Below are 57671 nucleotides of genomic sequence, written 5' to 3'. Positions count from 1 at the left end.
CTATGGAATTCAACCACAGGAGACAAGCTATGACCGAGCCCAAAACCCCCCGCCGCCGCACCCTGCTCAAGGGCGCCGCCGTCGCCGCAGGCGCGATGTCGGCCCCGATGGTCGCCGTGGCGCAGACCACATCCTTCCGCTTCCAGAGCACCTGGCCGTCCAAGGACATCTTCCACGAATACGCGAACGACTTTGCCAAGAAGGTCAACGACATGGCCGGCGGACGGCTGAAGATCGAAGTACTGCCGTCGGGTGCGGTGGTGCCGGCGTTCCAGCTCCTGGAAGCCGTCAACAAGGGCACGCTGGACGGCGGCCATGGCGTGGTGGCCTACCACTACGGCAAGAACTCGGCCCTGGCGCTTTGGGGATCGGGGCCGGCTTTTGGCATGGATCCCAATATGGTGCTCTCGTGGCACTACTACGGCGGCGGCAAGGCGCTGCTGGAGGAGATCTACAAGGCCATCAACATGGACGTGGTCTCGTACCTGTACGGACCGATGCCTACCCAGCCGCTGGGCTGGTTCAAGAAGCCGGTGTCCAACGTCGCGCAACTCAAGGGCCTGAAGTTTCGCACGGTGGGCCTCTCGGTCGACATCTTCAACGAGCTCGGCGCCGCGGTGAACCCGCTTCCTGGCGGCGAGATCGTGCCGGCGCTGGACCGCGGATTGATCGACGCGGCGGAGTTCAACAACGCATCGTCCGACCGGGTCTTGGGCTTCGCCGACGTCGCCAAGAACTGCATGCTGCAGAGCTTCCACCAGTCGGGCGAGCAGTTCGAAATCCTGCTCAACAAGACCAAATACAACGCCCTGTCGGCCGAACTGAAAGCCATCATCGACTACGCCGTGCAGGCCGCCAGCGCGGACATGAGCTGGAAGGCGATCGACCGCAACTCCAAGGACTACATCGAGCTCAAGACCAAGGACAAGGTCAACTTCTACAAGACGCCCGACGCCATCCTGAAAGCGCAGCTGGACGCCTGGGACAAGGTGATCGCCAAGAAGACCGCCGAGAACCCGCACTTCAAGAAAGTGCTCGATTCCCAGCGCGTATTCGCCGAGCGCGCCGGCCAATGGCAAAACGACTACATGGTTGACTTCAAGATGGCGTACAACCGCTATTTCAGCAAGGTCAAAAAGGCCTGACCCGCCCGTTTCCTGAAGGGGGCGGCCAGCTGAAGGCCGCCCCTTTTTTTGGTTGAAAGAACAATATGCAAAAACTATTGCTGGGCGTCGACCGGCTGTCCACGTGGCTGGGACAGCTTTTCGCGTGGGCCATCGTGTTCCTTACGGTGATGATCTCCTGGGAGGTCTTCTCGCGCTATGTCCTGGGCAATCCCCATGGATGGATGCTGGACGCGCAGATCATGCTGTACGGCGTGCTGTTCATGATGGCAGGCGCGTACACACTGGCCAAGAACGGCCACGTGCGTGGTGACGTGCTGTACGGGTTCTTCCGTCCGCGCACGCAGGCCACGCTGGACCTGATCCTCTATATCCTGTTTTTCCTGCCCGGCGTGATTGCCATGACCTGGGCCGGCTGGACCTACTTCACCGACTCGCTGGCGATCCGTGAACAGACGTTCAACGCCGACCCGATCCCGGTCTATCCCTTCAAGTTCTTCATCCCGTTTGCAGCTGCCATCCTACTGCTGCAAGGCCTGGTGGAGATCGCGCGCTGCGTCATCTGTATCCGCACCGGCGCCTGGCCCTCGCGCGAACAGGACGTCGAGGAAGTCGACGTCGACAAGCTCAAGGCCATGGTGCATGTCAAGGACGAGGACATCAAGGCCTTGGACAAATTGGTGGCCAAGGACGGGGGCAGGCCATGAAGGTTCGCAAGGAACTCTGGTTCGGCTTCTCCCTGATGGGAGTGATCGTCCTGGCGGCGCTCTACATGCTGATCACCGTCCCCAAGATCGAAAGCGGCCACGTGGGCCTGCTGATGCTCTCGCTCGTCGTGGTCGCCATCATGCTGGGCTTTCCCACGGCGTTCACGCTCATGGGCATGGGCATGATCTTCACGTGGCTTGCCTATAACCGGGACATCAAGCACACGCTGGACCTGATGGTGCAGGCGGCGTTCAAGGTGATGGGCAACGACGTCCTTATCTCCATTCCGCTGTTCGTCTTCATGGGCTACCTGGTCGAGCGCGCCAACCTGATCGAAAAGCTGTTTCGCAGCCTGCACCTGGCTTTGGTGAGGCTGCCGGGCGCGCTGGCCGTGGCCACCCTGGTGACCTGCGCCGTGTTCGCCACCGCCACGGGCATCGTCGGCGCGGTGGTGACGCTCATGGGGCTGCTGGCATTCCCGGCGATGCTGCGGGCCGGCTACAGCGTGCAACTCTCGGCCGGCGCCATCACCGCGGGCGGCTGCCTGGGCATCCTGATCCCGCCGTCGGTGCTGCTGATCGTGTACGGCGCGACCGCCGGCGTCTCGGTGGTCCAGCTGTATGCAGGGGCGTTCTTCCCCGGGCTGATGCTGGCCGGGCTGTATATCGTGTACGTCATCGTTCTCGCCAAACTCAAGCCGGCGCTGGCCCCGCCTCTGTCGATGGCTGACCGCTACGTGCCACTGCCGCCCTTGTCCGAGAAGATCGCGCCCTCGCATAACGCCCGCGTCGTGCCCGCACTGGTGGGCGCGCTGAAGGGCTCGCGCAACCAGGATGTGCCCACGGCCTACATCCTCAAGCAGTTGTTCATCGCCTTGCTGCCGGCATTGCTGTTCGTGGTCGTCGCGCTGTGGAGCTACCAGGCCTTGACACACCCTGTGGCCGAAGAAGTATCGACCATGACGCGCATCGGCGATACAGCGGCGCCTGCGGAGCGGCAGGAAGGAGGCCTCGCCGAGCCGCCTTCCGAAGGCCTGAAGGAGCCGCCGGCGGACGAAAGCGTCAAGGAGCCCCCCGCTGAAGGCGTGAAGGAGCCGCCAGGCGCAGACGGCGTGAAGGAACCTCCGGGCGCCGCCCCGGCTGCCACGACGCCAGGTGCGGCGACGGACGGCACCGTGCCCGCCCCACGCAGTTACTGGATCAGCCTGGGCGTGGGTGCCGCGGCGCTGGTCGCCTTCTACGCGCTGCTGAGCTTCACCCGGCTGGAAATCTTCAAGATGCTGTTGACCAGCTTCTTCCCACTGCTCATCCTGATCCTGGCAGTGCTGGGCTCCATCGTGATGGGCCTGGCCACCCCCACCGAGGCAGCCGCAGTGGGCGCGTTGGGCGGGTTCCTGCTGGCGGTGGCCTATCGGCAGCTGACCTTCGCCGTGGTCAAGGAAAGCGTCTTCCTCACCGCCAAGACCTCGGCAATGGTGTGCTGGCTGTTCGTCGGTTCGGCCATTTTCTCGGCCGCGTTCGCCTTGCTGGGCGGCCAGGAACTGGTGGAGCGCTGGGTGCTGTCGATGGACTTGTCCAAGACCCAGTTCCTGCTGCTCTCACAAGTGATCATCTTCGTGCTGGGCTGGCCGCTGGAATGGACCGAGATCATCGTGATCTTCATGCCGATCTTCATACCGCTGCTGGACAACTTTGGGGTCGACCCGCTGTTCTTCGGACTGCTGGTCGCCCTGAATCTGCAGACGGCGTTCCTGTCGCCGCCGGTGGCGATGGCGGCTTTCTACCTGAAAGGAGTGAGCCCGCCGCACGTGTCGCTGAACCAGATTTTCATGGGGATGCTGCCGTTCATGGGAATCCAGGTCGTCGCCATCTTCCTGCTGTACATGTTCCCCGAGATCGGACTGTGGCTGCCGCAACTGCTCTACAGCCGGGGCTGAACGTCAGTTGACGTTTACGTAAACGTCAAGTAAGGTAGCGGGCCTGGAGATGTATTCATGACCGACCTTTCCGCCGAATTCAAGGCGCTCGCGAACTACCGCCCCGCCCACAAGGTGCGCTTCGTCACGGCCGCGAGCCTGTTCGACGGCCACGACGCGGCCATCAACATCATGCGGCGCATCCTGCAGGGCATGGGCGCCGAGGTGATCCACCTGGGCCACAACCGCAGCGTGGACGACGTCGTGACGGCCGCCCTGCAGGAAGACGTGCAGGGCATCGCCATCAGCTCCTACCAGGGCGGCCACGTCGAGTACTTCAAGTACATGGTGGACCTGCTCAAGGCCCGCGGCGGCGAGCACATCCAGGTGTTCGGTGGCGGCGGCGGCGTGATCGTGCCGCCGGAAATCCGCGAGCTGCAGGCCTATGGCGTGACGCGCATCTACAGCCCCGAGGACGGCCAGCGCATGGGCCTGGCCGGAATGATCGGCGAGATGGTCATGCGCTGCGACAAGGACATCACCGGCTATGCGCCCAAGGATGCCAAGGCCGTCCAGGGCCATGGCGAGATGAACTGGCGGGCGCTGGCGCAGCTGATCACCGCGCTGGAGAACGGCAGCGCCGACCCCAAGCTCATGGCCGCCGTCAAGACGCAGGCGCAGGCCCGCAAGATCCCCGTGCTGGGCATCACCGGCACCGGCGGCGCCGGCAAGTCCTCCCTCACTGACGAGCTGATCCGCAGGCTGCGCCTGGACCTGGGCGACCAATTGCGGATGGCCGTGATCTCGATCGACCCGTCGCGCCGCAAGAGCGGCGGCGCCCTTTTAGGTGACCGCATCCGCATGAATGCGATCGGCCCCTGGAGCCAGGGCCCGCGCGTCTTCATGCGCTCGCTGGCCACGCGCGACTTCGGCAGCGAGATCTCCGCCGCCCTGCCCGATGTCATTGCCGCCTGCAAAGCCGCCGGCTTCGACCTGATCGTGGTGGAGACCTCGGGCATCGGCCAGGGTGACGCCGCCATCGTGCCACTGGTCGACGTGCCCATGTACGTGATGACGCCCGAGTTCGGCGCCGCCAGCCAGCTCGAAAAGATCGACATGCTGGATTTCGCCGAGTTCGTGGCGATCAACAAATTCGACCGCAAGGGCTCGCTCGACGCCCTGCGCGACGTCGCCAAACAGGTCCAGCGCAACAAGGAAGCCTGGGGCAAGCGGCCCGACGAGATGCCGGTGTTCGGCACCATGGCCGCGCGCTTCAACGACGACGGTGTGACGGCGCTGTATCAGGCCCTGAAGCCGCGCCTCGCGGAACTGGGCCTCAAGCTCGGGGACGGCATGTTGCCCGCGGTGGCAGTGCGCCACAGCACCAACCAGACGCCCATCGTCCCCGCCGCCCGCACCCGCTACCTCGCCGAGATCAGCGACACCGTTCGCGGCTACAAGAAAAATGCCCGCGAGCAGGCCCGGTTGGCGCGCGAGATCCAGCAGCTGCGCGCGGCCGCGGCCATGTTGCGTGCGGAAAAGTCCGACAAGGCGCAAGCCGGTGACGCCGCCGAGGAACTCGCGGGGCAGCGCGAGCAGACGCAGGAGCCCGCGGCACGCAAGCTGCTGGCCCAGTGGCCGCAGATGCAGAGGGCCTATTCCGGCGACGAGTATGTGGTCAAGATTCGCGACAAGGAAATCCGCACCGCGCTCACCACCAAGTCGCTCTCGGGCACGACGATCCGCAAGGTCAGCCTGCCGCAATACGAGGACCATGGCGAGATCCTCAAATGGCTGATGCTGGACAACGTGCCGGGCAGCTACCCCTACACAGCCGGCACCTTCGCCTTCAAGCGCGAAGGCGAGGACCCCACCCGCATGTTTGCCGGCGAGGGCGACCCCTTCCGCACCAATACCCGCTTCAAGCTGCTGAGTTCGGGCATGCCCGCCAAGCGCCTGTCCACGGCATTTGACTCGGTCACGCTCTACGGCAACGACCCCGACCTGCGCCCCGACATCTACGGCAAGGTCGGCAACTCCGGCGTGTCGATCGCGACGCTGGACGACATGAAGGTGCTGTACGACGGCTTTGACCTGTGCAGTCCCAGCACTTCGGTCTCGATGACGATCAACGGTCCGGCACCGACCATCCTGGCGATGTTCATGAACACGGCCATCGACCAGAACCTGGAGAAGTTCAAGGCCGACAACGGCCGCGAGCCCACCGACACTGAAAGCCAGAAGATCCGCGAGTGGGTGCTGGCCAACGTGCGCGGCACCGTGCAGGCGGACATCCTGAAGGAAGACCAGGGCCAGAACACCTGCATCTTCTCCACCGAGTTCAGCCTGAAGGTGATGGGCGACATCGCCCAGTACTTCGTGCACCACAACGTGCGCAATTTCTACTCGGTCTCCATCTCGGGCTATCACATCGCCGAAGCCGGGGCCAACCCGATCAGCCAGCTGGCGTTCACGCTGTCCAACGGCTTCACATTCGTGGAAGCGTACCTGGCGCGTGGCATGCACGTCGACGACTTCGCGCCCAACCTGTCGTTCTTCTTCTCCAACGGCATGGACCCCGAGTACACGGTGATGGGCCGGGTGGCCCGCCGCATCTGGGCCGTGGCGATGAAGGAGAAGTACGGCGCCAACGAGCGCAGCCAGAAGCTCAAGTACCACATCCAGACCTCGGGCCGCTCGCTGCACGCCCAGGAAATCCAGTTCAACGACATCCGCACCACGCTGCAGGCGCTGATCGCTATCTACGACAACTGCAACTCGCTGCACACCAACGCGTTCGACGAGGCCATCACCACGCCCACCGAGGACAGCGTGCGCCGGGCCATGGCGATCCAGCTGATCATCAACCGGGAATGGGGCCTGGCGAAAAACGAGAATCCCAGCCAAGGCGCCTTCATCATTGAAGAGCTGACGGAACTGGTGGAAGAAGCCGTTCTGGCCGAGTTCGAGCGCATTGCCGAGCGCGGTGGCGTGCTGGGTGCCATGGAGACCGGCTACCAGCGCGGCCGCATCCAGGACGAGAGCATGCATTACGAGATGCTCAAGCACACCGGCGAGCTGCCCATCGTGGGCGTCAACACCTTCCGCAATCCGCACGGCGACCAAGTGCAGGACAAGCTCGAACTGGCGCGATCGACCGAGGAAGAAAAGCAAAGCCAGCTCAAGCGGCTGCAGGACTTCCACGCCCGAAACGCCAAACAGGCGCCCGCCATGCTCAAGCGGCTGCAGCAGGCTGTCATCGACGACCGGAACGTGTTCGAGGTGCTGATGGATGCGGTGCGGGTGTGTTCGCTGGGCCAGATCACCAACGCCCTGTTTGAAGTGGGCGGCCAGTACCGCCGCAATATGTAATTTCAGTCAGGCTTCTGACAGCATCCATCGACGGCCGGGCTCCGCCTGGCCCGCCGAAAAGAGGCCTCCGCCCAGCGGTGGAAGGCCCGCTTGGCGCGCCCGCCGCGCGCATCACGCAAAACTACTTAAGGCTTTACCCGCTACCGCACTGCAACACTGCTCCCTAGCATTCGCCATCTTCATGCCGGGCACGCGCCGGGCATCCACCCCCAGGAGCGCGATTTGCCAGGTGAGTTCATTCTCGAGACGGAAGGCCTGACCAAGGAGTTCAAGGGCTTCGTTGCCGTGAACAACGTGGACCTCAAGGTCCGCCGCGGCCACATCCACGCGCTGATCGGCCCGAACGGTGCGGGCAAGACAACCTTCTTCAACCTGCTGACCAAATTCCTGCCGCCGACCCGCGGCACGATCACGTACAACGGCGTGGACATCACGCACGAGAAACCGGCGCAAACCGCCCGCCGCGGCATCGTCCGCTCCTTCCAGATATCGGCCGTCTTCCCGCACATGACCGTGCTGGAGAACGTGCGCGGAGCCCTGCAGCGCGGGCTTGGCACCTCCTTCCATTTCTGGAAGCCCGAGCAATCCCTTGTCCATTTGCACGCACGGGCCCAGGAACTCCTGGCCGCCGTGGATCTGCAGGATTTCGCCGAAGAACTCACCGTGAACCTGCCGTACGGCCGCAAACGCGCGCTCGAACTGGCCACGACGATGGCGCTGGAGCCCGAACTGATGCTGCTGGACGAGCCGACGCAGGGCATGGGCCACGAAGACGTGCATCGCGTGACCGAGCTGATCAAGAAGGTGTCTGCGGGCCGCACCATCCTCATGGTGGAGCACAACATGAACGTGGTGTCGTCGATCGCGGATCGCATCACGGTGCTGCAGCGCGGCGCCATCATCGCCGACGGCCCCTATGCCGAAGTCTCGGCCAATCCCCTGGTGATCGAAGCCTACATGGGCACCGCCGACGCCGCTCTGCAAGGGGCACACTGATCATGGCCAAAGAGCTTCTGCGCATCGAGGGCCTGAACGCCTGGTACGGCGAATCGCACATCCTGCATGGCGTCGATCTCACCGTTCATGAGGGCGAAGTGGTGTGCCTGCTGGGGCGCAACGGCGCGGGCCGCACCACCACCATGCGGGCCATCGTCGGCCTGACAGGTGCTCGCAAGGGCTCCATCAAGATCAATGGCGAAGAAGCGATCAAGCTGCCGCCGCACAAGGTTGCGCGGCTTGGCGTGGGCTATTGCCCGGAAGAGCGCGGCATCTTCGCCAGCCTGTCGGCCGAAGAGAACCTGATGCTGCCTCCGGTGATCGCGCCAGGCGGCATGAGCGTTGCCGAGATCTACGGGATGTTCCCCAACCTGAAGGAGCGCGCCAACAGCCCCGGCACGCGCCTGTCGGGCGGCGAGCAGCAGATGCTGGCCGTTGCGCGCATCCTGCGCACCGGCGCGCGGCTGCTGCTCCTGGACGAGATTTCCGAGGGTCTCGCGCCCGTCATCGTGCAAAAGCTCGCCGAGATGATCCGCACGCTCAAGGCCAAGGGCTACACCGTGGTCCTGGTCGAGCAGAACTTCCGCTTTGCCGCCCCGCTGGCCGACCGGTTCTACGTGATGGAACATGGCCGCATCGTCAAGCAGTTTGCGCAGCATGAACTGGCGGACAACAAGGCCATGCTGCAGGAATTCCTCGGCGTCTAGCAACGTCAGCTTCCACCCATCGATTTCACCAAGGAGACTTCAATGAAACTCAAAACCCTCGTTGCGGCACTGGCCGTCGGGCTCGGCACCGTCGGCGCTTTCGCGCAAAGCAACTCCGGCCCGGTCAAGATCGGCTTCATCACCGACATGTCCAGCCTCTATGCCGACATCGACGGCCCGGCCGGCGGTGAAATGGTCAAGTGGGCCGCCCAGGACTTCGGCGGCAAGGTGCTGGGCCGCGACATCCAGGTTCTCACTGCCGATCACCAGAACAAGGCCGACGTGGCCAGCTCCAAGGCCCGCGAGTGGATGGACAAGGAAAACCTTTCCATGCTGGTCGGCGGCACCAGCTCCGGCACGGCCCTGGCCATGTCCAAGGTGGCAGCCGAGAAGAAGCGCCCCTTCATGGTCATCGGCGCCGGCTCGGCCCGCCTGACCAATGAAGACTGCACCCCTTACACCGTCCACTACGCCTACGACACGGTGGCCCTGGCCAAGGTGGCGGGCACTGCGCTGGTCAAGGCCGGCAACAAGAACTGGTATTTCCTGACGGCCGACTACGCCTTCGGCCACTCGCTGGAAGCCGACGCCTCCACCGTGGTCAAGGCCAACGGCGGCACGGTGGCGGGCGCGGTACGCCATCCCCTGAATGCATCGGACTTCTCTTCGTTCCTGCTGCAGGCCCAGTCGTCCAAGGCCCAGATCCTGGGCCTGGCGAACGCCGGCGGCGACTTCACCAACGCGATGAAGGCCGCCAAGGAATTCGGCATCAACAAGACGATGAAGATCGCCGGCCTGCTGGTGTTCATCAACGACGTGCACAGCCTGGGCCTTTCCAACACCGAAGGCCTGCAGCTGGCCGACAGCTGGTACTGGAACCAGGACGCCGAATCGCGCAAGTTCGCCCAGCGCTTCTTCGAGAAGTACAAGCGCATGCCTTCCAGCCTGCAAGCCGCTGACTACTCCGCCGCCCTCACCTACCTGAAGGCCGTGAAAGCCGCCGGCACGACCGACGCCGACAAGGTGATGGCCGAGCTGAAGAAGACCCCGGCGAACGACTTCTACAGCAAGGGCAAGATCCGCGCCGATGGCCGCATGGTCCATGACATGTACCTGTTCCAGGTCAAGGGCGCGAAGGAATCGACGACGCCTTGGGACTACTACAAGCTGGTAGCCAAGGTGCCCGGCGAGCAGGCGTTCACGACGCCTGCCGAGTCCAAGTGCGCCATGATGAAAAAGTAAATAAGGTGAAAGGCAGCCGGCCGCGGGCCGGCTGCAACTTGTTCTGACGGACTTTATGGAAATCTTCGGCATCCCCCATCAGGCCTTTCTCGGGCAGCTCATGCTCGGCCTGGTCAACGGCGCGTTCTACGCCATGCTCAGCCTGGGCCTGGCCGTTATCTTTGGCCTGCTGGACATCGTCAACTTCGCGCACGGCGCGCTGTACATGCTGGGAGCCTTCGCCGCCTGGATCATGCTGGACAAGTTCGGCGTCAACTACTGGTTCGCGCTCATCCTGGCGCCGCTCATCGTGGGTGTGCTGGGTGTGATCATCGAACGCACTTTTCTCAAGCACCTGTACGGGCTGGACCCGCTGTACGGGCTGCTGCTGACTTTCGGCCTGTCGCTGATCTTCGAGGGCGTGTTCCGCGAACTCTACGGCGTCTCGGGCCAGTCGTATCCGGTGCCCGAATTGCTTTCCGGCGCCACCAACCTCGGCTTCATGGTCTTGCCGAACTACCGGGCCTTCGTGGTCCTGGCGTCCCTGCTGGTCTGCCTGGGCACCTGGTTCCTGATCGAGCGCACCCGCCTGGGCGCCTACCTGCGTGCCGGCACCGAGAACGCCAAGCTGGTGCAGGCCTTCGGTGTCAACGTGCCGCTGATGGTCATGCTGACCTACGGCGCCGGTGCGGGGCTGGCGGCGCTCGCCGGCGTGCTGGCGGCGCCCATCATCCAGGTGACGCCACTGATGGGCTCCAACCTGATCATCGTGGTGTTCGCCGTGGTCGTGATCGGCGGCATGGGCTCCATCCTCGGGTCGGTCATCACCGGCCTGGGATTGGGCGTAGTCGAGGGTATGACCCGCGTGTTCTACCCCGAGGCTTCCAGCGTCGTGGTCTTCGTGGTCATGGTGATCGTGCTGATCCTGCGGCCCGCCGGCCTGTTCGGCAAGGAAGCCTGAGAGCGTGAGCCCCATGAAAAACTCCAACACACTCGTCCGCGCCACCTACCTCGCCATCCTGGCGCTCTTGCTCATCGCGCCGCTGATCGGCCTGTATCCGGTCTTCGTGATGAAGCTGCTGTGCTTCGCCCTGTTCGCCTGCGCCTTCAACCTGCTGCTGGGCTTCACCGGCTTGTTGTCGTTCGGCCATGCGGCCTTCTTCGGCAGCGCCGCTTACGTCAGCGGCTGGTTCATCAAGGCGCAGGGCTGGTCGCCCGAACTGGCGATCCTCGCCGGCGTGGCGGCATCGGCATTCCTGGGCCTGGTGTTCGGCCTTGTCGCCATCCGCCGCCAGGGCATCTATTTCGCCATGATCACGCTGGCGCTGGCCCAGATGGTGTTCTTCATCTGCCTGCAGGCGCCGTTCACCGGCGGCGAGGACGGCCTGCAGGGCGTGCCGCGCGGCAACCTGTTTGGACTGGTCTCGTTGGCCTCGGACACCGCCATGTACTACGTGGTGGTCGCCATCTTCGTCGCCTGCTTCCTGGGCATAGGCCGCATCGTGACCTCACCGTACGGCCAGGTGCTCAAGATGATCCGGGAGAACGAGCCGCGCGCGATCTCGCTGGGGTACGAAGTGGACAAGTACAAGCTGCTCGCCTTCGTGCTCTCGGCCGGGCTGGCGGGACTGGCCGGCGCGCTCAAGACGCTGGTGATGGGCTTTGCGACGCTGTCCGACGTGCATTGGTCGATGTCCGGCGAGGTGATCCTGATGAGCCTGCTGGGCGGCGTCGGCACCTTCTTCGGCCCGGTCGTCGGCGCCGGCATCGTGATTTCTCTGCAAAACCTGCTGGCCGACAAGGTCGGCGCCTGGGTCACCGTGATCATCGGCGCCATCTTCGTCATCTGCGTGCTGGCCTTCCGCAAGGGCGTGGTGGGCGAGCTGCAAGCCTTCCTCGACCGCCGCCGCGCCCGCGCCTGAAGGCTCAGTCGCCGGGGCGGCGCCAGACGGTCACCAGCGCCTTGAGCTTTTGCCAGGCGCTGGCCTGCTCGTCCGACACCACATCGAGGAAGTCGGACAGCGGCTTGGACTTGCCTATGGTGTAGAAGGTCAGGAGGATGGTGAGAACGAAGACCACCAGGAAATACAGGATCTTGCGGCCGGGTGAAGCGTCCGCCTCGGCGATCAGGTTCATGCCCAGGAAGCCGGTGGTCACGGTGCCGATCAGCCCAAGGATGGTGACCACGGTGAGCCGCACGATGGTGTTGGCCTGGCGGCGAAGACTGTCGGCGTCCAGGTAGCTGTTCATGTCGGCGATGCGATCCTTCACTTCAACGTAGAGCGCATCGAGCTCCAGATGCCGCGCGCACAGGCGCCACAGGGCCTTGACTTGAGCCTGGTCCGAGATTTCGTGGAACCAGTAGCGGTGCGTGAATCGCAGGAACCCCTCGAAACTGCCGCGGATGACCCGCTTGAAGCGCCGCACGCTGGCCAGGTTGCCCAGCTGCAGCGCCCGCAGCGCCTCGACCAGCTGGTCCGAGAACATCAGCAGCGCCGCCTTCTGGAAATGCGCGATCAGGAAGAGCAGGAAATGCTGGTGCCGGAATTGCGCCAGCACGCCGCGGTCCTGGCAGCCGTAAAACTGCGACGCCGCGTCGCCGATCACGACCAGAGAATGACCGCTGCAGAGGTAGCGCGTGTTCGGTGCCGGCCCGACCTCGGCCCAGAACCGGTCGTAGCAGAAGCGCTGTTCGAAGTCCTGCAGGTAGTGCTCGGCGTAGGGCAGCGATGCGGCCTCGGCCTCGCCCGCGCCGGTCACCATGGCCAATCTGGCAAAGTCGGCGCGGGTCAGCGACTTGGGGTTGTCCAGCGCCAGATAGCCCATCAGCGGCATGCGGTAGTACTCGATCTGGCGAAATCGCAGCAGCCCGGGATCGCTCGAGTGGTCGCTCACGAAGGGCTGGAGCATGAAGGCCCAGTGCGCCGAGATGCGCGGGGCCCGGTGTTCGCAGACATGCGCCAGGAAAAGCTCCCGCTGCTGGGCGTCGGAGTGCGCCAGCACCGTTCCATCCGGGCCCAGCCATTCCACGCTCGCCATGCAGTGCCGCGGCTGCCCGTCGTCATCCCAACCGCCGGGATAGGCGCGGCCGAACCGGTACAGCAGTTCCTGGGCCTGGGCCAGCGAGAGGTCGTTCGCGCTGACTTCGAGGTTCAGGATGACCAGGTCGACGTCGAAGAAGAAGTAGAGATCGGCATGGACGATGTCCAGGATCAGCGGCGCATCCGCCGGACGCGCCGCCATACGCACCCGTGCGACATCGTGGCGCCGGAACACGCGCATGGGCGAGCCCGAGTCGCGTTCCCCGGTATGGCGCCGCGATCGCCCTTCACCGTAGAGGAAACGCTGGACATAGGGCAGGAACGCGGTGAACTCGTGATAGTGCCGCTCGTGGAAATCCTCTCTGTCGCCGGTGTATTCGTCCACGACCTCCCGCCACGGCGAGCTGCCGCTCATTTCGCGCAGGACTTCCCAGGCGGCCTTGCGGCTGCCGGCGACCGGCATCAGCCGCAGGGGCCACAGCAGCACCTGCCTCAGGTGCCTTACCGAGGGCGCCGATGCGGGTTCGGTGCTCGAAGCCATGACGTTTCCCCGATTGGATGAGTGAGGCTGCCCGTGCATCCTAGCTCCGGACCGCGGCCCTGACCAGCGTGTCATCCAGGTGATTGGCCCGGCGCCCGGTGGGCGCTAACCTGTGCCATCCCAACAAGGAACGCACATGAAAGATCTCTTCTCCCTCAAGGGCCGCACGGCCCTGGTCACAGGCGGCTCGCGCGGCATCGGCCGCATGATCGCCGCCGGCTTCCTGGCCCAAGGCGCCAAGGTCTATATCTCTTCGCGCAAGGCGGCTGCCTGCGAGGACACTGCCAAGGAGCTTTCCGCATTGGGAACCTGCATTGCGCTGCCGGCCGACGTGTCGACCGTCGAGGGCGCCCGGGGCCTGGCCGCGGCCTATGCGGCCAAGGAAGGCTCGCTGGACATCCTGGTCAACAACGCCGGCGCCGCCTGGGGCGAGTCCTTCGATACCTTCCCCGAAAAGGGCTGGGACAAGGTCATGGACCTGAACCTGAAGTCGCCCTTCTTCCTCACGCAAGCCCTGCATGAGCCGCTGCGCAAGGCGGGCAAGTCCCGGCCCGCCAAGGTGATCAACATCGCTTCCATCGACGGCGTCTCGGTCAATCCCATGGAGACGTATTCGTACGCAGCCAGCAAAGCCGGCCTGATCCACCTGATCAAGCGCATGTCGCTGCGCCTGGTGCAGGACAACATCGTTGTCAGCGGCATCGCGCCCGGCGCGTTCGCCTCCGAGATGAACCGGGACGCGCGCGACCACGGCGAAGAAGTGGCGCAACGCATTCCGGCCGGCCGCATCGGCACCGACGAGGACATGGCGGGCGTGGCCATCTACCTGGCCTCGCGGGCCGGCGACTACGTGGTGGGCGAAACCATCGTGGTCGATGGCGGCGTCACGCTCGCACGCGGCTAACGGGCTGTCATCCCGGGCTTGACCCACTACTGTCCGGAGATTTCAGAGCGCTGGCAATGGCTCGTGGATGTGAGCTTGCCCTGTGACCCATGGTCGCGAGCGGTTGGCTGTCCGCTGCTGTTGCAGGCCTGGGTGTGGGCGGCGAAGCCACGTGTGGGCGGGCTGTGACGCGCGGTCAGCCCGTTCCGCGCCTTTTCAAGGCGCGGAAGCGGCGCCGGGGAACGGACTTGCGGGCTTCAGACTAATCGTGGACTGTCCTCGCACTCCGGAGAGGCCCGCGCGCTGATCGCGCGCAACGCCCGCAAGTCCATTCCCCGACGCCTCGGGCAGCCCTGATTGCGCGCCCCAGCCCGCCCACACGCGGCTTCGCTCGGACTTGGCTGGCGCGCCGAGGGCTTTCGCACTCCAACACGCTCCCAGCGCCGAACGGCTGGTCCGCGCGCCGCAGCCGACCGGCGCACAGCCTTGCCGCGAGGTGTTGGCGCGCAACAGGTCTCCGGACAGTAGTGGGCTTGACCGGATCCACGCTGTGGATTGCGGATCAGGTTCGCAATGACAACTCTTGCAGCGTGTAGTTCTGCGGCCCGCGGCTGGCGATCTTGACGGCGCCGACGCGGTTGCCCAGCTCGGCGCAGCGGGCCAGCGGCCAGCCCTGCTCCAGGCCGTAGAGCAACGCGCCGCGCCAGGCGTCGCCGCAGCCGGTGGGATCGACGATCCCGCTGGCCTTGACCGGCGGCACCACGGTTTTTTCACCTCCGATCCACACTTCGCAGCCCTGGCCGCCCAGGGTCACGACCAGGCCCTGGACCCTGCGGGAGATTTCCGCACTGCTCCAGCCGGTGCGATCGCTGAGCATCTTGCCTTCGTAGTCGTTGACGGTGACCCAGGTCGACTGCCCGATGAAGGCCGCCAGTTCGCCGCCGTCGAACATGGGCAAGCCCTGGCCCGGATCGAACACGAAGGGGATGCCCGCCGCCTTGAACTGCTGTGCGTGCTGCAGCATCGCGTCGCGGCCGTCGGGCGAAATGATGCCCAGCTTGATGTCCGCGCGCGGCTCGATCTTCGTGATGTGCGCCTGCATCATCGCGCCGGGATGAAATGCGGTGATCTGGTTGTTGTCGCGGTCGGTCATGATCATCGCCTGCGCCGTGTAGGTGTCCGCCACCTGGCGCACGAACTGCGTGCCGATGCCCAGCGCCTGCAGCCGCGCGATATAGTCCGCGCCGTCGCTTCCCACCGTCGCCATCGGCAGCGGCTCTCCGCCCAGGAGCTTGAGGCTGTAGGCGATGTTGCCGGCGCAGCCGCCGAAATCGCGCCGCAGCGCCGGCACCAGGAAGGACACGTTGAGGATGTGCAACTGGTCCGGCAGGATCTGCTCGGCAAAGCGCCCCTCGAAAGTCATGATGGTGTCGAAGGCCAGGGAGCCACAGATCACTGCTGCCATAGAGAGTCTCTAGTAGGGGTTAGGGGTAAAAGGCGAGCAGCCGGTAGCCGGCGATGCGGGCGCCGGCGCCGTTGGCCGCCACCGTGAGCACCACGGCGCCCGACCACTCGGAGCCGGCCGCGATCACGCCCGGATGGGTGCCAAGCTCGGTCGGCATCAGCACGCGACGCACCACCGCCTGGTCCTGCGCGTCGGTGAGCGTCAGCTCCAATGCCGGCATGGCGACTTCGGTGCTCGCCTGGTTCTTCAAGGTGACGCTGAGCCGGTAGCTGTCGCCGGCCAATTTGGTGAATGCGGAGCTGTCGATGGCCAGCGAGTCGATCTGGCGAGGCGATCGCACACTGCAATTCAGCGGTTGGCACAGCCGGGCCAGCAAGGGCCGCAGCCCGGGGTCGCTCGCGGCCAGGCGGTCGCGGTCATGCAGGACGACCTGCAGTGCCAGCATCGCGCCCAGGATCGTCAGGGCCACCAGTGCTGTCGCCCGAACCCCGCGCCGCTGCCAGAACTCTTCGCGCCGCGCCTGGCGGACAAAGGACAATTCATGCAGTTCCGGCTCGGGCTCCAGCTGCGCACGCACGGAGACGGGCGGCTGCGGCACGGCGTCGCCGGGATCCTGACGCCGAAGCTCGAACGGTTGGTCCAGTGGCGTCTCGCGCAGCGCTTGTGCTTCCTCGTACAACTGGGTCGAGTCGGGCGCCTCGGAGAGCAGGCTTTCGTCGATTTCGGAATGCACCGACGGCGGAAAATCTTCGGACTCCGGGCCGGCGAGGCTCGCGGGGACGGTCGGTTGCAGGGATGGAGACGACTCGGTCGCGGCGACCTCTTGGTCATCGGGCTGAAGATGCGCGGCGGCATCGAAAACGTCGGCACAGTGGCCGCAGCGCACCCAGCCTTCCGAGATCCTGAGTTGGTCCGGCACGACTTTGAACATCGTCCCGCAGGCGGGGCAGCGCGTGATCAGGCTCATGAGCCAGCGATTGTAGCCAGGGCCCTCGCGGCGCCCGCGCTAGAGGGATGCCGTCATGAGCACCCAGCCGTCCACCGTGTCGGACACGTCCAGCACGGCGTAGGGGGCGTAGGCGGCCTTCAATTCGCCGGCCTGGCGCTCCAGGATGCCGGCCAGCACGAGCGAGCCACCCGGCGCGACCAGCGAGCACAGCAGCGGCGCCAGCAACTTCAATGGCGTGGCCAGGATGTTGGCCAGCACCACCTGGTATTGGCCGGTCGCCTGATCGGGGAGCCCCGCATTGAGCTGCACGCCGTTGGCCTGCGCGTTGGCCTGCGTGGACTCCACCGCGGCCGGATCGATATCGACCGCGTCGATCCGTGCCGCGCCGAACCGGGCGCCACCGATCGCCAGGATGCCCGAGCCGCAGCCGTAATCCAGTATGCGTTGTCCCCGGGGCGGATGCTGGGCGATCCAGCGCAGGCACATGCGGGTCGTGGGATGCGTTCCGGTGCCGAAGGCAAGGCCCGGGTCCAGCCGGATCACCTGCCGCGCCTGGGCGGGCGGCTCGTGCCAGGTCGGCACGATCCAGAATTCCGGCGTGATCTCCACGGGGGTGAATTGCGACTGCGTCAGGCGCACCCAGTCCTGGTCGGGCACGGGCACGATGCCCAGCAATTTGCAACCGCCGAAGAAGTCCTGGACCTGCAGCAAACGCCCCGCCTCCTGCGCGGCCGCCTCGTTGGCGAACAGCGCCAGCACACGGGAGCGCTGCCAGCCTTCCTTGGGCGGCGGCAGGCCGGGCTCGCCGAACAGCGCCTGTTCGGCATCGGTCTGCGCATCCGCGTCTTCCACCGACACGCTCAGTGCATCGAGCAGGTCCAGCGCCTCGCTGACCGCCTCGATGCGGTCTTCCGGGCACAGAAGACGCAGTTCGAACATCAGCGTTTGTGGTGGGACAGCCACTCTTCCAGGTAGTGGATGTTGGTGCCGCCATCCATGAACTTGGCGTCCACCATCAGCTCGCGGTGCAGCGGAATGTTGGTGTTGATGCCCTCGACGACCGTTTCCAGCAGGGCCGTGCGCATGCGGGCCAGCGCCTGCTCGCGGGTGTCGCCGTGCACGATGATCTTGCCGATCATCGAATCGTAGTTGGGCGGCACGAAGTAGTTGGTATAGACGTGCGAATCGACCCGCACGCCCGGGCCGCCCGGGGCGTGCCACATGGTGATGCGGCCGGGTGACGGCACGAACTTATAGGGATCTTCGGCGTTGACCCGGCATTCGATCGCATGGCCGCGCAGCACGATGTCGCGCTGGGCGAAAGGCAATCTCTCCCCGGCCGCGACCATGATCTGCGTCTTGACGATGTCCACGCCGCTGATCAGCTCGGTCACCGGATGCTCCACCTGCACGCGGGTGTTCATCTCGATGAAATAGAACTCGCCGTTCTCGTACAGGAATTCGAACGTGCCGGCGCCCCGATAGCCGATGCGCTTGCAGGCCGCCACGCAACGCTCGCCGATCTTTTCGATCAGCTTGCGCGGGATGCCCGGGGCCGGCGCTTCCTCGATCACTTTCTGGTGCCGGCGCTGCATGGAGCAATCGCGCTCCCCCAGGTACACGCCGTTCTTGTGCTTGTCGCACAGGATCTGGATTTCGACGTGCCGCGGGTTTTGCAGGAATTTCTCCATGTACACCGCCGGATTGCCGAAGGCGGCGCCCGCCTCCGCCTTGGTCATCTGCACGGCGTTGATCAGGGCGGCTTCGGTGTGGACCACCCGCATTCCGCGGCCACCGCCGCCGCCGGCGGCCTTGATGATCACGGGGTAGCCCACCGATTTCGCGGTGCGGCGGATCACGACCGGATCGTCCGGCAGCTCGCCTTCGGAGCCTGGCACGCAGGGCACGCCCGCCTTGATCATGGCCTGCTTGGCCGAGACCTTGTCGCCCATGATCCGGATCGATTCGGGTGTGGGCCCGATGAACTGGAATCCGCTTTTCTCGACCCGTTCGGCGAAATCGGCGTTCTCGGAAAGAAACCCGTAGCCGGGGTGGATGGCCTCGGCATCGGTCACCTCGGCTGCCGAGATGATGGCCGGCATGTTGAGGTAGCTCTGGGGCGAAGGCGCGGGCCCGATGCAGACGGCCTCTTCGGCCAGCTTCACGTACTTGGCTTCGCGGTCGGCCTCAGAATAGACCATCACGGCCTTGACACCCAACTCGCGGCAAGCGCGCTGGATCCTCAAGGCAATCTCGCCTCGATTGGCGACAAGAATCTTCTTGAACATGAGGCGGGCTTACTCGATCACGAACAGGGCCTGGCCGTATTCCACGGCCTGCCCGTTCTCGCAGAGGATCTTGGTGACGGTGCCGCTCTTATCGGATTCGATCTCGTTGAGGATCTTCATGGCCTCGATGATGCAGATGGTCTCGCCTTCCTTGACCTGGCTGCCGATTTCCACGAAGGGCTTGGCGCCGGGACTCGAGGACCGGTAGAAGGTGCCCACCATGGGCGACTTGACCGTATGCCCGGCCGGCACTTCGGGTGCGGCCGGTGCCGCCGCGGGCTGCGCCGCCGCCGCCAGTGCGGGCGCGGCCACCTGCGACGCCGGTGCGTGCGCATATTGCACTATCGCCCCGCCTCCCTTGACGATGCGAACCTTGCCTTCTGCCTCGGTGATCTCAAGTTCGGAAACGTTGGATTCCGACACCAGGTCGATCAACGTCTTGAGTTTGCGCAAGTCCATTTGCTCTCCAACGCATGCGAACGAAAGGAGGCGAATTTACAGCAAAATTCGCCTATTTTGCATTTCGTCGCTTATTTCTAATTAGTTTTTCAACGTTTGGCTTGACGCCGCGGCCTGGCCAGACGAACTAACCCAGCCGGCTCCAGGCAGCGAGATCTGCGGGCGTGACCCGGCCCATTCTACGCTGCACCACGTTCCCCGCCGAATCCAGCACGACGGTGAACGGCAGCCCACCCGTCAGGTTGCCAAGCGTCCTGGCCAGGTCGGTGCCGCCCAAGCCGGCCATGCCGACGGGAAAGCTGACCGGGGTGCGCTGCAGGAAAGTGCGCACCGCGTTGGGCTGGTCGATGGCCAAACCGACCACTTGCCAGTTTTTCGCTGCGTTTTTGCGGAAGAAGCCGTCGAGCAGCGGCATCTCTTCCACGCAAGGCGGACACCACGTTGCCCAGAAATTCAGCAGCAACGGCTTGCCGCGCAGGGCCTGCATGACCAGGGTCGAACCGGTCGGGGTCTCGAAAGTCAGCGGCCAGATCGCATCCGCCGCGTCCGGCCCGACGTCGCCGGGGCTCCATTTCCACCACGCAGCGCCCGCCCCCGCCAGTGCGGCGGCGCCCGCCACACCGGCGTAGAGCAGCTTGCGGCGACCAGGCGACAGGCTCTCGTATTCTTGTGTTCCAGCATTCATGCGGCCCCATTCTCCAGCAACGCGCGGACCGCGGCCGTATCGCCGCGCGGCGTCCGCCCCTTGGCATCGGGCCGCAGTGCCCCGCGCACGTCGTCATGGTCGTAGACCATCAAGTGGACGCCGATGGCCTCGCCCAGCTCGCGGCTGATGCTGGAAAGGCTCAAGGCCTCCACGGGTTCGCCGTTGAAGCCCGTCACGGTCCGGGCTTCGTAGCCCACCTTGTTCTCTATGAGCGCGAGCTCCGCCGACTTGGAATCGTCGCAGAACAGCTGGATGTAGATGTCGGACAACCGGGTGGCCGTGCCGTGCCATACGGCCCCGCCCAGGTAGGGCCTGAACTGTGCGAGGCGCTCCATCCAGGCCAGCGCCAGTTTGCGCAGCGCCGCCAGCTCCGCCGGCTGGGTGTCCGCGCAAAAGAGCGCAATGTATTCGCGCACGGCTTCTTCCACGGTGTCGTTGTCAGGCAGGCCGGTGCGGGCATTCATCCCGAGCTGCTTGACGGCACGGCGCTTGGCCGGCCCGTACTCCAGGCCCTCTTCCACCACCATGCGGGCGGCGGTGTGGGCGATCTCCAATTTCACGCTGTCCATGGCCGGAGATTCTGCATCTTGCCGGAAGCGCCCGCCGATAATCGGGTGATGCATATTCACATTCTCGGCATCTGCGGCACGTTCATGGGAGGCGTCGCCGCACTCGCCCGCGAAGCCGGGCACAAAGTCACGGGCTGCGACGCGGGCGTCTATCCGCCCATGAGCGGTCAGCTGCGGGCCCTGGGCATCGATCTCATCGAGGGCTTCGGCACCGACCAGCTTGCGCTCAAGCCCGACATCTGGGTCGTCGGCAACGTGGTGTCACGGGCGCGGCTGGCCGACGGCACGCCGCGCTTCCCGCTGATGGAAGCCATCCTGGATGCCGGCCTGCCCTATACCAGCGGCCCCGAGTGGCTGGCCCGGCACGTGCTGCAGGGCCGGCACGTGCTGGCTGTGGCCGGTACCCATGGCAAGACCACCACCACATCGATGCTCGCCTGGATCCTGGAGCATGCGGGCCTGCAGCCCGGCTTCCTGGTGGGCGGCGTGCCAAGCAACTTCGACATCTCGGCACGGCTGGGCCAGGGCAGCTGCTTTGCGATCGAGGCGGACGAGTACGACACCGCCTTCTTCGACAAGCGCAGCAAGTTCGTCCACTACCGGCCCCGTACCGCCGTACTCAACAACCTGGAGTACGACCACGCCGACATCTTCGACGACCTGGCGGCGATCGAGCGGCAGTTCCATCACCTGGTGCGCATCGTGCCGTCCACCGGCCGCATAGTGATGAATGGGCTCGAAGAAAGCCTGGCGCGCGTGCTGCACATGGGTTGCTGGAGCGAGCTGCGCAGTTTCGGCGCCGCCGTCAGCGATTTTTGCGCGCTGGGCGAGCCCCACAGCTTCGAAGTGCTCGAGCGCGGCCGGCCCGTGGCGCGGCTCGATTGGGAGCTTTCGGGGGTGCACAACCAGCTCAATGCGCTGGCCGCCATCGCGGCGGCGCAGCATGTGGGCGTTGCACCGGAAGCGGCGGCGCGCGCCTTGCGGGAGTTTCGCAATGTCAAGCGCCGCATGGAAGTGCGTGGCACGGTGAAAGGTGTCACCGTCTACGACGATTTCGCCCACCACCCCACCGCCATCCGAACCACGGTGGATGGATTGCGCCGCAAGGTCGGCACACAACGAATCCTGGCCGTGTTCGAGCCGCGCAGCAACACGATGAAACTGGGCGCGATGAAATCCCAGCTGCCCTGGAGCCTGGAGCAGGCCGACTTGTCGTTCTGCCACACGGGTGGCCTGGATTGGGACGCGGCCGAGGTGCTGGCGCCCATGGGCCAGAAGGCCCGGACAGCCCCCAACATCGAAGAGCTGGTGCGGCAGGTGTCGAAGGCGGCCGGTGCGGGTGACCACATCCTGTGCATGAGCAATGGCGGCTTTGGCGACATCCACGCCAAATTGCTGCAGGCGCTGCGCTAGGTAGCCGTCGAATTCGGCGTGCCGGACCTGCGTTCGAGCAGGGCCGGGGCGGTGAGATCGCCTTGTGGATACGAGTGGCCGTCGTTGTTGAGCAGCGAATCCAGTCCCGGCCCCGCCGAAGCCGGATGGCTGTCCCGCCGTGCCACGGACGCTTTGGCACCTTTGGACCGGGTGGTGGTGATCGCCGTTGCGTAGTACAGGCAAGTCAGGTCGTGCACGAGATGCTTCACCGTGAACCCGGTGCGCTGACGCAGGGAATCGAAGGTTCCCGGCTCCAGGGACAGCTCGCGCAACAACATCAGCTGTGAATCATGCAACCACCGCACGGGGACCCGGGGCACATGGTGGTAGTAGATCGTCTCGGTGCGATAGCGCGGCGGCAACAGATCTCGATCGGTGCGGCGCACGTAGGCCCAGGCCAGTTGGGCCGGCGTAACAGCCACGAAACCCGGGGGCATGTCGCGCGCGCCCACCGGGCGCTTGTCCCATCGGGCTTCCCACAGGTCGACCGGGTGGGCGGCGGGTGAAATCGCGCCCTGGCCTTGGTGGAAGTCGAGCACGGCGAGCAGGCTGCCGTTGTGGCTGACGTGATAAACGCCCTGGCGCAGGCTGGGCCCGCGCTCTATGAGCTGCGCACCCAGCACGAACTCGGCACGCAGCAGCCGCAACCAGCCCTCGAACTGTGCGAGTACCCCGTGCATGGAAGCTTCCGAGGCTGGGTCGAACGTACAGCGCGGCTCGATATCGCTGGAAGCCAGCGGCAACGCGAAAGCCACGGGCCGGTCGACTTCGCTCAAGTTGAGATTCAGGGCCCTTTCGGTGGGCAGGCCGGCAGCGACTTTCAGGTTGCCGCTAGGCATCACGCGCACGTTGCGGCCGTTGATCCACCAGGCGTCAGCGTCGCTGAAGGCGCAGGTCCGCCAGCTCGGTGAACCTGGAGAACGCGCCAACGACGCTTCCAGCACCGGCCGCTGCTGTGGGGCAAAGCCCGACATCCCCAGCCACAAAATGGGCTGTTCCGTCGTAGTCTTGCCAGCATGTATGCCAGCTGTCACAACTTCTCCTTTCAACGCGTGCTCGCTGCGCGGCACGGCTCCGAGGATCGTATCTTGCTCCCTGCCAAATGTCTTGCCATCCCCAATTTGGGGGATGACGCCGAATTCAAAGCGACCGCAGGTCTCTAGCGCGGGGCGAGCGCCGCAGGGACCGTCAGGTCGCGAAATACCGGGCTCTTGCGCATCGCCTCCTCCGGGAAGACCGAATCCAACGCGGAAGGCATGCTGCTGTGCAACCCTTGCGCCGCCTCGGAACGGCCCTTGCGGCGTGGCTTCGGCTTGAGCCCCGCGCGCCTTGGATTCGACGTGATGCTGCCGACGAAATAAAGGGCCGCCAGGTCACGAGCCAGTTGCCTGGAGTCGAGGGCGCACCGCTCCTGCAGCGCGTCGAAGGTGGCAGGCGCGCAGGCCAGTTCGCGCATGAGAAGCAGATGTGAATCCGTGACGGCCAGTTGCGGCACGCGGGGCGGCCGGCGGTAGTACAGCAGGCTGGTTCGATAGTGATTGGGCAGCACGTCGCGCTGCGTCCGGACAGCGTATTGCCACATCAGCTGCGAGACAGTGGTGCGCAAGAAATTGTCGGGAATCTCGATGCCCGGATGCTGGCGGCTCCAAACTGCCTCTTCGAAATCGGCCGGACTGGCGCTGGGCAGGACGGCGATTTCGCCCGGCATGTTGACTACGGCCAGCAAGGTCGAATTCAGGCGGACGTGGAAAGTCCCCGCGCCCAGGGCGGTTTCGTGTTCGACGATATGCGAGGCCAGGCAGAACTGGGCCGACAGCGGCGACAGCCAGGCCTCGAATTTTTCCAGCACTGCGTCCATGCTGCGCCGCGAAGCCGCTATGAAGCTGTACGTGGGCTGGAAGTCCACGCAGGCCAGAGGCATGGAGAACGCGACCGGCCGCTCCACCTCCGGCAAGTGAAACTGGAAGGAGTGCCCGGCGGGGTTGCCCGCCGGCACCATCACGGTTTCGTCACCCAGCCACTGGACGCGGGCCCCGTTGACCCACCATGCGTCGCAGTCTGCCATCTGCCCGCGCTCCCACACCATCGCCCCGGGCGCGCCGCTGGCCAGGACGGCTGACAATTCCGCCTCCTGCTGGGCCGAGAAGCCGGCCAGGCCGAGGCGAAATACTGGAAGCTCAAGAGTCATGTCGCGCTTGCCCTTTACTGCTGGTCGCGAAACTGATTGAGCAACAAATATAAGCTACATGTTACCTTGTGTAAATATCTCTTTCGGCAAATCGATCACCGATTGCGCCGAACTTTGACGGCTTCGGAGAGCAATTCCAGTACTTGAAGGGAATCGCCCCAGCCCAGGCAGGCATCCGTAATGCTTTTGCCGTATTCGAGGGCCGCAGGGTCGTCCTTGCCGGGGCTGAACTTCTGGGCGCCGGAGTTCAGGTGGCTTTCCACCATCACCCCGAACACGCAATGCGAGCCCTTGGATACCTGGCTGGCGATTTCGCGCGCCACGTCGATCTGCTTGTCGTGCTGCTTGCTGCTGTTGGCATGGCTGCAATCGACCATCAACGTCGCCGGCAGCTTGGAGGTTTCCAACTCCTTGCACGCAGCCGCGACGCTGGCGGCGTCATAGTTCGGCGTTTTGCCGCCGCGCAGGATCACGTGGCAATCCTTGTTGCCGTTGGTCTGCACGATCGCCACCTGTCCGTTCTTGTGGACCGACAGGAAATGGTGGCCGCGGGCAGCCGCCTGGATGGCGTCGGTGGCGATGCGGATGTTGCCGTCGGTGCCGTTCTTGAAACCGATGGGCGCCGACAGGCCAGAAGCCAGTTCACGGTGCACCTGGCTTTCGGTGGTTCGCGCCCCGATCGCGCCCCATGAGATCAGATCGCCGATGTACTGGGGCGAGATCACGTCCAGGAATTCGCTGCCCGCAGGCAGGCCCAGGCGATTGATCTCGATCAGCAACTGCCGGGCGATACGCAGGCCCTCGTCGATGCGGAAGCTCTCGTCCAGGTAGGGGTCGTTGATCAGGCCCTTCCAGCCCACCGTGGTGCGCGGCTTCTCGAAATAGACACGCATGACGATTTCCAGAGTGCCGCTGTAGCGGGTACGCGCCTCCTTCAAGCGGCGAGCGTAGTCGAGCGCCGCGCCCGGATCGTGGATCGAGCACGGACCGATGATCACCAGCAGCCGGTCGTCCTTGGCCGCCATGATGTGGTGAATGTTGCGGCGGGTGTCGGTGATCAGCGATTCCACCGCCGTGCCCCGGATGGGGAAGAAGCGGATCAGGTGTTCGGGGGGAGGTAGCACGGTGATGTCCTTGATGCGCTCGTCGTCGGTCTGGCTGGTTTTGTCGACGGGGTGCGTATACCAGGCATCGCTGGCGGCGGTGGTTTTCGCGTTCATTCGTGGCTCCTCTGGTTCAAAAATCCAAAAAAAAACCGCCGGGGGTTTCCCGGCGGTTTTGGTGAGTTCGTGTGCGTCTTGTCTGGGTACGCTCAGTTCTCTCTACCGCCGGGGGACGGGAAAGACCAAAAGTAGCCAAAAAAGAAATAGGCGGAAGCCATGCGCATGGGGCCCAATGTAGCACAGGCGGCTAAAGCCGCAATTTCTTCCACCACTGGATGGCCCGCTCCACCTGCGGCTCCTCGAGCGAACCCAGCGCCGAATGCTCATGATCGCTGGCGATCCACTGCTCGTACATGTCGATCAGCAGCATGCCTTCGCCCAATGTGCGCCAAGCGACCAACTCGAAATCCTCGGCGCACAGCAGCAACTCGGCGCTGCCGGGGCCGCCATCGAGCAGCCACTGGCCGATGAGCACGCGGAAGTTGTTGAGCGCCTGGAGATAGGCCGCGTACTCGTAGAGCCCGCGCCAGGGCAGGCCCAGGTTGACGACCAGGTTGCGGTGGCCGCGCAACACGGTGAGCAGGTCCACCAGCATCGGCGCGACGGCGGTCCGCTGCCGGTTCAGGCGCAAGCCGGCGATGATGGCTTCGATGTGGACCGAGAGCTGGCTCATGCTTTCGGACATGAGCCGGCTGTCCTCGTCCGCGACCGAGCTGCGCAGGAAGTTGCTGAGTTCGCCGAACGAGTTGATGCTCGGCAGGTTCGTGGACGGATTCAGGCGAAGGCGTGAATTCGTCGACATGGCGGATGCCGCAGCCGCTGGACCTTAGGCGGTGCCGCCGACCGTCAGGCCGTCGATGCGCAAGGTCGGCTGGCCCACGCCCACCGGCACGCTCTGGCCTTCCTTGCCGCAGGTGCCCACGCCGCTGTCGAGCTTCATGTCGTTGCCGATCATGGTGACCCGCGTCAGCGCGTCCGGCCCGTTGCCAACGATGGTCGCGCCCTTGACGGGGTAGAGGATCTTGCCGTTCTCGACCCAGTAGGCTTCGCTCGCCGAGAAGACGAACTTGCCCGAAGTGATGTCGACCTGGCCGCCGCCGAAGTTGGTCGCGTACAACCCCTTCTTGATGCTGGCGACGATCTCCTCGGGGGCCTTGTCGCCGCCGAGCATGTAGGTGTTGGTCATGCGCGGCATGGGGATGTGCGCATAGCTCTCGCGGCGGCCGTTGCCGGTGGGCGCCACGCCCATCAGGCGGGCGTTGAGCGAATCCTGGATGTAGCCGCGCAGGATGCCGTCTTCGATCAGCACGTTGCGCTGGCTGGCATTGCCTTCGTCGTCCACGTTCAGCGAGCCGCGCCGGTCCGCGATCGTGCCGTCGTCCAGCACCGTCACGCCCTTGGCGGCGACGCGCTTGCCGACGCGGCCGGAGAATGCGCTCGAGCCCTTGCGGTTGAAGTCGCCCTCCAGGCCGTGGCCGATAGCTTCGTGCAGCAGGATCCCGGGCCAGCCCGGGCCCAAGACCACCGTCATCTCGCCGGCGGGTGCCGGCCGCGAATCGAGGTTGGTCAACGCCGCGTTCACCGCATCATTGACATAGGTGTCGATGATGGCGTCGTCGAAGTACCCCAGGCCGAAGCGGCCGCCGCCGCCGCCCGATCCCATTTCGCGCCGGCCGTTCTGCTCGGCGATCACGGTGATCGACATGCGCACCAGCGGCCGCACGTCAGCGGCCAGCGTGCCATCAGCGCGCGCCACCATCACCACGTCGTATTCACTGGCCAGCCCGGCCATGACCTGCGCGACACGCGGATCCTTGGAGCGCGCCAGCTTTTCCGCCCGCTCCAGCAGCTTGACCTTGGCCGTGCTGTCGAGCGTGGCAATCGGGTCCAGGCCCTCGTACAAGGAGCGGCCACCCGCGATCTTCTTGGCGCCGACCTTGGCCCGGCCCGTGCCCGCCGCCGCTGATATGGTGCGCACGGTGCGGGCCGCGTCCAGCAGCGACGCCTCGGAGATGTCGTCGGAATATGCAAACGCCGTCTTCTCGCCGCTCACGGCTCGCACGCCCACGCCCTGGTCGATGCTGAAACTGCCGGTTTTGACAATTCCTTCCTCCAGGCTCCAGCCCTCGCTGCGGGTGTACTGGAAATACAGGTCGGCGTCATCGACCTTGCGGGCGGTGATTTCTCCCAGGGCGCGCAGCAGATGGGTTTCGTTCAGGCCGAACGGCTCGAGCAGGAGGCGTTGCGCGATGGCCAGCCGCTCGATAGTGGGTTCACGGGAGATCATCGGCTCATTCTAGACTTGCGCGGCTGCCCTTGAGAAGCCGCGGGCACCCAGGTCTTCCAGCAGGGCCCGGGCCGAGGCATAGCGATCCTGGGGCTGCTTGGCCATCAGTTTCTCGATGACGGGCTGCAAAGCCGCATGAGCCGCGGGCAAAAAGGGCGTGGGAGCGGACAAATGCCGGGCCAGGAGCAGATCGAGCGATTCCGCGTGAAACGGCCGCTCGCGGGCCAGCATCTCGAACATCATTACGCCCAGGCTGTACAGATCGGACTGCGGTGTGATCGGCCGGCCGGAGACCTGCTCGGGGCTCAGGTAGTAGGGTGTGCCCACCACGTCGCCATGGCGCGTCTGCGTCAAATCCAGGTGCTCGGCCTCGAGCATCGACTTGGCAATGCCGAAGTCCGCGAGCGCCACGCTGCCGTCGGGCCGCAGCATGATGTTCCCGGGCTTGACGTCGCGATGGATGATCCCCCGCGCGTGGATGGCATCCAGCGCCTGCGCGGTCTGGGAAACGATGTCGACCACACGCTGCTGGCCGATGCCGGCGGTGATCTCGGCGCGCAGGTCGCCGCGCTCGAAATACTCCATGGCGATATAGGCGTGGTCGTCGGTGAAGCCCTGGTCGTAGATGCGGATCACATGCGGATGCGCGATGCTGGAGAGCAGCGCGTATTCCTGGATGAAGCGGGTCAGGTGGTCCGCCGCGGCCTTTCCGCCGGCATCGAGCAACTTGAGCACCACCGGCAGCCGATCGGCTTCGCGCAATGCCAGGAACACCTCGGTCATGCCGCCGGTGCCTATCTTGCGCGTCAGGCGGTAGCCTTTGAGCCGCAGCGGCTCACCGTCCTCGGCGGCACGCTCGGTGAGCGTCGCCATGCCGTGGCGCTTGTCCTCGCTATTGGCGACCAGGCCGGTGATCTCCGCGACGTCCACGAAGCCGTTCTTGCCCCGCACGCGCAGCGACGTCATGCCACCCGTCTGTACGCCCTCGCCCGCGCCGGCCAGCACGGCGCTGCTGGCCACGACCGTCCAGCCCAGCTCCTTGCTCGCCGCTTCCAGTCGGGCCGCGACGTTGACGGTGTCGCCGACCGGCGTGGCTTCCTTGTGCTGCGCCGGACCCAGGCGGCAGATCGCCACTTCACCCGCATGCAGGCCGACACCGATCGCAAAGGGCGGCAGCCCGCGCTGGGCGAACCGCTTATCCATCCAGACGCGAAATTCCTGTGTGGCCCGTGCCATGCCCAGTGCCGCCGAAATAGCCCGGCGCGACGCCGGCAGCGGGGAGCCGCCCAATGTATCGGCGAACACGCCCATCAGGCCGTCACCGAAGAACTTCAGGTACCGGCCACCGTTCTTCAGCACCGGCTCACAGCTGCGCTCGAAGTATTCGGTCAGGAGCTCGGCGACTTCGAGCGAGCTGAGTTTCTCCGCCAGCGAAGTGAAATTGCGGATGTCGGCGAACAGCACCGTCGCCTGGATGGTGGTCACTGCGACATCAACCTGAACAATGCGGCGTCGTCCAGATCCGCCAGGCCGGCCTGCGCCGCTCGCGCGAAGAGGTCGCGTGCGACCGGGCCGAGCTGTGCTTCGAATCCGGCCGCCAACGCCGCCTCTACAGCCAGCCGCGTGTCCTTCTGCAGCAACGTGACATGGGCGCGCGGCTCATAGTCGCCGGCGATCGCGCGGCGCATGCGGTCCGAGCCGATCCAGCTCTGGCCGCTGGATTGCTCGATGACGTCCAGGGTCTTGTCCAGGCGCAATCCCATCCGCTGGGCCATGGCCATCGCCTCCGCTGCGCCCGCGAGGTTGATGCCCGCCAGGAGGTTGTTCACCAGCTTGGTCCGGGCGCCGTCGCCAGGCCGCTCGCTGATGCGAAAGACCTTGCTGCTCAACGCTTCGATCAGTTCGCGCCGCCGCTCGAACTCGGCGTCGGCGCAGGCCACCATGAGACTCATCGTGCCATCCCTGGCGCGTGCGGGACCGCCGGACATGGGCGCATCGATGGCCCCAATGCCTCGCTCGGTGAGGCGCCGGGCAATATCCTCGACGTCCTGTGGGGCGATGGTCGGGCATAACAGCACGGCCTGGCCCGGCCCCATGACCTTCGCGGCTCCGAGCGGGCCGAACAGCACCTGGTCGGCCTGGATCGCGTCGACCACGCACACGATCAGCGCCTGGCACCCGGCAGCCACGCCAGCCGGATCGCTGCGGCCTTGGGCTCCCAATGCTTTCATGGCCCGGACCTTGCCGGCGTCCAGGTCGCACACCTGCACCGGCCAGCCTTGTTCCAGCAGATGCGTGGCCATTCCCCCACCCATATTGCCGACACCGACGATGCTGACCGTGGATTTCATGTGGGCGATTATTGCCCCGCCTGCAGCTCGGCCGCGATGCCTCCGCGGCCGGGTCTCCCCTAAATGGGTGATTCAAAAGATACGTTTTGTTGCCTACGATCGCCACCGGCATTGGGACTGGCGAGGCGGCCTGTTTCGGCAACCCAAGCCCACCCTTTCACAAACAGGCTCACAGGAGGCCCCTATGAAGACCACACCCTCACGGCTGCTTTTCGCGCTAGCGAGTACGGCCATATTTCTAGCGGGTTGCGGCGGTGGCGGTGGAGGATCAAGCCCTGCACCGGACACCAGCTCGACCCTCAGCAGCGTTCCCGTCACCGTCATCGACGGTGTCATCCGAAACGCCACCGTCTGCCTGGACAAGAACCTCAACGGGGCTTGCGACAGCGATGAGCCCTCGGGGCGGACCGACAACGCGGGCAATGTCGTCCTGCAGGTCGAAGCAGCAGACGTCGGCAGGTATCCCGTTCTGGCCGTCGTGGGCACGGACGCGGTGGACGCCGACCATGGGCCTGTGACGCAACCCTTCGTGATGAAGGCCCCGGCGGACCGGACCACCGTGGTCAGCCCGCTGACCACCTTGGTGCAAACCGCGGTCGACAACACCGGCGCGACCAGCGCCGAGGCCGAGACCTCGGTCAAGGCACAACTGGGCATCAATGTCTCGCTGTTCGACGATTTCACCAAGAGTACCAGCACCGACAGCGCCAATGCCGGCGCCATTGCCCGGATGGTCGTCGTGGCCACGCAGGAACAAAGCGCCGCCCTGGCTTCCGCCGTGGGCACCGCAGCGGTCGACGGCACCGTCATCACTCAGGCCGACCTGAACAAGGCGATCGAGCAGAAGATGCTTGAGAACCTGTCTGCGCTGGTGACCGCCACGTCGGATCCGCGAATCCTGGCCGCGACAACGCCGGAAGCCAAAGCAGAAGCCGTCGCCGCGGTAGCCCAGGAACTGGTGGCGGCTCCCGGCACGGGCCTGACGGCCACGGCAGTGGCCACCGTCGTCGCCATCAACAACCAGTCCGCCGCCGGAGCGCCCGCAGTGGACATGCCGAGCGCGGGCTTCACCCTGCGTCAGCTGAATTTCACCAGCGCCCAGGCCTGGTTCGCACGGGTTTTCACCAGCACGCTGGCACAGAACACGCCCGACTCGTCCGGCAATGTCCGCTTCGTGGACCGCCGCAGCCGCAGCAACTCCGGCGTCGTCGCGAAATGGAATACCGGTGGCGACCCGACTCGCCAGGCCGACCTGCATTGGAACGGTGCCAGCTGGGTCAATTGCGGCCTCAATGGCGAGAACCGCAGTTCCGTGCGCGACGCCCAGGGCAGGAGCAGCTACGACTACTGCGACAAGCTGGAAACCGGAGGGAGCAACACCGCGTTCTTCGATATTTCCGGCCGCAGCATGATCGATGTGTACAACCAGGTGACCGGCGCAGGTTTCGCCAACCTGACCATCGCCTCGGCGTCCACTGTGCTGGGCAGCGCCACCTACCCGGTAGGCTCCAAGCTGGGCTATCAGGTCGGCACGCCGCTGACCACCGCACCCGCCTACTACCCGGGCAGCAGCAGCATCGTGGTCAACACGAACGCGGCGGTGGCAGCCGGCAAGACCTCTGCCAGCGACACCACCTCCGCCTGCGCCTCGATCACTCCGAGCACGCCGTCGAGCAGCTATCAATCGCCCGCCACCACGCTCGAGAGCGTCATTGCCGCCAATCCGGGTACGCCCTGCGTGTTCGGCCCCGGCACAGTGGTGGTTTCCACCTCCTTCGGCGGCACCACGACGGTGTCGAGCGGCTCGCGCAATGAGTGGTGGAGCCAGAGTTCGATCAGCGTGGGCGTCCTTGGGACCGCGCCGACCGGCGGGGTGCAGACTTCGTACTGGACGACCAACACCCTGCTGCGGGTGGCCTTCGGTGCAGGCAACGCCGTGAACTACTTCAGTTGCCAGCAACGATCGACCGATGGCTCGTCGCGCAACTGCGACCTGATCGGCACCGGCAACTACACGGTGACGACGCTGGGCGACGCTCGCATCCTGACCCTCGGCAACCCGCCCGCCCAGACCGCCGCACTGACCTACAACCGGGTCTTCGTGGAGCGCGGGGGCAAGGTCTACCTGGGCTACCAGAACAAGCCCACGGCCACCAGCACGGCGCGCCTGAACACGACGGCAGCCGGCGCGCTATTCAGCCAGCTGGGTTTGCCGGCCGTCGATCCGGACACGCCGCTGGCGCTGACGCAGGCGTCCTACCAAGGCGACTGGGTCGTCACCGCGGCCGGCGAGACCGACCCGAGCCAGTCGACCACCTTGCGCCTGTTTGGCAATGGCTCCAGTGCGCAGTGCCTGAGTAACAGCACCAGCCCGGCCACGCAGGAAACCTGCTCGGTATCGGTAACGCCGGCCAGCGGCGCAGTTACCGTCACCTTTGGCGACGGGGTGTTCAGCGGCATCCTGGACTTCCTGGCCGGCGCGGTCAGCGGAACGTTCACGGCGACCGACCCGGCCGAGCCGGTGCAAAGCATAGTCGGCACGCGACGGTAAGCTCTCCCGTCCGGACCAGATGAAGAATGCCCCGCGCGAGCGGGGCATTTTTTTTGCTGCTGACAGTCACCGTTCAAGCAGCCTTGCCCGGCAGCAGGATATCCACCACCGTGCGCCCTGGTTGGCTCTCCAGCGACAACGTGGCGCCGATGGCAGCGGCGCGCTCGTGCATGGAAAGCAGCCCCTGGCGCAGCGGCCGCGCCAGGTCGAAGCCGCAGCCGTCGTCAATGATCTTCAGGTGCGCCCCCTCGCCGCGGGCGCGCGCCTCGATGCGCAACACCCGGGCCCGGGCGTGCTGCAACACGTTGGACAGGGCTTCCAGCACCATGAACTGCAGGTGCCGCATCGCGGACCCGTCGAGGCCGCGCACGGCGGCGATCTCGTCCACATGCCATTGAAGTTCCACGTCCGAGGCGGCGAAACGCGGCTCAAGCCGGTAGCGCATCCCGGCCAGCAAGGCCGTGACGTCGCCGGGCGCCAGGTTCATGGCGTCGATCGACAGCTTCAGCTGGTCCAGCGAGTCGCGCAGCGTCTGCAGCACCTGGTCGCCGTCGGCCCTGCCTGATTCGAGTTGGCGGATCGCCGAGCTGATGTGCGAGCCGACGCCGTCGTGCATGTCGCGCAGGATGCGGGAGCGCTCCGACGCGCGCTCCTGTTCGCGCGCCATCTGCTCGAGCCGTTCGTAGCTCAGGGACAGTTCCTTCTCCTTTTCGGCGACGCGGGCCGACAGGTTGGCCATCAGGTCGCGGGCCTGCACGGTGGCCGACCGGAAGCGCATGATGACGATATAACCCAGCGCCAGCCCGAACAGTACCGACGAGTAGCGAATCCAGGTCGATTGGGAGTAATCGCCGCTGATCCGGATCGCGACCCAGTCACGCACGCCTACCATCACGTTCACAGCTCCCGCCAATCCCACGAGCACGCGCGCCGTGGTCGGGGTACGCAGCGCCGTCACCAGGTAGACCGTGGCATAGCCGATGAAGAAAAGGTTGGCGCAACCCAGCCACGCCGTGAGGAACAGGGGTTTGTTCAGCGCATAGCCCAGGGACGAGGCCAGGATCGAACTGCCGAACAGCGACCAGAGCGTGAGCCGCATCCAGGGCATGCGGGGATGACGGTGCCAGCCCGCCACATGGTGGCAAAACAGCGCGATGCAGCAAATCCAGCCGGCGAATGCGGCCGTCACCACCACGCCCCAGACCGGCCACGGCAGCGGCGGATGGTCGATGGCGATGTCGCCCACGCGCAGGGCCCAGCAGAATTCGGCAACGCCGGCGCTCAGGTAGATGCTGTCGCGCACATGCGTATCGCGCCCAGGGTCGGACTGCGTCGCCCACAGGACCAGCGCAATCGTTCCCACCAGCAGGCTGAAGACCGCCACCACCAGCGAGGCGGACATGCGCCAGCGGGACGCCTGCGCGAACAGTGGCCTGACTTCGTGGTCCGGGCCGACCACCAGCGATGACAGCCCGCCGCGCCGCCCACCGTCGGCTCGCACGTGGATCCGGAGCAGGTTCTCCCGCTCCAGCAGGCGCGCCGGGATCGGCAGGTACTGGGGCGCCTTGGAATAGTCGGCGGCGTTGCTTTGACGGATATCGCCCAGTTGGGCCAGCAGGCTGTCATTGAGCCAGATCTCGGCGCTGTTGCCGACGCGCGCGAGGTACAGGCCCCAAGGCTGGTCCACCTGCCCGGAAATGCTGAATGGAATCTCGAAGGTGGCCTGGGCCGGGCGGGTGCCTTGTTCGCGATCCAGATGGTAGGGCAGCACCACCTGGGTGAGTGTCGTAGCGCCCGCTACCGAAATCGTGGCGCGGGCCTGCGTCAGTTCAATCGTCGCCGCGCCGGCGGCCAGCGCCAGGACGGCGAAAAGGCCCGCTGCAATATTCCTCAACACGCGACAGTTCATGGCCGCATGGTAGCGGCCGCGCGCTCCTCACGTCCTGCCCGGCGGCCTCAGCAGACCCATCTGGGTGGCCTCGTACACCGCTTCGCTCTTCGAGCTCACGGCCAGCTTGCCGTACAAGCTCTTGATGTGGCTCTTGATCGTATGCACGCTGACGGACTTCAGCCGGGCGATGTCGGCATAGGAAAAGCCGCGCGCGATCAGCTCCAGCACCTCGTGTTCGCGCGGCGAGAGTGCACGCCCGCCCGGCGCGGCCGGGACCGGCTGCGCCGCAGCTGGCGGCTCCTCGCGGAAACCGCGGTATTTCGCGAGCACGCGGCGGGCGATCATCGGCGAGATGGGTGAGCCGCCGTCCTTCATTTCGAGGATGGTCAGCGCGATGTCGTCCGGGGTCGAGTCCTTGTGGATGTACCCCAGGGCGCCCGCCTCGATACTGGCCAGCACGTTTTCCTCGTCGCCGAACATGGATATGACCAAGACCTCGCACGCAGGGTTGCGGGCCATCGCGTGACGGATACCAGCCAGCCCGCTGCCGTCCGGCAGCCCGAGGTCGGTCAGGAGCACGTCCACCTTGTGCGAGGGGTCGTCGAGCCACGTCTTCGCCTGCGCCAGCGTTCCCACGCCGGCGGCCAGGACCAGCCGGTCGCTGCGAGAGACGGCCTCGGCGAAAAAGGCCAGGGTCGTCGGATCGTCCTCAACTATCAGTACTTGCCACACTCGAGCCGCCCGTCGTTGCCAGATGGATAGCGGCCGAGCATACGCTCCTCATCCGCGGAAAGCCCCTGATGCGTACCCCCCTTTCGGGGGATGCAAACACGGGGCATTTCTTGTCCTAGCTCTGCACCAGCCGCTTGGTCCGGGCAATGGACATCAGGATGCCCAGGCCCATGCCCAGTGTCACCATGGCGGTGCCGCCGTAGCTGATGAAGGGCAATGGCACGCCGACCACAGGCAGGATCCCGCTCACCATGCCCATGTTGACGAAGGCATAGGTGAAGAAAATCATGGTGATGGCGCCTGCGAGCAGGCGCGAGAAGACCGACGAGGCCTCCAGCGCAATGGCCAGGCCCCGCAGCAGCAGGAAAGCGAAACCGGCGATCAGGCACAGGTTGCCGACGAGTCCGAACTCTTCGGAGTAGGCGGCGAAGATGAAGTCGGTGGTGCGCTCAGGGATGAATTCCAGGTGGGTCTGCGTGCCTTGCATGAAGCCCTTGCCGAACATGCCGCCGGAGCCGATGGCGATCATGCCCTGGATGATGTGGAAGCCTTTGCCCAGCGGGTCCTTGCCCGGGTCGAGCAGGGTGCAGATGCGCTGCTGCTGGTAGTCGTGCAGCAGCGGCCAACGCACGCCCTCGGCGCACAACTGCGACTCGAACACGATCAGCAAGATGGCTGCCGTCAGTCCAAGCAGCACCGGCGGAACGATCAGTTTCCACGACAGCCCCGCGAAAAACATCACGGAGACGCCGGCCACCAGCACCAGGATGGCGGTGCCGAGGTCGGGCTGCTTCATGATCAGGCCCACCGGCACGACCAGCAGCAGCGCGGCGAACACGAAGTCGGTCGCGCGCAACTGGCCCTCGCGTTTCTGGAACCACCAGGCCAGCATCAGCGGCATCGCGATCTTCAGTATTTCGCTGGGCTGGATCACGATGCCCACGTTGACCCAGCGCCTGGCCCCCTTTTTGGTGATGCCGAACACCGCCACCGCCACCAGCAACCCCACGCCCACCACATAGAGCGGCACGGCAAAACTCATGAGCCGCTGCGGCGGCACCTGGGCTACGACGAACATGAGCATGCCGGCGATGAGCATGTTGCGCCCGTGGTCCATGAAGCGCGAACCATGGTCGAAGCCCGACGAATACATCGTCAGCAGGCCGGCGCAGGCCAGGAGGAAGACCGCGAAGGCCAGCGGGCCGTCGAAGCCGTGCAGCATCGGCGCGGCGCGCTGCAGGAAGGAGGGTTTGTCGAATACTGCGGACATAGGTTGGAATTATCGGCGACGCGTTGGGGAGCGGCCCGCATCTGCCAAAAGGAGTAGCCCTGGCCCGCTCATCAGAGGTTAGCATTTGGCTTCTCACAGGGGCAAAGAAATGAAAATCCTCGTTGTCGATGACCATGCGCTGTTTCGAGCGGGCGTCGTACAGGCACTGCATGCGAACGACCCCTCGGCCGAGATCGTGGAATGCGGCCTGATCGATACCGCGCTAGAGCGGGTGGAGGCGGGCCTGCAGGTGGACCTGATGGTTCTGGACCTCCACATGCCGGGCTACACGGGGCTTTCGGCCCTGCAGCGCGCCCGCGCTTCGTGTCCGGAGATCCCGGTGCTGGTGCTGTCGGGCCAGGACGATCCCGGCACCATCCAGCACTGCATCGACATGGGAGCGTGCGGCTTTCTGCCGAAGGCCGCGCCTGCCGAGGCCCTGCAACAGGCGCTGAAGCTGGTGCTGTCGGGCGGCGTGTTCCTGCCCGCCAGTTGCCTCAGCATTGCGTCGGCCGGGACGCCCAACGGCCGCGACGCCGCCGACCGGTGGAGCAGGCTGGGCGTGCACCTGACAGAGCGCCAGCGCGAGGTGCTGCTGGCGCTGATCCAGGGCAAGCCGAACAAGGTGATCGCCCGGGACCTGGGCATCTCGGACGGCACCGTCAAAACGCATATCGCGCACATCTTCGATGCGCTGGGCCTCACCAATCGAACCCAGGCCGTCTATGCGGTGGCCCGTGCGGGGCTGAGCATCCACGACCTGGCCGCGGGACCGCAGGACAAGAGAGAGGCGCTCGCCAGGTAAAAACGGCCTCAGGCCACGGTTGCTGAATCCTGGGCCGGCGCCTGCAGCGGCGCGGGCAGCGGAAAACCGGGCAAGCGGATGACGGCCTGTGGCTGCTGGCCGAGAGCCGCCTCCCAGGTCCACAGGTCGCGCCCGTAGGTGATCTCGAAACCCACCGGAAGCTTGCGCACCGAGATGCGGCCCCAACCGGAACCTCTCGCCCCCTCCGCTCCTGCGGGCACCGCCATGTCCATGGTGCCGCTGCGCAACCGGATGTTCTCTTCCAGGTCCAGCGCTTCCGGGGTGGCATTGGCGTAGGGCAGCGGCGCATACAACGGCGGTGCGACGATCGCGGCCCCCACGATCCTGCCGTCGCAGCGGATTTCCGCCGCGGCGCTCACGTGATAGTCCCCCGACAGCAGCAGGAATGCGCCGCCGGCGTGCTGCACCAGCATTTCCAGCAACTCGCTGCGTTCCTGCGGCGCGTACTGCCAGGTATCGATGACGCCGGGATTGGCGGGATCGGCATCCGGTCGCAGGCCCGGCAGCACTACCGAGCCCGACGCGACGACATTCAGGCAATCGCGCGCCTCAGGCGCCTGCAGCCAGTTGCGCAGGCTCGCCATGACGCCGGGGCTGACGATCGAGGGCGAATTGCGTTGGCGAGCAAACCGGGTATCGATCACAAAGACCCGTACGCAGCCATGCTGGTACGCATAAGAGCGGTAACTGCCGCCGCGCTGGAAGCGCTGGAATGCCGTCAATGCATTGGTGGCCACCCGGAATGCGCGCTTCTGTCTCGACGCGAATCCGGAATTGGAAGTCCAGTCCGGCCAGCGCTCCTTGACCAGCGGACTGCCGCTCGGGTATGCGTCTATCCACTCGTGGTCGTCCGGAGTCATGTAGGTGGGCAGCGTTCGCAGCAATCGGCGCATGCCGGGGGCGGAGAAGGCGGTTTCGTGCCGCTCGTAAAAACGCTCCAGCGGACTGGTCGGGTCGACCAACCCGGCGGTCGCGTCGGCATAGATCTGGTCGCCCAGGAGCATCGCAAAGGCCAGCGGCTCCTTTTCATGTTCGCACAGCATGCGGTCCACGCTTCGGTCCACGCGGCCCTGGTCCGGGCCGAACCCCGGATGGCGGCAGCAGGCCACGGAAAAACTCACGTCCGCTCCGCTCCCAAGGGTCGCCAACGCGGCGGTAGGTACAGCCACCTCGGCAGCGTCGAACCCGATGTAACGGCGTCCGCCGCTGCCCTGGCCGACCGGCGCCGGTCCCCGGGTCTGGCCAAGCACCGTCTCGAAAAACCTGTCGATGGCCTCGTCGTCCGGGTGGTCCGGCAGCGGCTCGACAGCCGGATGACTGACTTGATGCAAGGAAAGGACTTGGAGTGACCCTTCGGCCGCGTCTTTGTCGAGCAGGACGTCGACACGCACCGCACGCAGCACCACCGCACCCTTGTTCCCCGGCCCGCTCGCCTGCTGGTCCTCGCCGTGGCCCCTCGCATCGTAAAAGCTGTATCGCCACTGCTCCGGCGGCAGGCTGGTCCACTTGCCGCCGGGCTTGCGATACCGCACCAGCACACGCGGCTGCGCGGTGTCGCCGAGCGCGGCGCCTTCCTTGTCGTCAAGGATGAACGACAGCCGCATGGCGATGCGGCCATTTTCCGGGCGCACCCACCCCAGGAACGGCCCGATTCTTGGCGCCCGCAAGGTCCAGCCGACCGGCCCTGCCGCAGCCACCCTGTGAGGGCCTGCCTGGAATGCCTTGTCGAAGAATGCCGATACGCGCGGGTAAACGTCCGCGGGGGCATCCTGCCCGATCAGTACGTCCACATGGCCATATCCCTGGACGATGCCGGCCTCGGGCGCGAACTGATCGATCCATTCCGGATGGATGGCGCGCAACATCTGGTACGAGTGTCTGGCGCTGTCGACGTCGAACAGTTCATTCTTTTCGCCGTGCAGAAGCTGGATCGGAAAGGCCAGGTGCTTGCGGATATGGGCTTCCGTCACGTAGACGTTGACGCCATCCTCGTCCACCAGTTTCCCCTTCTCCACGAACCGGCGGGCATGCGCGAACAAGCGGATGTTCGCGTCGCCGAACAGCCGGTTCATGGCCAGGAACGTGGCATCGTTGATATTCTTGTGCAGGAAAAGCGGCGCCTCGATATAGCGGATCCGCCTGCAAGTCGCCGCGGCGTCGTCATCGCCGCGCGGACGCCGGCTTTCCCCGGGAGGCGCGGGCATGCTCGCGAAGACGCGGTCCATGAGCGGCGCAAACCATCCGTCCTGTCCGCCTCGAACGGAAAAGGGCACCGTGCCGCGGTTGAACAGCGAGCGCAGCAGCGCGGGCACCCAGGTCTTCGCGCGCGTCACCGGGGAGCCGACCATCCAGGGGTGAACCTGGCTGAACATCGCATGCGAAATCATGGACAACTGCGGGGTGGCAACGCCTTTTGCCGCAGCCGCCGTGCCCGCCGGCGCCTTGCCATAGCTCAATTTTCCGGACAGCAGCGACATCCACAGCGCAGCCGCCCCTATGCACTGGGCGAACGCGCAAATCTGCACGGGGTGATGCGCCTGCAGTTCGTCCTTCAGCAGCGCCGTGATCTTGCACACGGCTGCAGGAATGTCGTACTGGGCGATCTGATCCACCGTCGAGGGCTGCAGCGCATAGGCGGTGCGCGTGGACATTCGGGTTTCGAGGACCCACACCTCATAGCCTTGCTCGTAGAAGTGCTCGGCAAGATTCCGGCCGGTTTGCTTGAAGGTGAACGAAAGGCCGGACTGCCCGAAGGCGTGCACCAGCAGAACGGACTTCGCGCGGGCGACGGGAATACCGAGCCATTCCGCCTCCGGGTTCACCTCGGGCCGCCCGGTCTCCCGCCGCCTGTAACGCCACAGGGGCAAGCGCAACGAGCCCTGCGGTTCGTCGCCTTGATCGCTGGTCGACTTGCCGCGCTCCACATCCTCGAGCCATACCAGTTCCGGCACGATGCCCGGATCCGACGCCGCTGCACCCGGCACGCGCAGCCGCGTGTCTTCCTGCGAGGCGCTGTCGGACACAGGAAGGCCGGAATAGTTGGGCAGGCGGAAATCCAGCAGGCGCGTCTTGAGGGCGAAACGCAGGAACAGCAGCGGGTACGAGGCCAGGGCCAGCATGCCGGAAGTGCTGTCACCCCTCTCGAGCAACTCCATGGCGCCGGGCCGCGAGCGTCCAGCGGCGTCGCTGCGGCTTGTGGCGAGCAGGTTGTCGAACCCCATGCTGAAGCGACCTCTTGCCAGCGCCGGCCACCAGGAACGCCGGCCTGCGCGGACCACCCGCACATCGGCGTCCATCACCTGCTCCCAGAAGGTGGGACGCAGCTGCGGGCTGCGCCCCAGCAGCCAGCTCACGAACTCGCCCAGGCTGGCCCGGTAGGCCACCCGCTTGGTGGCATAAAGCGTGATGCGGCCGGCCACCCTCGGGCCCTTGCCCTTGCCCTGCCCGGCCTCGCCAGGCACCGTTTTGCGGCGCATGTGGATGCGGTAGCGCATCACGCGCTTTTCGGTCGCGTGGATCCATTGCTTGAGCAGTCCGGGAAACCGGAAGAGCCATTGCCGGAGCGATCGCAAAACGGGTACCGCCTGGTCGCGGTCGCGCCAGTCGTTCGCGCCGCGCAGCACCAACCAGGTCAGAACCGTCCGCCAAAAGGGAAGGAGCACCACGGCGATGGCGGCGACGATGAGGGCCGCCGCGAGAATCGCAAATGCCTTGGCCGTGAACCCGTGGTTAACGGCGATCGCTATCGCGGCCAGCACCATTACCGGCAACGCGGCCAGTTCGAGCAGGGAACGCATCAGCAGCCATGGCCCGGCACTGCCCCAGTTCGCGGGCAGGGGCTCGAAGATGTTGCTTTCGCCTTCGCTTTCGTAGACCAGGGCCGCCGCCTCGGAGCCGCTGGGATCGTCGCCGCACCCGAACGCGAGCTCGGCCTTGGGGGCGATGCCGTGGCGCTCCTGGCGCATCGCCTGCAGCAGGTTCGGCGCCTCGAAGCTGGCGGAAAACCGGGCGACTACGCGGGGGCCCCGCAGTACATCGGCCAGTTCCCCGCCGATCTCGATGGCCCGCCCCACCAGCACTTCGTTCAGCCTGGCGCTCACAGCCACATCCGTGGAGGGCATGATCCGGGGCGACCGGGCGGGCGAAGCCGCAGGCTGCGGCGGTGTCCTGCGGACGTCGTTGGCAGGCAAATGAGCCATCACCCTCTCCGCCAGGGCCGTGATGGTCAGCAGCGGATTGCACCCCAGCGATGTCGGAACGATGGAGCCGTCGATCACGTACAGGCCTTTGTAGGTGCGCGGCGAATTCGCGTAGCCTTCGTTCAAGGGCGGTTGCACCGCATCGGCGCTCACGAATCTCCGGCCTGGGTCGTGCATCCACACTCGCCCCAGGTGATCGACCACACCGTTGTCCGGGTGCTCGCTCATCACGCAGCCGCCCAGCGGATGCACGGTGGTGATGGTCTGAGGCGGTTTGGGTCCGTCCATCGCGTCCAGGGCGGCCTCGGGCAGCACTCGCCACAGCGGGTTATGGACGTGCTTCTTGCCCATCTTGTCGAACAGCCGTTGCTGCTCGACATACACCCCCAGCTGTTCGGGATTCAGGAGATACGGCGCCGACCGGTCATCGCCCTCGAGCCAGACGATCCGGCCCGGCGAACCGTCGTGCCCCATCGCCAGGAGCACCTGTGTGTGGTCGGCCATCGTCCCGGCCGCCAAGGGATCCTCGGCATCCTTGCCGCGCGGGCCGAAGGGGCGTTCGAACCACCAGTCTCCCAGCTGCTTGAGCGACCAGGCAGTGGCGAGGAGCTCACGATAGGCCTGGGCGATCGCCGTGGGAATCGCGGCGTCCTGGATCAGGATCCTTTTTTCCAGGGGCTGGTGCCGGCCGCGCAGATCGATCATGCCGGTGATCGTCGGCCCGACGATGTGGTCGCGCTGCGGGGCAGTCCCGTCACGGTCCCACGCATCCCATTCCCGCAGGCCTTTGTCACCGAGACCCACGCTGTTGGCGATGTCGGGCTCGTTGGCGCTGACCGAAATACTGTCGCCGTTCCCTGAAAGGCGCGTGCCCAGCGCGGGCGAAAACGCCAGGCAGCGGTCTGCCAGCGCCTGGGATCGTTGCAGCAGCTGGGTGGAGCCGAAGGTGCCTGCACACAGGTACAGCCTGGGCGCGGTGAGCTTGCGGGCGGTCGGGGCCGGCGATTTTTCGTTGAACAACTCACGCGTCGACAGGTACTGATGCTGAACGTCGGTTGAAAACACCCGAACCGTCCAGCCCCGGTGCTGATTTTCGGTGCCACTGCGCTCGAACCGGTAGACCTCCGCCTGCGTGACGATCTGCACCAGACCGGTCTTCATCGCCTTTTGCAGGTAGGTCGCCGCCAGCGCCTTCTTGGCATCGGGACGATTGCACCCGGCCGCGCAATCGCCGCAACGGGCGCAGCGAGATGGGTCGATCGTCAGTTCGGCCGTCTTGTATACGCCGCCCTCTCCCAGCCGCTCTCCCAGCCGCTGCAGCGCCACGGACTTGCAAAGGGCCTGGTTGCCAGGAAGGCCTGATTCCCACAGCGCGCTTCCCAATTCGGAGCGGGCCTGGTCGAAGTACCGCTGCAGCGCCCATTCGTCGTCGGTTTTTCCTTCCCGATCCCGGAGCGCCGCCGGCCACTGCGGCTGGTCGAAAACGTCCTTGTCGGGCTGGATGACCACGCCGGCATTGATCAGGCTGCCGCCGCCCAAGCCGTTGCCGGTGACCCCGACCAGGCCCTGGCCGACGTGGACTTCGACCAGCCCGGAGGCACGGCCCGCCGGCACGCCCCTGCCCGGCAGGTTGACGCGGAAATACTTCGGTACCAGGGAGAAGTCGTTGGGAAAATCGCCGGGAAGGTACTCGCTGCCGCGTTCGATAACGAGCGTGCGATAGCCTTTTTCGGCGAGCCGCAGGGCCGCGACGCTGCCGCCATAGCCCGAGCCCACGACGATCGCATCGAAAGCGGGGGCGTCGGCGCCGTCGGCCCAGTTCCATTTTTCAAAGCCCGCAACCCAGTCGCGCCAGGAGACCGACAGGGGCTGCGCGCCCGCGTCTTTCGCTTCCTTCTTGTTCACGGGTACTCCATCGGTTGCTGGGCGCCGGCAGGCAAGGCCGAGCAGATGTGTTCCATCAGCTGCTGCGGCGCCACGGGCTTCTGCAGCACCGGAATGCCGTAGCCGTCGAGGGCAAGATGGCGCTCGCCGGAAACGATGACAGCCGGCACCGCGCCATATTCCGTGCGCAGCCGCTGGATCGCCGCGAGGCCATTGCCGCTGGCCAGGCGGTAGTCGGCCACGATGAAATCAGGCGTCGCGCCGGCGTCGCGCAAGGAAGACAGCAGCTGGTCCAGGCCCGAAGCACAGATCACCCGGCCGCCGGCCTCCTCCAGCCAGAGCTTGAGCGCCTCACGGGCGATCCGGTCGTCCTCGATCACGGCCACGGTGATGCCCGCCAGCGCCGCCAAGCGCTCGGCGCGGGCCGTGGAGACGCTCGTGATGCTGGCCATGGGCAGGCGCAGCGCGATCCGCGTCCCGGCTCCCACCCTCGATTCCAACGTGAGTTCGGCACCCATCAGGCCGGCCATGTGCTTGCAGATCGCGAGCCCCAGGCCGATTCCCTCAGCCTCGGCGACGCTGGCGGAGCGCCCGCGGAAAAAGGCGTTGCAGGCCTGCTTGAGATCGGAAGCGTCCATCCCGATGCCCTGGTCGCGTACCTCGATGAGCGCGTGCGATGCCTGGGAGGAAATCTCGAGCACGATCTCTCCCTTGAGCGAAAACTTGTAGGCGTTGTCCAGCAGGTTGCGAAGAATGCGTTCAAGCAACACCGCGTCGGCCGAAACCGTCAGACCGCCGGCGTCCGGAGGTGCCTTGATGCGAAAGAACAGCCCCTTGACCGCGCATTTCTCGGGGAAACCCAGGCTGGCGCCCTGCACCAGCTGCTCGACGTGAAGGGGCTGGAGCGCGACCTTCATCGTCCCGGCGTCGATCTGCGCCAGGTCGACCAGTCCCTTGAACATGGAGTCGATGGATTCCGCCGTGCGCGCCATCTGCAGGGCCACTGTTTCCCGCCTGTCGGTGTCGGATGAACGGCGAAAGATATCGGCGAGCAGCAACAACGCCTGTACCGGCTGGCGCAGGTCGTGGCTTGCGGCGCCAAGAAAGCGCGATCGGGAACGCTGGGCCTCCTGTTGCATGGCGAGCGAGGTGCGCAGCTGCCCGACCAGGTCGGCGTTGGCCCGGCCCAGCTGCACCGTATCGCTCAACTGCATCCAGATCGTGCGTGCCAGGCGCGCCAGCATCAGGCCGCCCAGGATCATGGCCAGCCCGATGATGATCAGGTCACGGCTATTGGCGTGCCACATCCACCCCACATACACGGTCGCGAGGCACGCGAAGATGTAGGCTAGGTAGATCCTGGGCTGCACGGCGAGCACCGAAACCGCCAGGGCGATCCATCCCACCATGACAATGGTCAGGACGCCGATGTCCGCGACGGACAGGAAGCGTGCGAACAGCGGAACGCAGGCCACCGCCATCCATCCCGTCACCGCGGATACGGCGGCAATCAGGAACAGGCTGCGCCGCGTCGCACCCTGCCGGGCGACCTGCCTCTCGAAGTAGACCTGCCTGCCGATGAAGCCGGCAGCAACGATGCCGTACCACGCCAGGTACGGCGCCCATCCCGCCGCCGGAACGAACAGGAAACCGAACATGGCGCCCAGCACGATGGCGGTCGCCGCTCCGGCCCGCGACTGGGGCAGGATCATGGCAATGCTGCGCGCGATCAGTTCGTCGCTCGCGTCGGCGCTGGCGGCGGTGGTATCCCCCTGGCTCATCCCATTCCTCGGTGCTGCGCGAGTGTCGCCGGAAACGCGTCACCCGCCAACCCCCGGAATGGCGGATATGGTTAACCCTGGACCTCGAGTATGGGAACATCCCGCATGGCCGTCACCCACTTGCTCTATCTCCACGGTTTCCGCTCCTCGCCCCAGTCCACCAAGGCCCGCCAGGTGGCGGCGCGGGTCGCTGGGCGCCACCCGCAGGTGACTTGGTGGTGTCCGCAACTGCCGCCCTCCCCCAGAGCGGCAATTGACATGGTTATGGAAGGCATCGCGGCATGGCCGAGGCCGCACATGGCGGTGGTGGGCTCGTCGCTGGGCGGTTTCTACGCCACCTGCGTGGCCGAAGCGATCGGCTGCAAGGCCGTGCTTCTCAATCCCGCCGTCCACCCTTCACGCGACCTGGCCAAGTACGTCGGCGAGCAGACGGCCTGGCACGACCCGGGCGAGCATTTCTTCTTCGAGCCGCATTTCGTGGACGAACTGCGGGCGCTCGAAGGCGGGCAGCTCGCCCGCCCGGAGAACTACTTCGCGGTGATCGCCAAGGGCGACGAGGTGCTGGATTGGCGGGAGATGACCGGCCGCTATCCGGGTGCCCGGATCAAGTTGCTGGAAGCAAGCGACCATGCGCTGTCGGACTTCGACAGCCACATCGACGAAGTGTTCGATTTCCTCGATCTGGCCTGAAACATCTGCATGGGACAATCGACCCCATGTTTGCATTGTTTGAAGAAGCCGGGAAATTCCAGGCGGGGCGGGTGTTGTCCGAAGCGGAGTCGTCGGCCCAGGTCGAGCTCGACAGCGGCAAGCGGGTCAAGGTCAAGGCCGCCAGCATCCTGCTGAAATTCGAGAAGCCCTCGCCCGCGGAGCTGATGCGCGAGGCCCAGGCCCTGGCGCAGACCATCGAGCTGGAACTGGCCTGGGAGTTCGCCCCCCAGGAAGAATTCGGCTTTGCCGACCTGGCGCGCGACTATTTCAGCGAGAAGGCCACTCTGGCGCAGCAAGCGGGCGCTCTGCTGCGCCTGTTCGAGGCGCCGCACTATTTCCGCCGCGCCGGCAAGGGCCGCTTCAAGAAGGCGCCCGCCGAAATCCTGCAGCAGGCGCTGGCTGCGATCGAGAAGAAAAAGCAGGTCCAGGCCCAGATCGCAGGATGGGCGGCGGAGCTGGCCGCCGGCAGCTGCCCCGCTCCCATCCGCGAACAGCTGTTCAAGATACTGTTCAAGCCCGACAAGAACGCATCCGAATACAAGGCGGTCGTCGAAGCCTCCCGCGCCACGCAGACCGCGCCGCTGGACCTGCTCAAACACGCCGGTGCCATCGCGTCTCCCTACCAGTTCCACTGGCAGCGATTCCTGTTCGAGAACTTCCCCAAGGGGACCGCGTTCCCGCCGCTGCAGGCGCCCGCCATCAAGGACGAACTGCCGCTGGCCGATGTGCAGGCGTTCTCCATCGACGACTCGAGCACGACCGAGATCGACGACGCGCTTTCGGTCCAGGGCCTGGGCTCGGGAACCGTGACGGTAGGCATCCACATCGCGGCGCCCGGCCTGGTGCTGCAGCCCTCCAGCGCCGTCGACCAGGTCGCCCGCCAGCGCCTCTCCACGGTGTACATGCCGGGCTACAAGATCACCATGTTGCCCGACGACGTGGTTCAGGCCTACACCTTGCAGGAGGGCCGCGACTGCCCGTCCGTCTCGCTGTACGCCACCTTCGACGAAGCCACGCTGGCCCTCAAGGACACCCAGACGCGGCTGGAGCGCGTGCCGATCAGGGTGAACCTTCGCCACGACCAGCTCGACGCCGTCGTCACCGAGGAGTGGCTGCAAGAGCCCTCCGCGGGAACCGAGGCCGCCCCGCAACTGTCGGGGCTCCATCCCCAGCTGTCCTTCCTGTACCGGCTGGCCCTGCACCTCAAGTCGCTGCGCGAGTTGGTGCGCGGCAAGCCCGAGAACTTCAACCGCCCCGATTACAACTTCCGCCTGGTCGGCAATGACGGCGCGGAGCCCGTCGGTGACGAGCAGGTGGAGATCAGCGTGCGCCGGCGCGGCGCGCCGCTGGACCTGATCGTGGCCGAGGCGATGATCCTGGCCAACAGCACCTGGGGCAACTGGCTGGGCGAACTCGGCGTGCCGGCGATCTACCGCAGCCAGGCGAGCATGGCCCCCGGCGTCAAGGTGCGCATGGGCACCAAGGCTCTGCCGCACGCTGGCATCGGCGTCAAGAGCTACGCATGGAGCACGTCTCCGTTGCGCCGATACACCGACCTCGTGAACCAGTGGCAGATCATCGCGGCGGCACGACATGGTCGGACCGCAGCCCTGGCTGCTCCGTTCAAGCCCAAGGATGCGGAGCTTTTTTCCATCATCTCGGGGTTCGACGCCGCTTATTCCGCCTACAACGCGCATCAGGCGGGAATGGAACGCTTCTGGACGCTCAAGTACCTGGAGCAGCAAGGCATCGACGAACTGGTGGGCACGCTGTTCAAGGAAGGCTTGGTGCGGGCCGACGACCTGCCCCTGGTGCTGCCGGTGCTGGGCGGCTCCGACTTGCCGCGCGGCGCCAAGCTGCGGATCAAGCTCGGCGACATCGATCCGATCACCCTGGACGTGAGGGGCACGGTCCTCGAACGCCTGGATGTAACGCCCGAGCCCGTGGAAGCCGAGGAAGAGGCCGAGGACGAACCCGTGGCCGGCCCGATTGCCATCGCCGTCGATGTCGAGGACACTGGCGAGACTCCCGCTGTCTCCGGGGATAATCCGTCTTCGTGAATTTGCGTTCGTTCAGTACCCTGCAGATCGCGCTCGGCGTCTCCTTTGCCGTGCATGCCGTCCTCCTGACGGTGCGCTTCGTCGACCCCGAGAGCTTCAACCGGGTTTTCCAGGACACTCCCCTCGAAGTGATCCTGGTCAACACCAAGACCCACGAGAAAGCCGACAAGGCCCGCGCCATCGCCCAGACCTCCCTGGCCGGCGGAGGCGAGGCCGCCAAGGGCCATGCCACTTCGCCCTTGCCGCCCTCTGCGCTCACCGAGATGGGCGACGCGGCGGAAGACGCGCAGAAGAAGGTCGAGGCCATGCAGGAGCAGCAGACCTTGCTGCTGGCGCAGGTGCGCAAGATGCTGGCGGCCCTGCCGCCGCCCGATCCGAAGCAACCCGCCAACAACCCGCAGGCAGTGGCGCGCGAGGACAAGCGCCGCCAGCTGCTGAAGATGCTGGCCGAGATCGAACGGCGGATCAACGAAGAAAACGCCCGGCCCAAGAAGCGCTACATCAGCCCCTCCACCCGCGAAGAGGTGTATGCCATCTACTACGACGGGCTGCGCCGCAAGATCGAGGAGAAAGGCACGCACAACTTCCCCGAGGTTGCGGGCAAGAAGCTTTACGGCGAACTGACCATGATCGTCACCGTCAATTTCGACGGCAAGGTGCTGGACACCGAAGTGGCCGAAACCTCGGGCAGCCTCGTGCTCGATCGCCGCGCTAAGAGCATCGCCCGCAGCGCCGGGCCGTTCGGCCGCTTCAGCGATGCCATGCGCCGCAAGGCCGACCAGATCGTCGTGGTGTCGCGCTTCAAGTTCACCCGCGACGAAACGCTGGAAACCAAGCTGACCGACCGATGACGACCGACCTGTACTGCGTCATGGGAAACCCCGTGGAACACAGCAAGTCGCCGTGGATCCACGCCCGTTTCGCGCAACTCACCGGCCAGGATCTGCAGTACGTCAAGCGGCTGATTCCGTTGGATGGTTTTCGCAAGTCCGTGCAGGCGTTCCGCGCCGAGGGCGGCAAAGGCTGCAATGTCACGGTGCCGTTCAAATTCGAAGCGGCGCCGCTGGCCACCCAGCTGACGCCGCGCGCCGAGCTGGCGGGCGCCTGCAACACGCTGCGCTTCGACGGCGACGAAGTCTTTGCCGACAACACCGACGGCGTGGGCCTGGCCAACGACATCGCGCGCAACGCGGGTGTCGCTCTTGCCGGCCGCGACGTGCTGCTGATCGGCGCCGGCGGCGCGGCCTCGGGCGTGCTGGGGCCTTTGATAGAGGCCAAGCCGCGGCGCATCGTCGTCGCCAACCGCACCCAGGCCAAGGCCGGTGTCCTGATCGAGCGGCATTCGGCTCTTGCCGCGCGGCACGGCGTGCGGCTGGAGGCGCCCGAGCTGCACGAGGTTCGCGACGCATTCGACGTGGTGATCAACGCCACGACCACCAGCATGAGCGGCGCGGGGGTCCCGGTGCCCCCCGGCGTGCTCAAGCCCGGCGCACTGGCCTGCGACATGATGTACGGCCCCGCCGCGCAGGGTTTCCTGGATTGGGCGCGGCAGCACGGCGCCGTGGCGCGTGACGGCCTGGGGATGCTGGTGGAACAGGCGGCCGAGGCCTTCCTGATCTGGCGCGGGGTACGCCCGCCCTCCGCCCAGGTGCTGGCCGAGCTGCGCGCCACGCTGGCTTGAGCCCGCGATGAAGGCCCTGCTCCGCTTGATCGCCCTGCTGCTGGTGGCGGGCGCCGCTTTGCAGGTTTTTTTCGTGGCCCGCATCGCGCTGGCGGCCACTGTCGATCCGCAGTCCACCAGCTTCCAGCGGTCCGAGGCCTGGCGCATCGCCACGCAAAAAGGGCAGCTGCGCTGGCGCCAGCAGTGGCTGCCTTACGACGAGATCTCCGACAACCTCAAGCGCGCGGTCATCGCGTCCGAGGACGGCAGCTTCACCAACCACGACGGCGTGGACTGGGAGGCGATCGAAAAGGCCTGGCAGCGCAATACCCAGGCCGAGGAACGCGCTGCGCGGCAAAAGCCGCGACAGGTGACGCGCTCCCAGCTGGCGCCCACCGCCAAGCGCCCCAAGATCGTCGGCGGATCCACCATCACGCAGCAGCTGGCCAAGAACCTGCTGTTGTCCGGCGAGCGCACCCTGCTGCGCAAGGGGCAGGAGTTCGTGCTGGCGTTCGCGCTGGAGAGGATGCTGAGCAAGGAACGCATCCTGGAGATCTACCTGAACAGCGTGGAATGGGGCGAAGGTGTGTTCGGCGCCGAGGCCGCCGCCCGCCACTACTACCGCAAGAGCGCATCGCAGCTGTCCGCCTATGAAGCGGCGCGCCTGGCGGTGATGCTGCCGCGGCCCAAGTACTTCGAGAAAGTCCCCCACTCGGGCTACCTCTCCAATCGGGCCTCGACCATCGCGGCCCGCATGCGCGACGCCGAGCTGCCCTAGGGCGGCCCCCGCGGGCGGCCCTATGATCGCGCCATGCTGGCCAAACTGATGAGCTTGTTACTCCTGGGCATCGTGCGCATGCTCACGGGCGCCCAGGCGCGCTGGTACGGCTGCCCGCCCAAGGCGGAGCAGCGAATCTATTTCGCCAACCACCAGAGCCACGCCGACCTGGTGATGATCTGGGCGGCCTTGCCTGAAGAACTTCGCAGCATCACCCGGCCCATCGCCGCCAAGGATTACTGGACCAAGACGCCTTTCAAGCAGTGGATCACCACGGCGGTCTTCAATGCGGTTTACGTGGAACGCGAGCGCAAGGGCGACGAAGACCCGCTGCAACCGCTGGTGGACGCGCTGGAAGCCGGCGATTCGCTGATCATCTTTCCCGAGGGCACGCGCGGCCATGCCGAAGAGCCGCAGCCGTTCAAGGCAGGCCTGTACAACCTGGCACAGAGGTTTCCACAGGTGGTGCTGGTGCCGGCCTGGATCGACAACATCCAGCGGGTCATGCCCAAGGGCGAAGTCGTGCCGGTGCCGATTCTCTGCTCCGTGACCTTCGGCTCGCCGATCCGGCTGGAGGCCGAGGAAGAGCGCCGAGCGTTCCTCGACCGCGCGCGGCAAGCCGTTATCGCACTGCGCGAGGTCTAAGCTTGAACCAGTTCCTGCGCGAACTCACGCCCACCCAGCAGGTGGCCGCGCTGTTCATCATCGTTTTCGGGATCCTCGTCGTGGTGAGCGTGACGGCCTTCCTGTTCACGTTCCGCGAGCGCGCCACCGACCACGACGACGCCTGGCACGCGGAGCTGAAGAACTTCCGCAATCTCCTGGGCACCTCCTGGTTCATGGTCGTCATCTTCTGGATGGCCTGGGCCGCGGGCGACACCGTGGCCACGGTGCTGTTCGCGCTGATCGCATTCTTTGCGCTGCGCGAGTTCATCACCTTGTCGCCCACCCGCAGGGGTGACCACCGCAGCCTGATCCTGGCATTCTTCGTGGTGCTGCCCATCCAGTTCTGGCTGGTGGGCACGGAGCACTTCGACCTGTTCACGGTGTTCATTCCGGTCTACGTATTCCTGGCGATTCCCGTGGTGAGCGCGCTGGCCGGCGATACCCAGCGATTCCTCGAGCGCAATGCCAAGCTGCAATGGGGCATCATGGTCTGCATCTACGGCATGAGCCATGTGCCGGCCCTGTTGCTGCTGGACTTCAAGAACTACCAGGGCAAGGGCGCCTTCATGGTGTTCTTCCTGGTGCTGGTGGTGCAGACCTGCATGCTGGTGCAGCATCTGCTCACCCGCCGCCTCAAGCGCCCGCCCAGTGCCCCGGAGGTGAGCAAGAGCTTCAACTGGTACAGCTGGATGCTGGGCATGCTCGTGGGTAGCCTCGTCGGCGGCGTGTTCTCCTTCATCACCCCGTTCAAACCGGGCCAGGCGCTGGCGATGGCTTTCGTCGCATGCGTGGCCGGCTCCATGGGGCACCTGGTGATGAAGGCCCTGAAGCGCGATCGCGGCGTCACGGCCTGGGGCCAGCGCGGCATGTCGGTCACGGGCGCCAATGGCTTGTTGGACCGGGTGGACGCCCTATGCTTCGCGGCGCCGATATTTTTTCATTCGGCGCGCTGGTATTTCGGTGCCTGACGCACAATGAAAGCCGTGAGAATCCTCGGCATCGATCCCGGCCTGCAAACCACCGGCTTCGGCGTGGTCGACGCCACCGGCCACACGCTCACCTACGTCGCCAGCGGCACCATCACCACCACCCACCTGGACCGCGGCAACCTGCCGGCCCGGTTGAAAGTGCTGTTCGACGGCATCGCGCAGGTCAAGGAGCGTTACCAGCCCGACGTCGCGGCGGTGGAAATCGTCTTCGTCAATGTGAACCCGCAAGCCACCCTCCTGCTGGGCCAGGCGCGAGGCGCCTGCGTCACGGCGCTGGTGTCGTGCGATCTCGCCGTCGCCGAATACACCGCACTTCAGATGAAGCAGGCCGTGGCCGGCCATGGCAAGGCCGCCAAGGCGCAGGTGCAGGAAATGGTCAAGCGGCTGCTTCGGCTACCCGGGCTGCCCGGCCAGGACGCGGCCGATGCCCTGGGCCTGGCCATTACGCACGCCCACGCGGGGGCGTCGATGGACCGCATCGCACAAGCCACGGCCACGGCGCGCAAGACCAGCGGCATGTACAAGGGTGGGCGGACCTACTGAGGCTGGGCCGCGCGGGTGCTCGCTATCCCAGCTGTTCCAGGAACAACACCAGGAAGAAGCCGAAGGCCGCGATCAGCGTCCATTTGAGGATCACGAGGCCAAAGCGTTTGAAGCGCGCCTCGCCCGTGCCGGCATAGAAGGCAAAGGAAACGCCGGCCGCCAGCAGGAACAGCAGGATGGCCCAGCGAAACAGCAGCATTCAGGGCCTGCTTACCAGGCGCGTACCGGTTGCGCGAAACCCGCGGGCGCCTGCTTCTCGTTGTCGAAGGTGACGACTTCGTACGCCGACTCCTGCGACAGCAGTTCGCGCAGCAGCTTGTTGTTCAGCGCGTGGCCCGATCGGAAGGCGCTGTAGGAGGCGAGCAAAGGCTTGCCAATGAGGTACAGGTCTCCCATGGCGTCCAGGATCTTGTGCTTGACGAACTCATCGTCGTAGCGCAGGCCGTCGGTATTGAGGACGCGGTAGTCGTCCATCACCACGGCGTTGTCGAGGCCGCCGCCCAGGGCGAGGCCGCTGGCGCGCATCGTCTCCAGGTCCTTGGTGAACCCGAAGGTGCGGGCCCGCGCAATGTCGCGCGCGTAGGAACCCGAACTCAGGTCGAACTCCACCCGCTGGCCCGTGGAATCGACGACTCGATGCGCGAAATCGATCTCGAAGCTCAGCTTGAAGCCGTGATAAGGATCCAGGCGCGCCCACTTCAGGTTGTCGCCCTGCCCTTCGCGCACCTCGACCGGCCGCAGCACGCGGATGAACCGGCGCGGGGCCTTCTGCAATTCAATCCCGGCGCTTTGCAGCAGGAAGACGAAGGAAGCTGAGGAACCGTCGAGGATGGGGACTTCCTCGGCGGTGATGTCGACGTACAGGTTGTCCAACCCGAGGCCGGCGCAGGCCGACATCAGGTGTTCAACCGTGTGCACCTTGGCGCCGCCGCTGGAGATGGTGGAAGCCAGCCGCGTATCCGTCACGGCCTCCGCCGACACCGGGATGTCGACGGGGCTGGGAAGGTCGGTGCGGCGGAACACGATGCCGGTGTCCGGCTGGGCCGGGCGCAGCGTCAGCTCGACCCGCTGGCCGCTGTGCAGGCCGACACCGACGGCCTTGGTCAGGGACTTGAGGGTTCGTTGCTGGAGCATGCGAACGATTTTACTTCCCCCTCAGTCCGCCTGCTTGCGCAGGAACGCGGGGATCTCGAAATCGTCCATGCCCCCGTTGGAGAGCGCATCCACCTTGGCGGCTGCCTGGGTGCGGTTGGTGCGCCAGACGCTGGGCACGGCCATCCCGCCGTAGTCGGGCTGCGAGCTGTGGCCGTGCGATGCCGATCCGGGGCCGCCGACGACGGTGTTGATGGTCGGCACGTTGAACGGCACGTTGTCGGTACCGGTGCGCAGCACCTGCAGCGGCGGAGCCGTGCGGCGCTGGCCCTGGCGCGACAGGCCGGTGGCCACCACGGTGACGCGAACCTCATCGCCCAGGTTGTCGTCGTAGGCCGTGCCGTAGATCACATGCGCATCGGGCGAAGCGTAGGCGCGGATGGTGTTCATCGCCAGCTTCGACTCCGACAACTTCAGGCTGCCCTTGGCCGCGGTGATCAGCACCAGCACGCCCTTGGCGCCCGACAGGTCGATGCCTTCCAGCAGCGGGCAGGCGACGGCCTGCTCGGCGGCGATGCGGGCGCGATCCGGGCCGTTGGCCACAGCCGTGCCCATCATGGCCTTGCCGGGTTCGCCCATCACCGTGCGCACGTCCTCGAAGTCCACGTTCACGTGGCCGGGCACATTGATGATTTCGGCGATGCCGCCCACGGCGTTCTTGAGAACGTCGTTGGCGTGGGCAAAGGCCTCGTCCTGGGTGATGTCGTCGCCCAGCACCTCGAGCAGCTTCTCGTTGAGCACCACGATCAGCGAATCGACATTGGCTTCGAGTTCGGCCAGCCCGTTGTCGGCATTGGTCATGCGGCGCCCGCCTTCCCAGTCGAAGGGCTTGGTCACCACCCCGACGGTCAGGATGCCCATCTCCTTGGCGATGCGCGCGATCACCGGCGCCGCGCCGGTGCCGGTGCCGCCGCCCATGCCGGCCGTGATGAACAGCATGTGAGCGCCGTTGATCGCCGTGCGAATGTCGTCCACCGCCAGTTCCGCCGCCTCGCGGCCCTTTTCGGGCTTGCTGCCGGCGCCCAGGCCGCTTTGGCCCAGCTGGATGGTCTTGTGCGCGGGCGTGCGGGCCAGGGCCTGCGCGTCCGTGTTGGCGCAGATGAATTCCACGCCCTGGACGGCGCGGGCAATCATGTGCTCCACCGCGTTGCCGCCGCCACCGCCGACGCCGATCACCTTGATCTGGGTGCCCAGGTGGAACTCTTCGACCTCAATCATTTCGATGCTCATTTTGTAATCTCCTGAATCCGTTGCAGTTGCCAATTTGAAAGATTGTTGTGTGCCATGAACGCCTAGGCCGGTGGATCGGTGCACCGCCATCGCTCCTTTCTATTTCTAGTGGGGGCCATCTTTAGAAATTCCCCACGATGAAGTCCTTGAAGCGGCCGAAGGCCGTCTTCATCGATCCGTTTTTCTGCGCAACCTTGAAGCCACGCAGCCGCGCCATGCGAGCCTCTTCGAGCAGGCCCATGACGGTGGCGGCACGCGCCTGCGACACCATGTCGGACAGCGCGCCGCGGTACTTCGGCACGCCGCGGCGCACCGGCTTGAGGAAGATGTCCTCGCCCAGCTCGACCATGCCCGGCATCACCGCGCTGCCACCGGTGATGACGATGCCGGAGGACAGCACTTCTTCGTAGCCCGACTCGCGCACGACCTGCTGCACCAGCGAGAAAATCTCTTCGATGCGCGGCTCGATCACGCCGGCCAGGGCCTGCTTGGACAGCATGCGCGGGCCGCGGTCGCCCAGGCCCGGGACCTCGACCTGCTGCTCCGGGTCGGCCAGCAATTGCTTGGCATAGCCGCTTTCGACCTTGATGTCCTCGGCGTCCTTGGTCGGCGTGCGCAGGGCCATCGCGATGTCGCTGGTGATCAGGTCGCCGGCGATCGGGATCACGGCCGTATGCCGGATCGCGCCGTTGGTGAAGATCGCCACGTCGGTGGTGCCGGCGCCGATGTCGACCACGGCCACCCCCAGTTCGCGCTCGTCATCGGTCAGCACCGCCAGGCTCGAAGCCAGCGGGTTGAGCATCAGCGCCTCCACCTCCAGGCCGCAGCGGCGCACGCACTTGATGATGTTTTCGGCCGCGCTCTGGGCGCCGGTGACGATGTGCACCTTGGCTTCCAGGCGGATACCGCTCATGCCGATCGGCTCCTTCACGTCCTGGCCGTCGATCACGAATTCCTGGGGCTCGACCAGCAGCAGGCGCTGGTCGGTGGAGATGTTGATGGCCCGCGCCGTCTCGACCACGCGCGCCACGTCGGCGGGCGTGACTTCCTTGTCCTTCACGGCCACCATGCCGCTGGAGTTGATGCCGCGGATATGGCTGCCGGTGATGCCGGTGTAGACGCGGGTGATCTTGCAATCGGCCATCAGCTCGGCCTCTTTCAAGGCCTGCTGGATGCTCTGCACCGTGGCGTCGATGTTCACCACCACGCCGCGCTTGAGGCCGTTGGACGCGGCCACGCCCAGGCCCGCCAGCTTGAGCTCGCCGCCGGGCAGGACCTCGGCCACCACCACCATCACCTTGGCGGTTCCGATGTCCAGTCCTACGACCAGGTCCTTGTATTCTTTAGCCATGTTCTTTTCGTGCCTGTAGTTCTATTTCTTTGCCGCGTCGGGGCTGGTCGTGCCGACGCCCCTCAATCGCACCGCATAGCCGTCGCCGTGGCGCAGGTCGGCCGACACCAGGGCGTCGGGTCGCCGACCGTTGCGCGAGGTCACCTGGGTGAGCGTCTGCACGAACCGCTGCGCACGGGCCGACACTTCTTCGGGACTGCCCCGGCCCAGTTCGATCACGGCGCCGGTGTCCAGTTCCAGCTGCCAGCTTCCGCGCGCCGTGAGCGTCAGGCGATCCGCGGTCAGCTCCAGCGGCTCGAACAGCGGCTTGACGGCCTGGTACATGGCGAGCACTTGCGCGGACTGGCCGTCCGGGCCCACCAGCCGCGGCAGCCCTTCCTGCTCGACGTCGCCGGCGTTGGCCTCGAAGACCTCGCCGAAGTTGTTGACCAGCCGCGATTCGCTTTCGCTGCCCCACAGGGCGACGGCCTGGTGCTCCTGCAACTGCACCCGCAGCCGGTTGGGAAACTCGCGGCGCACGATGGCCTGGCGCACCCAGGGCACATCCTCGAAGGCCTGGCGCGCAGCGGCGAGGTTCACGGTGAAGAAGTTGCCGGCCAGCCGCGGCGCGACGTTGGCGCGCAGGGTCACGGCGCTGTTGTGCGCTACGTCGCCTTGCACCGTGATGCCCGCGATGGAAAAGAGCGGGTGGCGCAGCGCCCACCACATGACCGCCGCCAGCAGCAGGACGACGCAAGCCGACAACAGCACCGTGGCGGTGATGTTCATCAGCTTGACGTCGAACGGTGCGGGCAGGGTCGCGCTCATTTCGTGGCCGTCCCCTTCTCTTGATCCAGCGAGGCCGAAGCCAGCAGCTGGACGCACAGATCCTCGTAGCTGATGCCATCGGCACGCGCCGACATCGGCACCAGCGAATGCCCGGTCATGCCGGGCGAGGTATTGATCTCCAGCAGGTAGGGCTTGCGCGTGGCGGCATCGATCATCACGTCGACGCGCCCCCAGCCGCGGCAGCCCAGCACCCGGTAGGCCT

The 57671-nt window shown here is 65.8% G+C and carries 47 protein-coding genes (1 of these 47 running past the window's edge); 21 read left to right on the top strand and 26 right to left on the bottom strand.

What is annotated here, in order from left to right; genetic code table 11:
* Nucleotides 1–29 precede the first annotated feature (29 nt).
* The 9 genes from HNE04_RS10845 (at nucleotide 30) to HNE04_RS10805 (ending at nucleotide 11965) form a co-directional block, all read left to right on the top strand.
* A complete protein-coding gene (locus tag HNE04_RS10845) occupies nucleotides 30–1145 on the top strand; it encodes a TRAP transporter substrate-binding protein (RefSeq protein WP_172218707.1) in 1116 nt (371 codons plus the stop codon).
* 65 nt (nucleotides 1146–1210) lie between these two features.
* Entirely contained in the window at nucleotides 1211–1831 is a 621-nt protein-coding gene (locus HNE04_RS10840) for a TRAP transporter small permease subunit (protein WP_172218705.1), read from the top strand.
* Nucleotides 1828–3768: a TRAP transporter large permease gene (locus HNE04_RS10835; RefSeq protein ID WP_172218703.1), complete on the top strand. Its 1941-nt coding sequence runs from the start codon at nucleotides 1828–1830 to the stop codon at nucleotides 3766–3768. The genes HNE04_RS10840 and HNE04_RS10835 overlap by 4 nt, the downstream gene beginning before the upstream one ends.
* A 57-nt stretch (nucleotides 3769–3825) precedes the next feature.
* A complete protein-coding gene (icmF, locus tag HNE04_RS10830; protein WP_172218701.1) occupies nucleotides 3826–7119 on the top strand; it encodes a fused isobutyryl-CoA mutase/GTPase IcmF in 3294 nt (1097 codons plus the stop codon).
* 222 nt (nucleotides 7120–7341) lie between these two features.
* Nucleotides 7342–8115: an ABC transporter ATP-binding protein gene (locus tag HNE04_RS10825; protein WP_172218699.1), complete on the top strand. Its 774-nt coding sequence runs from the start codon at nucleotides 7342–7344 to the stop codon at nucleotides 8113–8115.
* A 2-nt stretch (nucleotides 8116–8117) separates the two neighbouring features.
* On the top strand, nucleotides 8118–8822 hold the full coding sequence (locus HNE04_RS10820; protein ID WP_172218697.1) for an ABC transporter ATP-binding protein: 705 nt from the start codon (nucleotides 8118–8120) through the stop codon (nucleotides 8820–8822).
* Between the two features lie 42 nt (nucleotides 8823–8864).
* On the top strand, nucleotides 8865–10064 hold the full coding sequence (locus tag HNE04_RS10815) for an ABC transporter substrate-binding protein (protein ID WP_172218695.1): 1200 nt from the start codon (nucleotides 8865–8867) through the stop codon (nucleotides 10062–10064).
* Between the two features lie 55 nt (nucleotides 10065–10119).
* The gene (locus HNE04_RS10810) at nucleotides 10120–11004 is read left to right on the top strand and encodes a branched-chain amino acid ABC transporter permease (protein ID WP_172218693.1); all 885 of its coding nucleotides are present in this window, start codon (nucleotides 10120–10122) and stop codon (nucleotides 11002–11004) included.
* A 13-nt stretch (nucleotides 11005–11017) separates the two neighbouring features.
* Nucleotides 11018–11965 (top strand): branched-chain amino acid ABC transporter permease, encoded by a 948-nt coding sequence (locus HNE04_RS10805; RefSeq protein WP_172218691.1) that lies wholly within the window; start codon nucleotides 11018–11020, stop codon nucleotides 11963–11965.
* Nucleotides 11966–11969: 4 nt separating this feature from the next.
* On the opposite strand, the gene HNE04_RS10800 is transcribed toward HNE04_RS10805, so the two are convergent.
* Nucleotides 11970–13625 (bottom strand): magnesium transporter CorA family protein, encoded by a 1656-nt coding sequence (locus tag HNE04_RS10800; protein ID WP_172218689.1) that lies wholly within the window; start codon nucleotides 13623–13625, stop codon nucleotides 11970–11972.
* Between the two features lie 136 nt (nucleotides 13626–13761).
* Between HNE04_RS10800 and HNE04_RS10795 the strand changes: the two genes are divergently transcribed.
* Nucleotides 13762–14529: an SDR family oxidoreductase gene (locus HNE04_RS10795; RefSeq protein ID WP_172218687.1), complete on the top strand. Its 768-nt coding sequence runs from the start codon at nucleotides 13762–13764 to the stop codon at nucleotides 14527–14529.
* Between the two features lie 541 nt (nucleotides 14530–15070).
* Here the strand turns inward: HNE04_RS10795 and HNE04_RS10790 are convergent.
* The 7 genes from HNE04_RS10790 to HNE04_RS10760 all read right to left on the bottom strand — a co-directional run bounded on the left by HNE04_RS10790 (nucleotide 15071) and on the right by HNE04_RS10760 (nucleotide 20944).
* Entirely contained in the window at nucleotides 15071–15973 is a 903-nt protein-coding gene (locus HNE04_RS10790) for a carbohydrate kinase family protein (protein ID WP_172218685.1), read from the bottom strand.
* Between the two features lie 19 nt (nucleotides 15974–15992).
* Nucleotides 15993–16940, bottom strand: a complete 948-nt coding sequence (locus HNE04_RS10785; protein ID WP_172218683.1) for a DUF3426 domain-containing protein — start codon at nucleotides 16938–16940, stop codon at nucleotides 15993–15995.
* Nucleotides 16941–16979: 39 nt separating this feature from the next.
* Nucleotides 16980–17861, bottom strand: a complete 882-nt coding sequence (prmA, locus tag HNE04_RS10780) for a 50S ribosomal protein L11 methyltransferase (RefSeq protein ID WP_172218681.1) — start codon at nucleotides 17859–17861, stop codon at nucleotides 16980–16982.
* Nucleotides 17861–19210, bottom strand: coding sequence for an acetyl-CoA carboxylase biotin carboxylase subunit (accC, locus tag HNE04_RS10775; protein WP_172218679.1), 1350 nt, complete (start codon nucleotides 19208–19210; stop codon nucleotides 17861–17863). Before accC ends, prmA begins: the two co-directional genes overlap by 1 nt.
* A 9-nt stretch (nucleotides 19211–19219) precedes the next feature.
* Complete coding sequence (accB, locus tag HNE04_RS10770; protein ID WP_172218677.1) at nucleotides 19220–19669, bottom strand: acetyl-CoA carboxylase biotin carboxyl carrier protein; 450 nt, start codon at nucleotides 19667–19669, stop codon at nucleotides 19220–19222.
* Nucleotides 19670–19796: 127 nt separating this feature from the next.
* Nucleotides 19797–20354, bottom strand: coding sequence for a TlpA family protein disulfide reductase (locus HNE04_RS10765; protein ID WP_172218675.1), 558 nt, complete (start codon nucleotides 20352–20354; stop codon nucleotides 19797–19799).
* Entirely contained in the window at nucleotides 20351–20944 is a 594-nt protein-coding gene (locus HNE04_RS10760) for a hypothetical protein (RefSeq protein ID WP_172218673.1), read from the bottom strand. Before HNE04_RS10760 ends, HNE04_RS10765 begins: the two co-directional genes overlap by 4 nt.
* Before the next feature lie 48 nt (nucleotides 20945–20992).
* Between HNE04_RS10760 and mpl the strand changes: the two genes are divergently transcribed.
* On the top strand, nucleotides 20993–22357 hold the full coding sequence (gene mpl / locus HNE04_RS10755; RefSeq protein ID WP_172218671.1) for a UDP-N-acetylmuramate:L-alanyl-gamma-D-glutamyl-meso-diaminopimelate ligase: 1365 nt from the start codon (nucleotides 20993–20995) through the stop codon (nucleotides 22355–22357).
* Here mpl and HNE04_RS10750 read toward each other — a convergent pair.
* The 7 genes from HNE04_RS10750 to HNE04_RS10720 form a co-directional block, all read right to left on the bottom strand.
* A complete protein-coding gene (locus tag HNE04_RS10750; protein WP_172218669.1) occupies nucleotides 22354–23412 on the bottom strand; it encodes a hypothetical protein in 1059 nt (352 codons plus the stop codon). The two genes, mpl and HNE04_RS10750, sit on opposite strands and share 4 nt — an antisense overlap.
* Before the next feature lie 125 nt (nucleotides 23413–23537).
* Entirely contained in the window at nucleotides 23538–24566 is a 1029-nt protein-coding gene (locus HNE04_RS10745; protein WP_172218667.1) for a hypothetical protein, read from the bottom strand.
* Between the two features lie 95 nt (nucleotides 24567–24661).
* Nucleotides 24662–25786, bottom strand: coding sequence for a 3-deoxy-7-phosphoheptulonate synthase (locus HNE04_RS10740; protein ID WP_172218665.1), 1125 nt, complete (start codon nucleotides 25784–25786; stop codon nucleotides 24662–24664).
* A 190-nt stretch (nucleotides 25787–25976) separates the two neighbouring features.
* Entirely contained in the window at nucleotides 25977–26531 is a 555-nt protein-coding gene (locus tag HNE04_RS10735) for a hypothetical protein (RefSeq protein ID WP_172218663.1), read from the bottom strand.
* A gap of 24 nt (nucleotides 26532–26555) precedes the next feature.
* A complete protein-coding gene (gene tldD / locus HNE04_RS10730) occupies nucleotides 26556–28016 on the bottom strand; it encodes a metalloprotease TldD (RefSeq protein ID WP_172218661.1) in 1461 nt (486 codons plus the stop codon).
* Nucleotides 28017–28025: 9 nt separating this feature from the next.
* Nucleotides 28026–29501: a protein kinase domain-containing protein gene (locus HNE04_RS10725; protein ID WP_172218659.1), complete on the bottom strand. Its 1476-nt coding sequence runs from the start codon at nucleotides 29499–29501 to the stop codon at nucleotides 28026–28028.
* Nucleotides 29498–30367, bottom strand: a complete 870-nt coding sequence (locus tag HNE04_RS10720; RefSeq protein WP_172218657.1) for an NAD(P)-dependent oxidoreductase — start codon at nucleotides 30365–30367, stop codon at nucleotides 29498–29500. The genes HNE04_RS10725 and HNE04_RS10720 overlap by 4 nt, the downstream gene beginning before the upstream one ends.
* 184 nt (nucleotides 30368–30551) lie before the next feature.
* Here HNE04_RS10720 and HNE04_RS10715 point away from each other — a divergent pair, with 184 nt between their 5' ends.
* Entirely contained in the window at nucleotides 30552–32918 is a 2367-nt protein-coding gene (locus HNE04_RS10715; RefSeq protein ID WP_172218655.1) for a hypothetical protein, read from the top strand.
* Between the two features lie 73 nt (nucleotides 32919–32991).
* Here HNE04_RS10715 and HNE04_RS10710 read toward each other — a convergent pair whose 3' ends face one another.
* From HNE04_RS10710 to rodA, 3 genes are all read right to left on the bottom strand, one after another.
* Nucleotides 32992–34827, bottom strand: coding sequence for a sensor histidine kinase (locus HNE04_RS10710; protein WP_172218652.1), 1836 nt, complete (start codon nucleotides 34825–34827; stop codon nucleotides 32992–32994).
* A gap of 27 nt (nucleotides 34828–34854) precedes the next feature.
* Nucleotides 34855–35541, bottom strand: coding sequence for a response regulator transcription factor (locus tag HNE04_RS10705; RefSeq protein WP_172218650.1), 687 nt, complete (start codon nucleotides 35539–35541; stop codon nucleotides 34855–34857).
* A 115-nt stretch (nucleotides 35542–35656) separates the two neighbouring features.
* A complete protein-coding gene (gene rodA / locus HNE04_RS10700) occupies nucleotides 35657–36811 on the bottom strand; it encodes a rod shape-determining protein RodA (RefSeq protein ID WP_172218648.1) in 1155 nt (384 codons plus the stop codon).
* A gap of 109 nt (nucleotides 36812–36920) precedes the next feature.
* Between rodA and HNE04_RS10695 the strand changes: the two genes are divergently transcribed.
* Nucleotides 36921–37616 (top strand): response regulator, encoded by a 696-nt coding sequence (locus HNE04_RS10695; protein WP_172218646.1) that lies wholly within the window; start codon nucleotides 36921–36923, stop codon nucleotides 37614–37616.
* A gap of 8 nt (nucleotides 37617–37624) precedes the next feature.
* On the opposite strand, the gene HNE04_RS10690 is transcribed toward HNE04_RS10695, so the two are convergent.
* Nucleotides 37625–43741 (bottom strand): alkaline phosphatase D family protein, encoded by a 6117-nt coding sequence (locus tag HNE04_RS10690; RefSeq protein WP_172218644.1) that lies wholly within the window; start codon nucleotides 43739–43741, stop codon nucleotides 37625–37627.
* Nucleotides 43738–45501, bottom strand: a complete 1764-nt coding sequence (locus HNE04_RS10685) for an ATP-binding response regulator (RefSeq protein ID WP_172218642.1) — start codon at nucleotides 45499–45501, stop codon at nucleotides 43738–43740. The genes HNE04_RS10690 and HNE04_RS10685 overlap by 4 nt, the downstream gene beginning before the upstream one ends.
* Before the next feature lie 105 nt (nucleotides 45502–45606).
* Here HNE04_RS10685 and HNE04_RS10680 point away from each other — a divergent pair, with 105 nt between their 5' ends.
* From HNE04_RS10680 to ruvC, 8 genes are read left to right on the top strand one after another with little or no spacing between them, the layout of a single operon-like run.
* Complete coding sequence (locus HNE04_RS10680) at nucleotides 45607–46191, top strand: YqiA/YcfP family alpha/beta fold hydrolase (RefSeq protein ID WP_172218640.1); 585 nt, start codon at nucleotides 45607–45609, stop codon at nucleotides 46189–46191.
* A 26-nt stretch (nucleotides 46192–46217) separates the two neighbouring features.
* Nucleotides 46218–48272 carry a ribonuclease catalytic domain-containing protein gene (locus HNE04_RS10675; RefSeq protein WP_172218638.1) on the top strand — a complete coding sequence of 685 codons (2055 nt, stop codon included), beginning with the start codon at nucleotides 46218–46220 and terminating at the stop codon, nucleotides 48270–48272.
* Nucleotides 48273–48274: 2 nt separating this feature from the next.
* Entirely contained in the window at nucleotides 48275–49123 is an 849-nt protein-coding gene (locus tag HNE04_RS10670) for an energy transducer TonB (protein ID WP_172219111.1), read from the top strand.
* On the top strand, nucleotides 49120–49953 hold the full coding sequence (gene aroE, locus HNE04_RS10665) for a shikimate dehydrogenase (RefSeq protein WP_172218636.1): 834 nt from the start codon (nucleotides 49120–49122) through the stop codon (nucleotides 49951–49953). Before HNE04_RS10670 ends, aroE begins: the two co-directional genes overlap by 4 nt.
* A 7-nt stretch (nucleotides 49954–49960) precedes the next feature.
* Nucleotides 49961–50710 carry a transglycosylase domain-containing protein gene (locus HNE04_RS10660; RefSeq protein ID WP_172218634.1) on the top strand — a complete coding sequence of 250 codons (750 nt, stop codon included), beginning with the start codon at nucleotides 49961–49963 and terminating at the stop codon, nucleotides 50708–50710.
* Nucleotides 50711–50743: 33 nt separating this feature from the next.
* Nucleotides 50744–51355 (top strand): lysophospholipid acyltransferase family protein, encoded by a 612-nt coding sequence (locus HNE04_RS10655; RefSeq protein WP_172218632.1) that lies wholly within the window; start codon nucleotides 50744–50746, stop codon nucleotides 51353–51355.
* 2 nt (nucleotides 51356–51357) lie between these two features.
* Nucleotides 51358–52344: a phosphatidate cytidylyltransferase gene (locus HNE04_RS10650; RefSeq protein WP_172218630.1), complete on the top strand. Its 987-nt coding sequence runs from the start codon at nucleotides 51358–51360 to the stop codon at nucleotides 52342–52344.
* Between the two features lie 15 nt (nucleotides 52345–52359).
* On the top strand, nucleotides 52360–52908 hold the full coding sequence (gene ruvC / locus HNE04_RS10645; RefSeq protein ID WP_172218628.1) for a crossover junction endodeoxyribonuclease RuvC: 549 nt from the start codon (nucleotides 52360–52362) through the stop codon (nucleotides 52906–52908).
* A 22-nt stretch (nucleotides 52909–52930) separates the two neighbouring features.
* On the opposite strand, the gene HNE04_RS10640 is transcribed toward ruvC, so the two are convergent.
* The 6 genes from HNE04_RS10640 to HNE04_RS10615 all read right to left on the bottom strand — a co-directional run.
* Nucleotides 52931–53107, bottom strand: coding sequence for a hypothetical protein (locus tag HNE04_RS10640; RefSeq protein WP_172218626.1), 177 nt, complete (start codon nucleotides 53105–53107; stop codon nucleotides 52931–52933).
* Nucleotides 53108–53118: 11 nt separating this feature from the next.
* Nucleotides 53119–54042 (bottom strand): UDP-3-O-acyl-N-acetylglucosamine deacetylase, encoded by a 924-nt coding sequence (gene lpxC, locus HNE04_RS10635; protein ID WP_172218624.1) that lies wholly within the window; start codon nucleotides 54040–54042, stop codon nucleotides 53119–53121.
* 21 nt (nucleotides 54043–54063) lie between these two features.
* Nucleotides 54064–55290 (bottom strand): cell division protein FtsZ, encoded by a 1227-nt coding sequence (gene ftsZ, locus HNE04_RS10630; protein ID WP_172218622.1) that lies wholly within the window; start codon nucleotides 55288–55290, stop codon nucleotides 54064–54066.
* A 121-nt stretch (nucleotides 55291–55411) separates the two neighbouring features.
* Nucleotides 55412–56641 carry a cell division protein FtsA gene (gene ftsA / locus HNE04_RS10625; RefSeq protein WP_172218620.1) on the bottom strand — a complete coding sequence of 410 codons (1230 nt, stop codon included), beginning with the start codon at nucleotides 56639–56641 and terminating at the stop codon, nucleotides 55412–55414.
* A 21-nt stretch (nucleotides 56642–56662) separates the two neighbouring features.
* Nucleotides 56663–57448, bottom strand: coding sequence for a cell division protein FtsQ/DivIB (locus HNE04_RS10620; protein ID WP_172218618.1), 786 nt, complete (start codon nucleotides 57446–57448; stop codon nucleotides 56663–56665).
* On the bottom strand, nucleotides 57445–57671 hold the 3' end of the coding sequence (locus HNE04_RS10615; RefSeq protein WP_172218616.1) for a D-alanine--D-alanine ligase. The gene runs 757 nt beyond the window's last position; 227 of the gene's 984 nt are visible here — the last part of the coding sequence; its start codon lies off the right edge, out of view; it ends in the stop codon at nucleotides 57445–57447. Before HNE04_RS10615 ends, HNE04_RS10620 begins: the two co-directional genes overlap by 4 nt.

Origin of the sequence: Caenimonas soli (genome assembly GCF_013155545.1) — a bacterium.
In the GTDB taxonomy this organism is placed as follows: domain Bacteria; phylum Pseudomonadota; class Gammaproteobacteria; order Burkholderiales; family Burkholderiaceae_C; genus Ramlibacter; species Ramlibacter soli.
The sequence above is the reverse complement of the archived record's forward strand: the minus strand, read 5'-3'. Positions and strand labels throughout refer to the sequence as shown.

What these genes read in the sequence shown, in the direction of transcription:
- accC (WP_172218679.1), bottom strand. Translation starts at nt 19,210, where the DNA reads ATGTTCAAGAAGATTCTTGTCGCCAATCGAGGCGAGATTGCCTTGAGG.
- HNE04_RS10745 (WP_172218667.1), bottom strand. Translation starts at nt 24,566, where the DNA reads ATGACTCTTGAGCTTCCAGTATTTCGCCTCGGCCTGGCCGGCTTCTCG.
- HNE04_RS10810 (WP_172218693.1), top strand. Translation starts at nt 10,120, where the DNA reads ATGGAAATCTTCGGCATCCCCCATCAGGCCTTTCTCGGGCAGCTCATG.
- HNE04_RS10840 (WP_172218705.1), top strand. Translation starts at nt 1,211, where the DNA reads ATGCAAAAACTATTGCTGGGCGTCGACCGGCTGTCCACGTGGCTGGGA.
- HNE04_RS10835 (WP_172218703.1), top strand. Translation starts at nt 1,828, where the DNA reads ATGAAGGTTCGCAAGGAACTCTGGTTCGGCTTCTCCCTGATGGGAGTG.
- HNE04_RS10760 (WP_172218673.1), bottom strand. Translation starts at nt 20,944, where the DNA reads ATGGACAGCGTGAAATTGGAGATCGCCCACACCGCCGCCCGCATGGTG.
- HNE04_RS10845 (WP_172218707.1), top strand. Translation starts at nt 30, where the DNA reads ATGACCGAGCCCAAAACCCCCCGCCGCCGCACCCTGCTCAAGGGCGCC.
- HNE04_RS10685 (WP_172218642.1), bottom strand. Translation starts at nt 45,501, where the DNA reads ATGAGCCAGGGGGATACCACCGCCGCCAGCGCCGACGCGAGCGACGAA.
- HNE04_RS10660 (WP_172218634.1), top strand. Translation starts at nt 49,961, where the DNA reads ATGAAGGCCCTGCTCCGCTTGATCGCCCTGCTGCTGGTGGCGGGCGCC.
- mpl (WP_172218671.1), top strand. Translation starts at nt 20,993, where the DNA reads ATGCATATTCACATTCTCGGCATCTGCGGCACGTTCATGGGAGGCGTC.
- HNE04_RS10785 (WP_172218683.1), bottom strand. Translation starts at nt 16,940, where the DNA reads ATGAGCCTGATCACGCGCTGCCCCGCCTGCGGGACGATGTTCAAAGTC.
- tldD (WP_172218661.1), bottom strand. Translation starts at nt 28,016, where the DNA reads ATGATCTCCCGTGAACCCACTATCGAGCGGCTGGCCATCGCGCAACGC.
- HNE04_RS10620 (WP_172218618.1), bottom strand. Translation starts at nt 57,448, where the DNA reads ATGAGCGCGACCCTGCCCGCACCGTTCGACGTCAAGCTGATGAACATC.
- rodA (WP_172218648.1), bottom strand. Translation starts at nt 36,811, where the DNA reads ATGTCCGCAGTATTCGACAAACCCTCCTTCCTGCAGCGCGCCGCGCCG.
- HNE04_RS10695 (WP_172218646.1), top strand. Translation starts at nt 36,921, where the DNA reads ATGAAAATCCTCGTTGTCGATGACCATGCGCTGTTTCGAGCGGGCGTC.
- accB (WP_172218677.1), bottom strand. Translation starts at nt 19,669, where the DNA reads ATGGACTTGCGCAAACTCAAGACGTTGATCGACCTGGTGTCGGAATCC.
- HNE04_RS10805 (WP_172218691.1), top strand. Translation starts at nt 11,018, where the DNA reads ATGAAAAACTCCAACACACTCGTCCGCGCCACCTACCTCGCCATCCTG.
- HNE04_RS10815 (WP_172218695.1), top strand. Translation starts at nt 8,865, where the DNA reads ATGAAACTCAAAACCCTCGTTGCGGCACTGGCCGTCGGGCTCGGCACC.
- prmA (WP_172218681.1), bottom strand. Translation starts at nt 17,861, where the DNA reads ATGTTCGAACTGCGTCTTCTGTGCCCGGAAGACCGCATCGAGGCGGTC.
- ftsZ (WP_172218622.1), bottom strand. Translation starts at nt 55,290, where the DNA reads ATGAGCATCGAAATGATTGAGGTCGAAGAGTTCCACCTGGGCACCCAG.
- HNE04_RS10680 (WP_172218640.1), top strand. Translation starts at nt 45,607, where the DNA reads ATGGCCGTCACCCACTTGCTCTATCTCCACGGTTTCCGCTCCTCGCCC.
- HNE04_RS10640 (WP_172218626.1), bottom strand. Translation starts at nt 53,107, where the DNA reads ATGCTGCTGTTTCGCTGGGCCATCCTGCTGTTCCTGCTGGCGGCCGGC.
- icmF (WP_172218701.1), top strand. Translation starts at nt 3,826, where the DNA reads ATGACCGACCTTTCCGCCGAATTCAAGGCGCTCGCGAACTACCGCCCC.
- HNE04_RS10710 (WP_172218652.1), bottom strand. Translation starts at nt 34,827, where the DNA reads ATGAACTGTCGCGTGTTGAGGAATATTGCAGCGGGCCTTTTCGCCGTC.
- lpxC (WP_172218624.1), bottom strand. Translation starts at nt 54,042, where the DNA reads ATGCTCCAGCAACGAACCCTCAAGTCCCTGACCAAGGCCGTCGGTGTC.
- HNE04_RS10675 (WP_172218638.1), top strand. Translation starts at nt 46,218, where the DNA reads ATGTTTGCATTGTTTGAAGAAGCCGGGAAATTCCAGGCGGGGCGGGTG.
- HNE04_RS10740 (WP_172218665.1), bottom strand. Translation starts at nt 25,786, where the DNA reads ATGAACGCGAAAACCACCGCCGCCAGCGATGCCTGGTATACGCACCCC.
- aroE (WP_172218636.1), top strand. Translation starts at nt 49,120, where the DNA reads ATGACGACCGACCTGTACTGCGTCATGGGAAACCCCGTGGAACACAGC.
- HNE04_RS10715 (WP_172218655.1), top strand. Translation starts at nt 30,552, where the DNA reads ATGAAGACCACACCCTCACGGCTGCTTTTCGCGCTAGCGAGTACGGCC.
- HNE04_RS10820 (WP_172218697.1), top strand. Translation starts at nt 8,118, where the DNA reads ATGGCCAAAGAGCTTCTGCGCATCGAGGGCCTGAACGCCTGGTACGGC.
- HNE04_RS10735 (WP_172218663.1), bottom strand. Translation starts at nt 26,531, where the DNA reads ATGTCGACGAATTCACGCCTTCGCCTGAATCCGTCCACGAACCTGCCG.
- HNE04_RS10800 (WP_172218689.1), bottom strand. Translation starts at nt 13,625, where the DNA reads ATGGCTTCGAGCACCGAACCCGCATCGGCGCCCTCGGTAAGGCACCTG.
- HNE04_RS10795 (WP_172218687.1), top strand. Translation starts at nt 13,762, where the DNA reads ATGAAAGATCTCTTCTCCCTCAAGGGCCGCACGGCCCTGGTCACAGGC.
- ftsA (WP_172218620.1), bottom strand. Translation starts at nt 56,641, where the DNA reads ATGGCTAAAGAATACAAGGACCTGGTCGTAGGACTGGACATCGGAACC.
- HNE04_RS10720 (WP_172218657.1), bottom strand. Translation starts at nt 30,367, where the DNA reads ATGAAATCCACGGTCAGCATCGTCGGTGTCGGCAATATGGGTGGGGGA.
- HNE04_RS10655 (WP_172218632.1), top strand. Translation starts at nt 50,744, where the DNA reads ATGCTGGCCAAACTGATGAGCTTGTTACTCCTGGGCATCGTGCGCATG.
- HNE04_RS10790 (WP_172218685.1), bottom strand. Translation starts at nt 15,973, where the DNA reads ATGGCAGCAGTGATCTGTGGCTCCCTGGCCTTCGACACCATCATGACT.
- HNE04_RS10765 (WP_172218675.1), bottom strand. Translation starts at nt 20,354, where the DNA reads ATGAATGCTGGAACACAAGAATACGAGAGCCTGTCGCCTGGTCGCCGC.